Annotated in this window: 44 protein-coding genes, 1 tRNA gene, 2 rRNA genes and 6 pseudogenes; 41 read left to right on the top strand and 12 right to left on the bottom strand. The window is 72.7% G+C overall.

Going from position 1 to position 44,295, the window contains the following annotated elements:
* Together N912_RS0146420 and rrf are read left to right on the top strand one after the other, a co-directional pair.
* Positions 1-105 (top strand): 23S ribosomal RNA (locus N912_RS0146420); the annotation flags it as partial.
* Between the two features lie 86 nt (positions 106-191).
* Positions 192-308, top strand: a 5S ribosomal RNA gene (gene rrf / locus N912_RS0146415).
* 62 nt (positions 309-370) lie between these two features.
* On the opposite strand, the gene N912_RS0146410 is transcribed toward rrf, so the two are convergent.
* A complete protein-coding gene (locus tag N912_RS0146410) occupies positions 371-1,132 on the bottom strand; it encodes a phosphotransferase (protein ID WP_211261641.1) in 762 nt (253 codons plus the stop codon).
* A gap of 133 nt (positions 1,133-1,265) precedes the next feature.
* Here N912_RS0146410 and N912_RS0146405 point away from each other — a divergent pair, with 133 nt between their 5' ends.
* The 8 genes from N912_RS0146405 (at position 1,266) to recN (ending at position 8,684) form a co-directional block, all read left to right on the top strand.
* Positions 1,266-1,532 carry a GlsB/YeaQ/YmgE family stress response membrane protein gene (locus N912_RS0146405; protein WP_425415403.1) on the top strand — a complete coding sequence of 89 codons (267 nt, stop codon included), beginning with the start codon at positions 1,266-1,268 and terminating at the stop codon, positions 1,530-1,532.
* A 102-nt stretch (positions 1,533-1,634) separates the two neighbouring features.
* Positions 1,635-2,291, top strand: a complete 657-nt coding sequence (locus tag N912_RS0146400; protein WP_028927796.1) for a DedA family protein — start codon at positions 1,635-1,637, stop codon at positions 2,289-2,291.
* Between the two features lie 59 nt (positions 2,292-2,350).
* The gene (locus N912_RS63045; RefSeq protein ID WP_084212023.1) at positions 2,351-3,883 is read left to right on the top strand and encodes a hypothetical protein; all 1,533 of its coding nucleotides are present in this window, start codon (positions 2,351-2,353) and stop codon (positions 3,881-3,883) included.
* Complete coding sequence (locus N912_RS59090) at positions 3,880-4,941, top strand: HAD-IIA family hydrolase (RefSeq protein ID WP_051581745.1); 1,062 nt, start codon at positions 3,880-3,882, stop codon at positions 4,939-4,941. Before N912_RS63045 ends, N912_RS59090 begins: the two co-directional genes overlap by 4 nt.
* Positions 4,938-5,102 (top strand): hypothetical protein, encoded by a 165-nt coding sequence (locus tag N912_RS64845; RefSeq protein ID WP_169748079.1) that lies wholly within the window; start codon positions 4,938-4,940, stop codon positions 5,100-5,102. The genes N912_RS59090 and N912_RS64845 overlap by 4 nt, the downstream gene beginning before the upstream one ends.
* 4 nt (positions 5,103-5,106) lie before the next feature.
* A complete protein-coding gene (locus N912_RS0146380; protein ID WP_028927795.1) occupies positions 5,107-5,925 on the top strand; it encodes a TlyA family RNA methyltransferase in 819 nt (272 codons plus the stop codon).
* Positions 5,922-6,839: an NAD kinase gene (locus N912_RS0146375; protein WP_028927794.1), complete on the top strand. Its 918-nt coding sequence runs from the start codon at positions 5,922-5,924 to the stop codon at positions 6,837-6,839. The genes N912_RS0146380 and N912_RS0146375 overlap by 4 nt, the downstream gene beginning before the upstream one ends.
* Before the next feature lie 45 nt (positions 6,840-6,884).
* Positions 6,885-8,684 carry a DNA repair protein RecN gene (gene recN, locus N912_RS0146370; RefSeq protein ID WP_028927793.1) on the top strand — a complete coding sequence of 600 codons (1,800 nt, stop codon included), beginning with the start codon at positions 6,885-6,887 and terminating at the stop codon, positions 8,682-8,684.
* On the opposite strand, the gene N912_RS0146365 is transcribed toward recN, so the two are convergent.
* Positions 8,671-9,645 carry an Lrp/AsnC family transcriptional regulator gene (locus N912_RS0146365; RefSeq protein ID WP_028927792.1) on the bottom strand — a complete coding sequence of 325 codons (975 nt, stop codon included), beginning with the start codon at positions 9,643-9,645 and terminating at the stop codon, positions 8,671-8,673. The two genes, recN and N912_RS0146365, sit on opposite strands and share 14 nt — an antisense overlap.
* An 84-nt stretch (positions 9,646-9,729) precedes the next feature.
* Between N912_RS0146365 and N912_RS0146360 the strand changes: the two genes are divergently transcribed.
* From N912_RS0146360 to N912_RS66300, 4 genes and pseudogenes are all read left to right on the top strand, one after another.
* Positions 9,730-11,166: an FAD-dependent monooxygenase gene (locus N912_RS0146360; protein ID WP_028927791.1), complete on the top strand. Its 1,437-nt coding sequence runs from the start codon at positions 9,730-9,732 to the stop codon at positions 11,164-11,166.
* A 94-nt stretch (positions 11,167-11,260) separates the two neighbouring features.
* Entirely contained in the window at positions 11,261-12,454 is a 1,194-nt protein-coding gene (steA, locus tag N912_RS0146355; RefSeq protein WP_028927790.1) for a putative cytokinetic ring protein SteA, read from the top strand.
* Positions 12,455-13,396 (top strand): copper transporter, encoded by a 942-nt coding sequence (locus N912_RS0146350; RefSeq protein WP_028927789.1) that lies wholly within the window; start codon positions 12,455-12,457, stop codon positions 13,394-13,396. It abuts the gene before it with no gap.
* Between the two features lie 75 nt (positions 13,397-13,471).
* A pseudogene (locus N912_RS66300) lies at positions 13,472-13,588 on the top strand (DUF3040 domain-containing protein); the annotation flags it as partial.
* A gap of 20 nt (positions 13,589-13,608) precedes the next feature.
* On the opposite strand, the pseudogene N912_RS64840 reads toward N912_RS66300, so the two are convergent.
* Positions 13,609-13,767: pseudogene (locus N912_RS64840) on the bottom strand (cbb3-type cytochrome c oxidase subunit I); the annotation flags it as partial.
* A gap of 161 nt (positions 13,768-13,928) precedes the next feature.
* On the opposite strand from N912_RS64840, the gene N912_RS0146340 reads away from it, so the two are divergent.
* From N912_RS0146340 to N912_RS0146295, 10 genes are all read left to right on the top strand, one after another.
* On the top strand, positions 13,929-14,579 hold the full coding sequence (locus tag N912_RS0146340) for a helix-turn-helix transcriptional regulator (protein WP_028927788.1): 651 nt from the start codon (positions 13,929-13,931) through the stop codon (positions 14,577-14,579).
* Between the two features lie 113 nt (positions 14,580-14,692).
* Entirely contained in the window at positions 14,693-16,396 is a 1,704-nt protein-coding gene (locus tag N912_RS0146335) for a CTP synthase (protein WP_425415402.1), read from the top strand.
* Entirely contained in the window at positions 16,393-17,013 is a 621-nt protein-coding gene (locus N912_RS0146330) for an NUDIX domain-containing protein (RefSeq protein WP_028927786.1), read from the top strand. The genes N912_RS0146335 and N912_RS0146330 overlap by 4 nt, the downstream gene beginning before the upstream one ends.
* 40 nt (positions 17,014-17,053) lie before the next feature.
* Positions 17,054-17,440 carry a hypothetical protein gene (locus N912_RS0146325; RefSeq protein ID WP_028927785.1) on the top strand — a complete coding sequence of 129 codons (387 nt, stop codon included), beginning with the start codon at positions 17,054-17,056 and terminating at the stop codon, positions 17,438-17,440.
* A gap of 9 nt (positions 17,441-17,449) precedes the next feature.
* On the top strand, positions 17,450-18,049 hold the full coding sequence (locus N912_RS0146320) for a TetR/AcrR family transcriptional regulator (protein ID WP_028927784.1): 600 nt from the start codon (positions 17,450-17,452) through the stop codon (positions 18,047-18,049).
* A 22-nt stretch (positions 18,050-18,071) separates the two neighbouring features.
* The gene (xerD, locus tag N912_RS0146315; RefSeq protein ID WP_084212021.1) at positions 18,072-19,127 is read left to right on the top strand and encodes a site-specific tyrosine recombinase XerD; all 1,056 of its coding nucleotides are present in this window, start codon (positions 18,072-18,074) and stop codon (positions 19,125-19,127) included.
* 99 nt (positions 19,128-19,226) lie between these two features.
* Positions 19,227-20,129, top strand: a complete 903-nt coding sequence (locus N912_RS59080) for a ParA family protein (RefSeq protein WP_037070192.1) — start codon at positions 19,227-19,229, stop codon at positions 20,127-20,129.
* Between the two features lie 2 nt (positions 20,130-20,131).
* A complete protein-coding gene (locus N912_RS59075; RefSeq protein WP_051581748.1) occupies positions 20,132-20,941 on the top strand; it encodes a segregation and condensation protein A in 810 nt (269 codons plus the stop codon).
* Positions 20,914-21,546 (top strand): SMC-Scp complex subunit ScpB, encoded by a 633-nt coding sequence (gene scpB / locus N912_RS59070; protein WP_051581747.1) that lies wholly within the window; start codon positions 20,914-20,916, stop codon positions 21,544-21,546. Before N912_RS59075 ends, scpB begins: the two co-directional genes overlap by 28 nt.
* Complete coding sequence (locus tag N912_RS0146295) at positions 21,539-22,297, top strand: pseudouridine synthase (RefSeq protein ID WP_051581744.1); 759 nt, start codon at positions 21,539-21,541, stop codon at positions 22,295-22,297. Before scpB ends, N912_RS0146295 begins: the two co-directional genes overlap by 8 nt.
* Positions 22,298-22,342: 45 nt before the next feature.
* Here the strand turns inward: N912_RS0146295 and N912_RS0146290 are convergent, their stop codons facing one another.
* Positions 22,343-22,813: a peroxiredoxin gene (locus N912_RS0146290; protein ID WP_028927781.1), complete on the bottom strand. Its 471-nt coding sequence runs from the start codon at positions 22,811-22,813 to the stop codon at positions 22,343-22,345.
* A gap of 36 nt (positions 22,814-22,849) precedes the next feature.
* Here N912_RS0146290 and aroH point away from each other — a divergent pair, with 36 nt between their 5' ends.
* From aroH to N912_RS0146255, 7 genes are all read left to right on the top strand, one after another.
* A complete protein-coding gene (gene aroH / locus N912_RS0146285) occupies positions 22,850-23,212 on the top strand; it encodes a chorismate mutase (protein WP_028927780.1) in 363 nt (120 codons plus the stop codon).
* 45 nt (positions 23,213-23,257) lie between these two features.
* Positions 23,258-23,974 carry a (d)CMP kinase gene (gene cmk, locus N912_RS0146280; RefSeq protein WP_028927779.1) on the top strand — a complete coding sequence of 239 codons (717 nt, stop codon included), beginning with the start codon at positions 23,258-23,260 and terminating at the stop codon, positions 23,972-23,974.
* A complete protein-coding gene (locus tag N912_RS0146275; RefSeq protein WP_028927778.1) occupies positions 23,971-24,636 on the top strand; it encodes a lysophospholipid acyltransferase family protein in 666 nt (221 codons plus the stop codon). The genes cmk and N912_RS0146275 overlap by 4 nt, the downstream gene beginning before the upstream one ends.
* Positions 24,636-26,042 carry a ribosome biogenesis GTPase Der gene (gene der, locus N912_RS0146270; protein ID WP_028927777.1) on the top strand — a complete coding sequence of 469 codons (1,407 nt, stop codon included), beginning with the start codon at positions 24,636-24,638 and terminating at the stop codon, positions 26,040-26,042. The genes N912_RS0146275 and der overlap by 1 nt, the downstream gene beginning before the upstream one ends.
* Before the next feature lie 41 nt (positions 26,043-26,083).
* Positions 26,084-26,746 carry a response regulator gene (locus N912_RS0146265; protein ID WP_028927776.1) on the top strand — a complete coding sequence of 221 codons (663 nt, stop codon included), beginning with the start codon at positions 26,084-26,086 and terminating at the stop codon, positions 26,744-26,746.
* The gene (locus N912_RS59065; RefSeq protein ID WP_084212017.1) at positions 26,743-27,975 is read left to right on the top strand and encodes a sensor histidine kinase; all 1,233 of its coding nucleotides are present in this window, start codon (positions 26,743-26,745) and stop codon (positions 27,973-27,975) included. The genes N912_RS0146265 and N912_RS59065 overlap by 4 nt, the downstream gene beginning before the upstream one ends.
* 93 nt (positions 27,976-28,068) lie before the next feature.
* A tRNA-Pro gene (locus N912_RS0146255) sits at positions 28,069-28,142 on the top strand.
* 256 nt (positions 28,143-28,398) lie between these two features.
* Here the strand turns inward: N912_RS0146255 and N912_RS0146250 are convergent.
* On the bottom strand, positions 28,399-29,619 hold the full coding sequence (locus N912_RS0146250; RefSeq protein ID WP_245645945.1) for a tyrosine-type recombinase/integrase: 1,221 nt from the start codon (positions 29,617-29,619) through the stop codon (positions 28,399-28,401).
* Between the two features lie 1,628 nt (positions 29,620-31,247).
* Here N912_RS0146250 and N912_RS59060 point away from each other — a divergent pair.
* The 5 genes and pseudogenes from N912_RS59060 (at position 31,248) to N912_RS59050 (ending at position 34,750) form a co-directional block, all read left to right on the top strand.
* Positions 31,248-31,700, top strand: a complete 453-nt coding sequence (locus N912_RS59060) for an Hsp20/alpha crystallin family protein (RefSeq protein WP_037070196.1) — start codon at positions 31,248-31,250, stop codon at positions 31,698-31,700.
* Between the two features lie 216 nt (positions 31,701-31,916).
* Positions 31,917-32,258, top strand: a pseudogene (locus N912_RS66295) (universal stress protein); the annotation flags it as partial.
* A gap of 73 nt (positions 32,259-32,331) precedes the next feature.
* On the top strand, positions 32,332-32,844 hold the full coding sequence (locus tag N912_RS66290; protein WP_245645944.1) for a universal stress protein: 513 nt from the start codon (positions 32,332-32,334) through the stop codon (positions 32,842-32,844).
* Positions 32,845-33,129: 285 nt separating this feature from the next.
* Positions 33,130-33,804 (top strand): hypothetical protein, encoded by a 675-nt coding sequence (locus N912_RS0146230; protein WP_028927774.1) that lies wholly within the window; start codon positions 33,130-33,132, stop codon positions 33,802-33,804.
* 565 nt (positions 33,805-34,369) lie between these two features.
* Positions 34,370-34,750, top strand: coding sequence for an STAS domain-containing protein (locus tag N912_RS59050; protein ID WP_169748077.1), 381 nt, complete (start codon positions 34,370-34,372; stop codon positions 34,748-34,750).
* 109 nt (positions 34,751-34,859) lie between these two features.
* On the opposite strand, the gene N912_RS0146220 is transcribed toward N912_RS59050, so the two are convergent.
* Genes N912_RS0146220 through N912_RS59045 form a run of 3 tightly spaced genes read right to left on the bottom strand, consistent with a single transcriptional unit; the run spans position 34,860 to position 37,982 of the window.
* Positions 34,860-36,077: an ABC transporter permease gene (locus N912_RS0146220; protein ID WP_028927772.1), complete on the bottom strand. Its 1,218-nt coding sequence runs from the start codon at positions 36,075-36,077 to the stop codon at positions 34,860-34,862.
* A 34-nt stretch (positions 36,078-36,111) separates the two neighbouring features.
* Positions 36,112-37,335, bottom strand: coding sequence for an ABC transporter permease (locus tag N912_RS0146215; RefSeq protein WP_028927771.1), 1,224 nt, complete (start codon positions 37,333-37,335; stop codon positions 36,112-36,114).
* A gap of 14 nt (positions 37,336-37,349) precedes the next feature.
* Positions 37,350-37,982: a DUF2267 domain-containing protein gene (locus tag N912_RS59045; protein ID WP_037070187.1), complete on the bottom strand. Its 633-nt coding sequence runs from the start codon at positions 37,980-37,982 to the stop codon at positions 37,350-37,352.
* Between the two features lie 281 nt (positions 37,983-38,263).
* Between N912_RS59045 and N912_RS0146205 the strand changes: the two genes are divergently transcribed.
* The 3 genes from N912_RS0146205 (at position 38,264) to N912_RS64835 (ending at position 39,769) form a co-directional block, all read left to right on the top strand.
* The gene (locus N912_RS0146205) at positions 38,264-38,548 is read left to right on the top strand and encodes a DUF3040 domain-containing protein (protein ID WP_028927770.1); all 285 of its coding nucleotides are present in this window, start codon (positions 38,264-38,266) and stop codon (positions 38,546-38,548) included.
* 190 nt (positions 38,549-38,738) lie between these two features.
* A complete protein-coding gene (locus N912_RS0146200) occupies positions 38,739-39,098 on the top strand; it encodes an SPW repeat protein (RefSeq protein ID WP_037070185.1) in 360 nt (119 codons plus the stop codon).
* 503 nt (positions 39,099-39,601) lie between these two features.
* Entirely contained in the window at positions 39,602-39,769 is a 168-nt protein-coding gene (locus N912_RS64835; protein ID WP_169748076.1) for a hypothetical protein, read from the top strand.
* Between the two features lie 93 nt (positions 39,770-39,862).
* Here the strand turns inward: N912_RS64835 and N912_RS59040 are convergent, their stop codons facing one another.
* Complete coding sequence (locus N912_RS59040; protein WP_037070183.1) at positions 39,863-40,528, bottom strand: TetR/AcrR family transcriptional regulator; 666 nt, start codon at positions 40,526-40,528, stop codon at positions 39,863-39,865.
* A gap of 254 nt (positions 40,529-40,782) precedes the next feature.
* Here N912_RS59040 and N912_RS0146185 point away from each other — a divergent pair, with 254 nt between their 5' ends.
* Complete coding sequence (locus tag N912_RS0146185) at positions 40,783-41,997, top strand: ABC transporter permease (RefSeq protein ID WP_028927768.1); 1,215 nt, start codon at positions 40,783-40,785, stop codon at positions 41,995-41,997.
* A gap of 2 nt (positions 41,998-41,999) precedes the next feature.
* Here the strand turns inward: N912_RS0146185 and N912_RS59035 are convergent.
* Positions 42,000-42,520: pseudogene (locus N912_RS59035) on the bottom strand (AIR synthase-related protein); the annotation flags it as partial.
* 61 nt (positions 42,521-42,581) lie between these two features.
* Between N912_RS59035 and N912_RS0146170 the strand changes: the two are divergent.
* Positions 42,582-43,301, top strand: a pseudogene (locus N912_RS0146170) (DUF4389 domain-containing protein); the annotation flags it as partial.
* Here N912_RS0146170 and N912_RS0146165 read toward each other — a convergent pair.
* Together N912_RS0146165 and N912_RS59030 are read right to left on the bottom strand one after the other, a co-directional pair.
* Positions 43,256-43,699 (bottom strand): sigma 54 modulation/S30EA ribosomal C-terminal domain-containing protein, encoded by a 444-nt coding sequence (locus N912_RS0146165; protein ID WP_245645947.1) that lies wholly within the window; start codon positions 43,697-43,699, stop codon positions 43,256-43,258. The pseudogene N912_RS0146170 and the gene N912_RS0146165 sit on opposite strands and share 46 nt — an antisense overlap.
* A gap of 251 nt (positions 43,700-43,950) precedes the next feature.
* A pseudogene (locus N912_RS59030) lies at positions 43,951-44,295 on the bottom strand (Acg family FMN-binding oxidoreductase); the annotation flags it as partial.

The following is a 44,295-nucleotide window of genomic DNA, read 5'->3' as shown; positions in this document are numbered from 1 at the left end:
TTTGAGGGGTAAGGCCCCCATGAGACTAGTGGGTTGATAGGCCAGAGATGGAAGCCTCGTGAGGGGTGGAGTTGACTGGTACTAATAGGCCGAGGGCTTCACCGCAGCAGTTTGTTCGCATCCACTGTGTGACCCTGAGCAAACAACCACACCTGTGTGGGGTGGTGTTTGTTTGATTGTTGGATAGTTGTGTCGGTGGTTTTAGCGTTGGGGAAACGCCCGGTCCCATTCCGAACCCGGAAGCTAAGCCCTTCAGCGCCGATGGTACTGCACTCGGTAGGGTGTGGGAGAGTAGGACACCGCCGACATTCTTTCTCTTTGGAGGGGGATGACAGGACCTGTTCCTGTCATCCCCCTCTTTTTGTTTGTGTCAGTCGAGAAGAGCGCGCTCCCAGCGTGGGCCGTTGTGGTCGATGTGGTCGGCGTCGGCTTGCCAGATGGCGCCGTGGCCGTCCTCCCAGAGCCGGGACCATGGCTGCGTTCCCGCCGAGGACTGTGCGGCGAGGAAGTCGTACATGGACCGGGTTCGCGGGGCGAGCAGGCCGAGCAGCTCGCGCCGTTGTGGTTCGTCGAGGCCGTAGGCGTCGACCAGGAGGCGGAGCCGGCGAGCCGCCCGTGGCACCGGTACCCGGGGGGACAGCGGGGCGAAGCCGTGCGCGGCGTAGGCCAGGTCCCAGAGGCGCGTGCCGGGAGCGGCGGCGTCCCAGTCGATGAAGGCCCAGCGTCGGTCGCCGACGACGAGGTTCCACGGGGCGAGGTCGTGGTGCGCGATGATCTCGGCGCCGTCGGCGGGGATGAGCGTGCGCCAGCGGGCGTCCGAGGGCGGGACGAAGCCGTCGACCGCGTCGTGGAAGTCGCGGATCAGCCTTCCGACGGTCAGCACGGCGTTGTCCGGCTCCAGCAGGTGGACGTGACCGGGCCAGGGCACGGAGCCGGGCACGAACTCCAGCACCTCCCGTCCCCGCTCGTCGACGCCCAGCGGCCGGGGCGCACCCGGGTAGCCGACCGCTCGCAGGTGGGTGAGCAGGGCCTGCACGGACGGCGTCCAGGGGCCGGCGGGCCGGCGCACGGTGTTCCCGACCCTGACCACGCCGGCGCTCGTGTTCCCGCCGGTCAGCGGTTCTTCCTCCACGCACTCGGAGGTTAGCGTGCCGTCGGTTGGATTCTCGTCACTCTCAGGAACGGAAACTTCCGCGGCCGCGAGCACGTTGGTACGGCTGGACAGGTCGGTCCGGAGTGCATCGAGTGGGGGCTGTGGCGAGATCATGTGGAACCTTCTGGTTTGGCTCGGGTTCGGGCTTCTCGTGGGGTTCATCGCGCGTGCCGTTGTGCCGGGGAAGGACGACATCGGCCTGCTGCGCACGATCGTGCTGGGAGTGGTCGGCTCGGTGGTCGGTGGGCTCGTCTTCGGGTTGCTGACGGTGGGGCTTCGCGGGTTTCAGCCGGCTGATCTCATCGGCTCGGTGATCGGAGCCGTGATCGTCCTGGTGATCTACAACAAGGTCACGGGCAGGAAGCGCAACAGAAGCTGACGCCGGAGTCATCGGCTCGACGCGGGGTTGCACGGTCGCCGGTCGGGTGGGTCCGCGAGATTGGGTTCGTTGGCTTCGCCGAGTCGATGACAGGATGCGTACGTGCACATCAACGAGTGGCTACAGGCGATCCCGCCGGTCGCGATCATCATCGTGGTCGGCGTCGTGATCGGTGTGGAGAGCCTGGGGGTGCCGCTGCCGGGTGAGATCGTGCTGGTCAGTGCGGCGCTGTTGTCCGCTCAGCACGTGGTGGAGCCGCTGTGGGTGGGCGTGGCGGCGAGCGCCGGCGCGATCATCGGGGACACCATCGGGTACTCGATCGGGCGCAAGGGCGGGCGGCCGCTGTTCGAACGGCTCGGGCGGCGGTTCCCGAGGCATTTCGGGCCCGACCATCTGGCGGCCGCCGAGCGGTCGTTCCAGCGGTGGGGCGTGTGGGCGGTGTTCTTCGGCCGGTTCATCGCGCTGCTCCGGATCTTTGCCGGGCCACTCGCGGGAGCGCTGCGGATGCGCTACCCGAAGTTCCTGCTCGCGAACGCCACCGGCGGGATCGTCTGGGCGGGCGGCACCACGGCGGTCATCTACTTCCTGGGCATGGTCGCCGAGCGGTGGCTGCAGCGGTTCTCCTGGGTGGGGCTCATCGTGGCCGTGCTGTGCGGCATGGGGACCGCGCTGATCGTCAAGCGTCGCGCCGCCAGGCAGGCGAAGGTCGGCGGCGCGGTGACCGTCGAGTCCGAAACCGTCGCCGACCGGACGCGCTGAGCCCGGCGCATCACCACGGGGAGGACGGTTCGGGGTTCGCGTCTCGTAGGCTGTGCGGTATGACAAACGGGCGCGCCGACCCTGCTCGCGGCGGTGGTAAGGAGCGTCGAAGCGACGGCTCGGGATGGAAGTCCCAGGGGTCCGGTGGCTCGGCGCCGGATCGTCGACGGACCTCGAAGGGCACCGGCGGAGCGGGCGCGGCTCGCGGCGCACGGTCCACCCGGCGTGAGGGCGCCGGCGCGGCCGGGCGGGACCGGCCCCGGCGCGACGACGGCGGTGACAGGTACCGCTCGGGGCGGTCCGGTGACGGTTCGCGCGGCCAGCGGTCGGGGTCCGGGTCCGGGCAGTGGCGCGGACCGGCACGGGATCGGGACGATGGCGGTCAGGACCGGCGCGGCGGGGGCGGTCGAGGCCCGGCGGCCGACGGGCGGCGCTCCGGTGCGGGGCGGCGCGACGGCGAGCGGCGTGAGTCCGGTGGCTGGCGCGGGCGCGACGGGCGGGGTGAGCCCGACCGGCGAGGCGAGTCCGGCGGCGGGCGGGCGCGTGACGGGCAGCGTGAGCCGTACGGTCGGCGGCCCGGTTACGAGCGCGGGGATCACGGCGACCGGCGGCCCGGGTACGGGCGTCGCGAGGACGACAGGCGGCGGCCGGGTGACGGTGGGCGCGAGCGTGACGGGCGCGGTGCCGGCGAGGACCGGCGGGCTGGTCGGGACCGACGGGAGCGTGACGACCGGCGGCCCGGTGGCGAGCGGCCCGGCGGCGATCGGCGCGGTCAGGGCGATCGGGGGCGGTTCGAGCGCCGGCGGGACGAGGCCGGACGCGGGCCGAGGGACAGGGCGCGGCCGGACGCGGACCGCGGTGGCGAGCGCGCGCCGAGGACGCCGGCCCCGACGCTCCCGGAAGGCCTGGAGGACGTGCAGCTCGACGCCGAGGTCAGGCGCGACCTGAGGGGCCTTCGCCGGGACGTCGCCGACGAGGTCGCCAGGCACCTGGTCGCCGCCGGCAGCCTCCTGTTCGACGAACCGGAGCGGGCGTTGGCGCACGCGCGCTACGCCCGGGGCAAGGCGTCGCGGATCGCGGTGGTGCGTGAGGCGGCCGGGCTGGCCGCCTACCACGCCGGCGAGTGGGCCGAGGCGCTGGCCGAGCTGCGCGCCGCCCGCCGGATGGGCGGCGGGCCGGGCCACCTCGCCGTGATGGCCGACGCCGAGCGCGCCCTGGGCCGCCCGGAGCGCGCGCTCGAGCTCGCGCGCGGACCGGAGGCCGGCGAGCTGGACCGCGCGGAGGCGATCGAGCTGCTCATCGTGGCGTCCGGGGCCCGCCGCGACCTCGGCGAGCGGGACGCCGCCGTGCTGGGCCTGCAGGTGCCCGAGCTGGACCCGGCGCGGCGCGAGCCGTGGACCGCCCGGCTGTTCTACGCCTACGCCGACGCCCTGCTGGCCGCCGGGCGGCGCGAGGAGGCGGTGCGCTGGTTCCTGCACGCCGAGGACGCCGACGAGGACGAGCAGACCGACGCGGCGGACCGGCTCGTCGAGCTGGGCGAAGAACCGAGCGCCGAGGCCGACCCGGCAGTGACCGGCGGGGCGAGCTCGTGAGCGGACTCGCCGACCGGTACGACGCGTTCTTCTTCGACCTCGACGGCACGCTGTTCCGGGGCAGCACCGCGCTGCCGGGCGCGCCGGAGGCGGTGGCCGCCGTGCAATCCGACAAGCGCGTCGTGTTCCTGACCAACAACGGCTCGCGCAACGCCGGCCAGGTGGCCGACCACCTGAGCGAGCTGGGCTTCGGCGCGGCCCCGTCCGACGTCGTGACCAGCGGCCAGGCCGCCGCCGCGATGGCCGCCGACCGGCTGGCGCCGGGTTCGCCGGTGCTCGTGGTCGGCACCGAGGCGCTGGCCGGCCAGGTCACGGAGTCCGGCCTGACCCTCACCCCCCGAGGCGAGGGCGCCCAGGCGGTGGTGCAGGGGCACTCCCCGACCACCGGGTGGGCGCTGCTCGCGGAGGCCTGCCTGGCCATCCGCGCCGGCGCGCTGTGGGTGGCCTGCAACCTGGACGCCACGCTGCCCGACGAGCGGGGCGAGCTGCCCGGCAACGGGGCCATGGTCGCCGCGCTCGCGGTGGCTACCGGGGAACACCCGCTGGTGGCGGGCAAGCCGGAGCCCGGGCTGTTCGAGGAGGCCGTCCGCCGCACCGGCGCGAGGCGTCCGCTGATGGTCGGCGACCGGCTCGGCACCGACATCGCCGGCGCGAACGCGGCCGGGCTGGCCAGCCTGCTGGTGCTCACCGGCGTGTCCGACCCGTCCGCCGCGCTCACCGCCGCCGCACCACACCGCCCGCGCTACATCGGCGCCGACCTCGCCGCCCTGCACGCCGACGACCCGGACCGGCTGGGGGTGGCCGTCCAGGCGCCGTGGCGGGCCCGGCGCGAGGGCGGCGAGCTGGTGCTCGGGGTGGACGCCGGGCCGGGCGGCGCCGATCCCGACCCGATCGCCGCGCTGCGGACGCTGTGCGCCGTGCACTGGGACGCCGGCGGCGGCCAGGTCAGGGTCCGCGCGGACGGCGCGGTGGCAGCCCGGGCGGTGGCGGCGCTTCGGCTCAGCGGCGCGTTGGGCGCAGGGCCGGCGGAGAAGTCGGCTAGCGTGGGAGAGCGATGAACCCGCACGAACCCGCGCCGAGTCCGAGCCCCGACCCGTCACCGGCCATCGCCGACGCGCTGGACGGGCTGGACGCCCGCCCGACCGCCCAGCACGTGGCCGCGTTCGAGCGGGTGCACGCGGCGCTGACCGATGCGTTGTCGGCGATCGACGGGGTGTGAGGCGGTGCCCCGCCGGGCGCGGTTGGACGCCGAGCTGGTGCGGCGCGGACTGGCGCGGTCCCGCCAGCAGGCGTCCGAGCTGATCGAGGGCGGCCGGGTGCTGGTGCGCGGGGTGGCCGCCAGCAAGCCGGCGACCGCCGTGGAGACCGACGCCCCGGTGGTCGTCCGCGAGGGCGACGGCCCGGACTGGGCGTCAAGGGGCGCGCTCAAGCTGCTCGGCGCGCTGGCGGCGTTCGAGCCGGCGGGGCTGTCCGTGGCCGGCCGGCGCTGCCTGGACGCCGGCGCGTCCACCGGCGGGTTCACCGACGTGCTGCTGCACCGGGGCGCCGCCGAGGTGGTGGCCGTCGACGTCGGCTACGGCCAGCTCGCCTGGCGGCTGCGCAGCGACGACCGGGTGCGGGTGCTGGACCGCACCAACGTCCGGGCGCTGTCCCCCGACCAGATCGGCGGCCCGGCCACGCTGACCGTCGCGGACCTGTCGTTCATCTCGCTGCGCACCGTGCTGCCGGCGCTGACCGCGTGCACCGCGCGCGACGGCGACCTGCTGCCGATGGTCAAGCCGCAGTTCGAGGTGGGCCGGGCGCGGGTGGGCGCCGGGGGAGTGGTGCGCGAACCGGCCACCCGGCGCGACGCGCTGGCCGAGGTCGCCGCCGAGGCCGCCGGCCTGGGCTGGTGGGTCCAGGGCGCGGTGGCCAGCCCGGCGCCAGGCCCGGCCGGCAACGTGGAGTACTTCGTCTGGCTACGGGCCGGGGAGGACGCCCGGCGCCCCGAGGAGGACGTGCGCGACATGCTGGAGCGTGCGGTACGGGAGGGGCCACAGTGACGCGCGAGGCGTTGTTGGTGGTGCACTCCGGGCGCAAGGCGAACCAGGAGGTGGCCGCGGGCGTCGTGCGCCGGCTGGCGCACGGCGGGATACGGCTGCGCATCTTCGCCGACGAGCTGCTGGAGCTGCCCGTCGACCTGCCGCCCGGCATGGAGCCGATCCCGGTCGAGCCAGGCCCGGAGGCCGCCGAGGGCGCCGAGGTGGTGCTGGTGCTCGGCGGCGACGGCACGCTGCTGCGTGCGGCCGAGCTGGCCAGGCCGGCCGGCATCCCGCTGCTCGGGGTGAACCTGGGCCGGGTGGGGTTCCTCGCCGAGGCCGACCCGGAGTCGCTGGACGACGCGGTGACCGCCGTGATCGAGGGCAACTACCAGGTCGACGAGCGGATGACGCTGGAAGCGGCGGTGGTGATCAACGGCGGGCCGGTGCGCCGCACCTGGGCGCTCAACGAGGCCTGCGTGGAGAAGACCAGCCGCGAGCGGATCCTCGAGGTCGTGCTGGAGGTGGATGGCCGGCCGCTGACCGGTTTCGGCTGCGACGGGGTGCTGTGCGCGACCCCGACCGGGTCCACCGCGTACACCTTCTCCGCCGGCGGCCCGGTGATCTGGCCGGAGGTGCGGGCGTTGCTGTTGATGCCGCTGGCCGCGCACGCGCTGTTCGCCCGGCCGGTGGTGATCTCGCCCGGCTCGGCGGTGGCCATCGAGGTGGACGCCAGGGGGTATCCGGCCGTGCTGGTGTGCGACGGGCGGCGGACCATCCCGGTCCCGCCGGGCGCGCGGGTGGAGCTGGCCCAGGGCGAGCTGCCGGTGCGGCTGGTGCGCCTGCGCGAGCAGCCGTTCACCGACCGGCTGGTGCGCAAGTTCGCGCTGCCGGTGCGCGGCTGGCGCGGCGCGCCGACACCACCGGAGCCAAGGTGACCGTCCTGCCTCGGTACGTCGGTCCCCGGTCATAGACTGCCGCGCATGCTGGCCGAAATGCGGATCCAGGGGCTTGGCGTCATCGACGACGCCACGCTCGAGCCGCACCCGGGGCTGACCGTCCTCACCGGCGAGACCGGCGCGGGCAAGACCATGGTGGTCACCGGGCTGACCCTGCTCGGCGGCGGCCGCGCGGAGTCGTCGCGGGTGTCCGAGGGCGTCGGCCGCGCGCTGGTGGAGGGGCGGTTCGCGGCCGGTGAGCCGGCGCTGCGCATCGCCGAGGAGGTCGGCGCGGAGGCCGACGAGGACGGCACGCTGATCGCGGTGCGGACGGTGAACGCGGACGGCCGCTCCCGCGCGCACCTGGGCGGCCGCTCGGTGCCGGTGGGCGTGCTGTCCCGGCTGTCCGAGGCGGTGCTGGCCGTGCACGGGCAGAACGACCAGCTGCGGCTGATGCGCGCCGGCGAGCAGCGGGCGGTGCTGGACAGGTTCGCCGGCGACGCGGTGGACCGGCCACTGGCCGACTACCGCGACGTGCGGGAGCGGTGGCGCCAGGCCTGCGCCGAGCTGGTCGAACGACGCGACAGCGCGCGCGAGCTGGCCAGGGAGGCGGACCTGCTGCGGCACGGGCTGTCCGAGATCGGCGCGGTGAACCCCCAGCCCGGCGAGGACGTCGCGCTGGTCGAGGAGGCGCGCCGGCTGGCCGCCGCCGACGACCTGCGCTCCGCGGCCGGTGGCGCCCGGCTGGCGGTGGCCGGCGGGGACGGCGAGGCGAGCGCCGCCGTCGACGAGCCGCCCGGGGCGCTGGGCCTGCTCGGGGAGGCGCGCAGGCTGCTCGGCGGGGCGGGCGACCCGGCGCTGGAACGGCTGGAGCCCCGGCTCGCCGAGGCCGCCGTGCTGCTCGGCGACGTGGCCGACGAGCTGGGCGGCTACCTGGAGTCGCTGGACGCCGACCCGGAGCGGCTGCAGGCGGTGCTGGCGCGGCAGTCCGAGCTGCGCGCGCTGACCCGCAAGTACGCGGCCGACTCCGACGGCGTGCTGCGCTGGGCCGAGCAGGCCGAGCAGCGGCTGGCCGGCATCGACACCAGCGACGAGGCGATCGCCGAACTGGAGGCCCGCCGCGACAAGCTGGCCGGCGAGCTGGCCGGCCACGCCGAGGCGGTGTCGGCGGCGCGCCGCGAGGCCGCCGGGCGGCTCGCCGGGGCGGTCACCGAGGAGCTGTCCGGGCTGGCCATGCCGGACGCCCGGCTGCTGGTCGAGCTGTCCCGCCGGGAGCTGGACGGGCCGGCGGCGCACGGCGGCCGCGACGGCGGCGGGCTGGAGCTGGGCGGGCGCTGGGTGGCGGCCGGGCCGGACGGCGTGGACGAGGTGGAGCTGCGGCTGGTGCCGCACGCGGGCTCGCCGCCGGTGCCGCTGCACAAGGGTGCCTCCGGCGGCGAGCTGTCCCGGGTGATGCTCGCGCTCGAGGTGGTGCTCGCCGACGCGGACCCGGTGCCGACGATGGTGTTCGACGAGGTCGACGCCGGGGTCGGCGGCCGGGCGGCGGTGGAGATCGGGCGCCGGCTGGCCCGCCTCGCCGCCAGCCACCAGGTGATCGTGGTGACCCACCTGCCGCAGGTGGCCGCGTACGCGGACCGGCACGTGGTGGTGGACAAGCGGGGCGCCTCGGGCAACGGTGTGGTGAAGGGCCGGGTGCGCACGCTCGGCGAGCCGGACCGGGTGGTCGAGCTGGCCCGGATGCTGGCCGGCCTGGACGACACCAGCACCGGCCGGGCGCACGCCGAGGAGCTGCTGGCCACCGCGAGCCGGGAGAAGGCGGAGGCCAGGAAGGCTACCGCCCGCTGAGGAGCGGCCCGGCGTGCTTGACGCCCCGCAGCACGGGTGCGGTCTCGATCGCGCGCACGCCGTTCAGGGTGGAGACCCGGTGGGTCAGGTACTCGTACAGCGCGGGCACGCTGGCGCAGGCCACGCTGGCGTGCAGGTTGGTGGCGCCGGTGGTGGCGGCGGCGAACGCGACCTCGGGATGACCGGCCAGGGCCTTGCCGGCGGCGTCCAGCGACCGGGGGTCGACGGTGAGCCAGAGCATCGTCCACACCGCCCGGCCAGGGAACATGCGCGTGTCGAAGTCGACGTCGAAGTACAGCGCCCCGCCGCCGCGCAGCTCCGCGAGCCGCCGCCGCACCGTGGACGGTGACCAGCCGGTGACCCGGCACAGCTCGCCGAACCCGGCACGGGCGTCCCGGCCGAGCGCCTCGACCAGCCGCCGGTCCTCGTCGGACAGCGGGGTGTCCCGCCCGGCCGTCGGCTCCGGTTGCAGGCGGCGGACCTGGTCGGGGGTGAGCGCGCCCTGCTTGGCGATCAGGCTCAGCGGGCCGCCGTAGAAGACGTGTAGCAGGCAGTGCGCGTTGACCTGCTCGATCCGGGGCGTGCGCGGCAGGTGTTCGAGCAGCAGCGCCTCGCCGTCCCGGTCGGCCCCGCCGCGCAGCGCGCACACGATCTCGGTGCCGCCCGAGGTGAGGCGCACCCAGGCGGTGTCCACCCGGCGCGCCAGCGCCCGCGCCACCTCGCCCGCCGCGGCCGGCGCACAGCGGACCCTGACCAGCCACGGCATCCCCCCGCCCAGGTAGGGGTCCGCCAGACCCACCACCCGCACCGCCCCGGAGGACCGCAGCCGGGCGTAGCGGCGCGCGACCGTCTTGTCCGAGACCCCCAGCACCGCCGCGATCCGGCTGAACGCGGCCCGCGCGTCGACCTGGAGCGCGTGTACGAGCTGGCGGTCGAGGTCGTCGTACGAGTCGGATTTCACCACTTGAGCCTATGCAACGCCGAAAAATGTCGCCTTCAGCTCGACTGATGGACCCCTCGCCCCGCCGGCCGCCACATTCGGGACATGGACTTCGACGTGATCGTGGCGGGCGCGGGCCCGACCGGGCTGATGGCCGCGGCCGAGCTGGCGCTGGGCGGCGCCAGGCCGGTGGTCTTCGAGAGGCTCGCCGCGCGCAGCCAGCTGTCCAGGGCCGGCGGCGTCACGCCGCGCACGGCGGAGCTGTTCGACCAGCGCGGCCTGCTGGAGCCGCTGCTCGCCACGGGCGACTACCCCGAGGTGCGGGTCGGCCAGTTCGCCGGGCTGCCCGTCGACTTCGGCCGCTGGCCCAGCCGCCACCCCGGCTACTTCGTCACCCAGGCCACCATCGAGACGTTCCTGGAACACCACCTGGCCGGCCTCGACGTGCCCGTGCTCTGGGGCCACCCGGTGGTCGACGTGCTGGCCGACGCCGACGGTGTGACGGTGGTGGTCGACGGCCCGCGCCGGCACCGCGCCCGCTACCTGGTGGCGGCCGACGGTGCCCGGAGCACGGTCCGCAAGGCGCTGAACATCGACTTCCCCGGCCGCCCCGGGACGTGCACGGCGGTGATCTCCGATGTCGTGCTCACCGGCGCGTCCGCCACCGTCGTCGGGCACGCCGCGAGCGAGCACGGGCACTGGGCGCTGCAGTTCCCGCTGGAGGACGGCCTGCGCCGGTTGGTGCTCGGCGGCCCCGGCTCGCCGCCGGCCTGCGACCGGGACACCCCGGTCACCGAGAAGGAGCTGCGCCGGGGCATCGAGGCTGTCTACGGCGGCGAGGTCGAGCTGGTCGAGTTGCGCCGCGCGGTGCGCATCGACGACGCCGCCCGGCAGCTCGCCCGTTACCGGCACGGCCCGGTGTTCTTCGCCGGCGACGCCGCGCACATCCACCTGCCGCTGGGAGGCCAGGGCATGAACCTGGGCATCGGCGACGCCGTCAACCTGGGCTGGAAGCTGGCAGCCTCGGTGCGCGGCTGGGCGCCGCCCGGCCTGCTGGACAGCTACCAGCACGAACGCCACCCGGTAGGCGCCGGGGTGCTGGCCAACACCCGCGCGCAGAGCCTGCTGATGGACTGGCCGGGCACCGCGAACCCCGACCGAGGCCCGCTGCGCGCGCTGATCGGCGAGCTGCTGACGCTGCCGGACACCGGCCGGGCGCTCGCCGGGATGATGACCGGCCTGGACATCCGCTACCCGCTCGGCGGTGACGACCCGCTGGTCGGCATGCGGATGCCTGACCTGGACCTGGTCGTGGACGGCCGCCCCACCCGGGTGGCCGAGCTCCTGCGCACCGGGCGCGGCCTGCTGCTGCACCCGGAGCCGCGTGCCGACCTGCCCGGCGCGCCCGACCGCGTCAACCGCGTCGACCGCGCCCAGGCACCCACCGAGCTCACCCTGGTCCGCCCGGACGGCCACGTCTGCTGGGCACACGGCCCCGGCACCGTCGAGCGCGCGCTGAAGACCTGGTTCGGCCGCGCCTGACCCGCACCAGGGGTCAAGCGCGGCGCGCCGAAGAAGCCCGACTCGCCGTGTCAAATCCCGGGACTCGCAACCGGCGCTTGACACCATCAGCGCCATGAAAATGTCCGGTTTGCTCTCCGCCGTCACGCTCAGGGACCGTCGTGAGCTGCCGGGGTTGTCCGGCACGGCCCGGGTGGATCGCAACACCGACGCGCTGTTGCGGCGGGTGGGTCCCGGCGACATCGCCGTGCTGGACGAGATCGACGTGGACCGGGTCACGGCGGACGCGCTGGTCGCGGCGGGGGTCGTCGCGGTGGTCAACGCCGCGCCGTCCATCTCGGGGCGGTTCCCGAACCTCGGGCCGCACGCGCTGATCGAGGCGGGCGTCACGCTGGTCGACGGGCTCGGCGAGGAGGTACTGCGCCGGGTCAGGGACGGCGCCAAGGTCAGGGTGCACGACGGCGCGGTATACCTCGGCGAGGAGCTGGTCGCCCAGGGCGTCGCGCAGACCGCCGACTCGGTGGCCACCGCCATGCACGACGCCAAGGAAGGGCTGGTCAACCAGCTCGAGGCGTTCTCGGCGAACACCATCGAGTTCATGCGCCAGGACCGGGCGCTGCTGCTGGACGGGATCGGCGTGCCGGACGTGCGGGTCCCGCTGGCCGGGCACCACGTGCTGGTGGTGGCCACCGGCGCGGACCACTCCGAGGAGCTGGCCGCGCTGCGCCGCTACATCAAGGAGTACCACCCGGTGCTGGTCGGCGTGGGCGCCGGCGCGGACGCGTTATGGCGTGCCGGGCACCGTCCCGACCTGATCGTGGGCGACCCGGCCGAGATCTCCGACCGGGCGCTGACCTGCGGCGCCGACGTGGTCGTCCCGGCGTTCGCGGACGGCCACGCGCCCGGGCTGCACCGGGTGCAGGACCTCGGAGCCGGCGCGGTGACCTTCCCCGCCTCCGGCAACCCGGAGGACCTCGCGCTGCTGCTGGCCCACCACCACGGCGCCAGCCTGATCGTCACCATCGGCTTCCAGGCCACCCTGGCGGAGTTCCTGGACCGCAGCAGGGCCGGCAGCAACGCCTCGACGTTCCTGACCCGGCTGCGGGTGGGCAGCCTGCTGGTGGACGGGCGGGCGGTGGCCGCGCTGTACCGCAGCCCGGTCTCGGCGGGCGCGGTGGCCATGCTGGTCGGCGCGGTGCTGCTGGCCACCGTGGTCACGCTGCTGGTGTCCGACGCCGGGCCGGCGCTGCTCGGCTACCTGGACCGCGGCTGGCTGTGGCTGCTCGGGACCGTCACGGGATGGTTGTAGATGCTGACGTTGCGCTACCACCTGGTCTCGCTGGTCGCGGTGTTCCTGGCGCTCGCGGTGGGGGTGGTGCTCGGCTCCACCGGGGTCAGCCACAACCTGCTGGCCGTGGTGGCCGGCGACCGCGAGCAGCTCACCAAGCAGATCGACGCGCTCAGCGCCCAGCGCAGCGAGCTGGAGGCCCGGCAGCGGGCGGCCAACGGGTTCACCGCCACGGTGGCCCCGAGCGTGGTGAAGGGCCAGCTCGACCAGCGCAAGGTGGTACTGGTGACGGCCGCCGACGCCGACCCGGTGGACCGGGACGCGGTGCGCCAGCTGGTGACCGACGCCGGCGGCGCGGTGACCGGCGAGCTGAGCCTCACCGAGGCCATCACCGACCCGACCCGCGCGGACGCCATCCGCGACCTGAGCACCCGGCTGCTGCCCAGCGGCGCCCAGCTGCCCGCCGCGACCGACGCCGGCGGCCTCGTCGGCGGACTGCTCGGCAGCGTGCTGCTGACCAAGGCGAACGGGCAGGCGAACGGGCGCGCGGCGGACCAGGGCACCGCCGCGATCACCGGGCTCACCGAGGCGGGCTTCCTGCGCGCGGGCGCCAAGCCGGCCCCGGCGCAGCTCGCCGTCGTGCTCACCGGCGGCGGCCTGGCCGGCCCCGACTCCGCCGAGCGCGCCGCCACGCTGGCCCGGCTGGCCGGCGAGCTGGACCGGGTCGGCGGCGGCGCGGTGCTCGCCGGGCGCACCGGGGTGGAGCGGGCCACCGGGGCGGTCGGCGTGGTCCGGGCCGACCCCACCACCTCGTCCACGCTGTCCACGGTGGACGACGTACAGACCGCCGTCGGCAGGGTGGCCACCGTGCTGGCGCTGCGGGAACAGGCCGAGGGACGGGCCGGGCGCTACGGCGAGGCGGCCAACGCGCAGGCGCCGATCCCGGGCGCATCGACCGGCTAGCTCGGCGGTGGCACGTCCCACACACCATTTGACACTATTGGCTCTTGTAAAAATAGTGCCATTTTGGTGAAGTTGATGATGCACCCGAGGAGGTGTGTCATGCTCAGCGACCACGAACGCGAGACACTGGACAGGATTCAGCGGGAGCTCGTGATCGAGGATCCCCGCTTCACCGAGGCTTTCGACCGCGGGGCGCGCCGCCTGGCGGTGTGCCCGCGCCACATGGTGCCGATCCAGTTGAAGAACTTCAGGCCGGTCGGAATGGCGATGAGAAAGCTCGTGAAGGAGAAGAACGCGAGCAGCACCGCGCCGGTGGCGTACATGTGGTGCGCCCACACGGCCGACGACAGGCCGGCGATCGCGATCGTCGCGCAGATCATCGTCTTGTAGCTGCCCGTGCGGGATCTCGCGCACGTCCAGCACCGTGGGCAACGCGACCAGCTCACCAGCCACGAACTATTTTTACAAGGGCTATTCGTGTTAAATTAGCCAACGCCACGGTGACCTGCGCGGACCTGCGTGGCGAGGAAGGATGGGTGCGGTGAGTGAGCGTCGAGAACGGGTCCTCGCCGTCATCCAGGGTGCCGGGCGGCCGGTCGGGGTGGCCGAGGTGGCCGAGCGGGTCGGCGTGCACGCCAACACCGCGCGGTTCCACCTCGAGGCGCTGGTGGACGACGGGGTCATCGACCGGATCACGGACGCCCCCTCCGGGCGGGGCCGGCCTCCGATCAGCTACCGGGCGCGGCCCGGCCTGGCCAGGGGCGGGACGCGTCGCTACCGGCTGCTGGCCGAGATCCTGCTCAGCCATCTCGCCGCCGGTGACGAGCCGGCCGGGTCCGCCACCGGGGCCGGGCGGCTGTGGGGGGCTCACCTGGTCGCCAGGCCCGTGCCGGGTCACACCGTGGACGCCGAGGAGGCCGTCGACCGGCTCGTCACGATGCTCGACGAGCTCGACTTCGCACCCGAGCGGCTGGTCGACCGGTCCGGCGCCGGTCGGATCCGGCTGCGGCACTGCCCGTTCCTGGAGCTGGCCGAGCCGCACCGGGACCTGGTGTGCAAGCTGCACCTGGGGTTGATGCAGGGAGCCCTGGACCAGCTCGGCGCCCCGATCGTCGCGACCGACCTGCGTCCCTTCGCCGAGCCCACCGCCTGCCTGGCCGACCTCGAACCGGCGGCCCGCTGACCCCGCTCCTGAGCAGGTACGGCGTTACCCCACACGGTTATATGCGATCACAGTCGGACCAATCCGCCGCGTCGGGCGCGCGAATGGCCCAAGCAGTGTTACCGTGAGTGTCCGTGCAGACGCGCGCTACCAGGCATGTCTTCGTCACCGGCGGGGTTGCTTCCTCTCTGGGCAAGGGACTCACCGCCTCCAGCCTCGGCCAGTTGCTCACCGCTCGCGGCCTGCGGGTGATCATGCAGAAACTGGACCCCTACCTGAACGTCGATCCCGGCACGATGAACCCCTTCCAGCACGGCGAGGTGTTCGTCACCGAGGACGGCGCCGAGACCGATCTCGACATCGGTCACTACGAACGATTCCTGGACCGGAACCTGTCCGGCCAGGCGAACGTCACCACCGGCCAGGTCTACTCCACGGTGATCGCCAAGGAGCGGCGCGGGGAGTACCTGGGCGACACCGTCCAGGTCATCCCGCACATCACCAACGAGATCAAGGACCGGATCCTGGGCATGGCCGCGCCGGACGCCCTCGGCGGCGTGCCGGACGTGGTGATCACCGAGGTGGGCGGCACCGTCGGTGACATCGAGTCGCTGCCGTTCCTGGAGGCCGCTCGCCAGATCCGCCACGACGTGGGCCGGGACAACTGCTTCTTCCTGCACGTCTCGCTGGTGCCGTTCCTGGCGCCGTCCGGCGAGCTCAAGACCAAGCCGACCCAGCACTCGGTCGCGGCGCTGCGCAACATCGGCATCCAGCCCGACGCGCTGGTCTGCCGGGCCGACCGGGAGATCCCCGACGCGCTCAAGCGCAAGATCAGCCTCATGTGCGACGTGGACTGCGACGGCGTGGTCGCCGCGCCGGACGCCCCGTCGATCTACGACATCCCGAGGGTGCTGCACACCGAGGGGCTGGACGCCTACGTGGTGCGCCGGCTCGGGCTGCCGTTCCGGGACGTGGACTGGACGGTGTGGGGCGACCTGCTGGACCGGGTGCACCACCCGAAGGAGACGGTCAGGATCGCGCTGGTCGGCAAGTACGTGGACCTGCCCGACGCGTACCTCTCGGTGACCGAGGCGCTGCGCGCCGGCGGGTTCGCCCACCGCGCGCACGTCGAGGTGACCTGGGTGACCTCGGACGACTGCGAGGGCGCCGGCGCGGCCCACGCGCTCGCCGGCGTGGACGGCGTGCTCATCCCCGGCGGGTTCGGCATCCGGGGCATCGAGGGCAAGATCGGCGCGATCCGGTACGCCCGCCAGCGCGGCATCCCGGTGCTCGGGCTGTGCCTGGGCCTGCAGTGCATGGTCGTCGAGGTGGCCCGCTCGCTGGCCGGGCTGGACGGCGCCAGCTCGGCGGAGTTCGACCCGGACACCCCGCACGCGGTGATCTCCACCATGGCCGACCAGGAGGACGTGGTGGCCGGCGAGCGGGACATGGGCGGCACCATGCGCCTGGGCGCCTACCCGGCCCTGCTCGCCGAGGGCACCGTCACCGAGGCGGCCTACGGCACCACCCGGGTCTCCGAGCGGCACCGGCACCGCTACGAGGTGGCCAACGAGTACCGGGACAAGCTGATCGAGGCCGGGCTGGTGGTGTCGGGCACCTCGCCGGACGGTCGGCTGGTGGAGTTCGTGGAGCTGGCCGAGGAGAGGCACCCGTTCTTCGTAGGCACCCAGGCGCACCCGGAGCTCAAGAGCCGCCCGACCCGGCCGCACCCGCTGTTCCGCGCGTTCGTGGCGGCCGCCATGCGCTACCGGGCGGCGGACCGGCTGCCCGTGGAGCTGCCCGGCGAGGCGCCGGAGCACGCCGGGATGGCCTGGTGACCCGGCACGCATTCCCGGTCAGGGGCAGCAGGGAGATCTACCGGGGCCGGGTGATGGCGGTGCGCGCCGACGAGGTGGAGATGCCCGGCGGCCGCGTCGCCACCCGGGAGATCCTGGAGCACCCCGGCGCGGTGGCCATCGCGGCGCTGGACGCGGACGGTCGGCTGGCCGTCATCCACCAGTACCGGCACCCGGTGCGCCGCCGGCTGGCCGAGCTGCCGGCCGGGCTGCTCGACGTGGCCGGGGAGGACCCGGCGGCGACCGCGGCGCGCGAGCTGGCGGAGGAGGCCGGGCTGGCGGCGTCCGAGTGGTCGGTGCTGCTGGACCTGGTGCCCTCGCCGGGGTTCAGCGACGAGAGCGTGCGGGCGTACCTGGCCAGGGGGCTCTCGGAGGTGCCCCGCCCGGACCTCGGCGACGACGAGGAGTCCGAGCTGGAGCTGAGCTGGGTGCCCGTCGAGGAGGCGGTGCGGTCGGTGCTGGCCGGCGAGATCGTCAACGCGGTCTCGGCGGCGGCGGTGCTGGCGGTGCACGCCGTGCTCTCGGGGGTGGCGCGGCCCCGGCCGGTGGACTCGCCGTGGCCGGACCGCCCGACCGCGTTCGCGTCCGCCGCGAGCTGACGGCTTGCTTATTGACCGAGCGGCCAATAGTGTTGGCCACGTGGTCAATAAGCGGTTCTCCGGCGACCTGGGCGCCGTCAACGTCGTCGCCTGGGTCTACGTCGCACTCGTGCTCGGGACGCTGGTGGCGCTGGCGGTGCTGTCCGAGGCCGCCTCACGGCTGGCGACCGAGGAGGCATGGGGTCATGCGGTGATCGTCGCGGTGTTCGCCGTGGTGCTGCCGCTGCGGCTGCGGGCCGCCAATCGCGGCAGCGCACGGGCGCTGCGAGCGGTGGGGATCATCGCGGCGGTGCTGCTGGTGGTGAACGTCGTCGAGGCATCCCTGCCCGGTGCCTTCCCGACCTGGATGCGCGGCGAGATGGTCGCGGTTGCCGCCGTGATGCTGCTCCTGCTCGGGTGCGTCGCGCGGGCGCGGCGGCAGGCGTAGGAGCGCGCGGTGTCCAGGCCACGCGAACGGCTCGGGGAGGAGCGGCGGCGCGAGCAGATCATCCGCGCCACCCTCGAGGTCGTGTCCGAGCGCGGCTACGAGTACGCATCCCTGGCCCACATCGCACGGGCCGCCGGTGTGTCCAAGGGCCTGGTCTCGCACTACTTCGGGACCAAGGACGACCTGATGGCGACCGCCGCGCGGGTCACGATGACCGAGCTGCGCGACGCCGTGGCGTCCGAGCTGGATCTCACCGCGCCGGTCCCGGACGTGATCCGGTCGGCGCTGCGCCATGCCGCACAGCTGGGACGTACCCACTCGACCGAGTTCAGGGCGCTCACCCGGATCACCCACAACCTGCGCGGACCGGACGGGCTGCCCCGCCTCACCCTCGCCGACTACGAGGACACCTACCGGGCCCAGGAGATGCTGTTCCGCCGCGGTCAGGAGGAAGGCACCCTGCGCGGGTTCGACACCCGGGTCATGGCGGTGACCTACCAGGGCGCGATCGACATGATGCTCGCCTACCTCGACGAGCACCCCGACATCGACCCGGTTCACTATGCCGACGCCCTCGCGGACATCCTCCTGGCCGGGGCGGTCGGATAGCCGGCCGTAGGATGGCGCCCTCATGACGGTAGTGGGCACGGCGGCCGCTTCGACGGTGCCGACCGGGACGGCGCCGGCCGGTGCCGCGCCCACCCCTGCGTCGACCCCCGCGTCCACCCCCGCGCCGCGTCCCGCGCCCGCCGAGGAACCGGTCGTGCCACCCGGGGTCGCCGAGCTGCTGCGCGGCTACCTCGACCACCTCGTCGTGGAGCGCGGGATCGCCGAGAACACCCTCCGGTCCTACCGTCGTGACCTGCGGCGATACGGCGAGTACCTGGGCACTCGCGGCGTCGCGGAGCTGTCCGAGGTCACCGAGGCGATGGTGTCGGACTTCCTGGCCGGGCTGCGCGAGGGCGACCCCGGGCACCCCCCGCTGGCCACCTCCTCGGCGGCGCGCACGCTGGTCGCGGTGCGCGGGCTGCACCGGTTCGCGGTCCGCGACGGCCTGCTGGCCACCGACGTGGCCCGTGACGTGCATCCGCCCACCCCGCCGCGCCGGCTGCCCAAGGCGCTCCCGCTGGACCGGGTGGAGCGGCTGCTGGAGGCCTGCGGGCTGGACGAGCCGCTGAGCCTGCGCGACCGGGCCCTGCTGGAGCTGCTCTACTCCACCGGCGCCCGCATCTCCGAGGCCGTCGGCCTGGACCTGGACGACGTCGACCTCGACGACCGCAGCGCCCTGCTCGCGGGCAAGGGCGGCAAGCAGCGGCTGGTGCCGATCGGCCGGCCGGCGGTGGCCGCGCTGGAGGCGTACCGGGTGCGGTCCCGTCCGGGCCTGGCGATGCGCGGGCGGGGCAGCCCCGCGCTGTTCCTCAACGCGCGCGGCGGGCGGCTGTCCCGGCAGAGCGCCTGGCAGGCGTTGCGGACCGCCGCCGAGCGCGCCGGCGTGACCGAGCCGGTGTCGCCGCACACCCTGCGCCACTCCTTCGCCACGCACCTCCTGGAAGGCGGCGCGGACGTCCGCGTGGTGCAGGAGCTGCTCGGCCACGCGTCCGTCACCACAACTCAGGTGTACACACTGGTCACGGTGGACTCACTGCGCGAGGTCTACACACTGGCGCACCCCCGTGCCCGGGGATAACAGGGCACTGAAAAAGACGACACGCCATCGGCGGGGCGCTTTGGGCGGTGTCGGGGCCGCCGCCTACCCTGTCGGTGGACATTTGTCAGAGGAGCCCCCATGTCGACACCCCGGCCGACGAACCCAGGGCCGGTGCCAGCCGACGATCCATCACCCCCGGAGGACCACATCGGCGGCCGCCACCGCGCCAGCGCCCCCGAGCCCGCCCCGCTGAGCTTTCACGGGCCGGCCCGGGTCATCGCGGTGGCGAACCAGAAGGGTGGGGTGGGCAAGACCACCTCGGCGATAAACCTCGGGGCGACCCTCGCCGAGTACGGCCGGCGGGTGCTGCTGGTGGACTTCGACCCGCAGGGCGCGCTGTCGGTGGGCCTCGGCGTACAGCCGCAGCAGCTCGAACGCACCGTCCACGACCTGCTCATCAGCAACGACAGCAAGCCCGACGAGGTCGTCATCCCGACCAAGGTGCCCGGGATGGACCTGCTGCCGAGCAACATCGACCTGTCGGCCGCCGAGGTTCAGCTGGTCACCGAGGTGGGCAGGGAGCACGCCCTGAGCCGCGCCATCCAGCCGCTGCTGGCGGACTACGACATGGTGCTGGTGGACTGCCAGCCGTCGCTGGGCCTGCTCACCATCAACGCGCTGGCCTGTGCGGACAGCGTGCTGATCCCGCTGGAATGTGAGTACTTCAGCCTGCGCGGGGTGGCGCTGCTGATCGACACCATCGAGAAGGTACGAGCCCGGTTGAACCCCAAGCTGTCCATCAGCGGCATCGTGGCCACCATGTACGACCCGCGCACCGTGCACACCCGGGAGGTGCGCACCCGGGTCGTCGAGGCGTTCGGCGAGCTGGTCTACGACGCCACCATCAACCGGACCGTCAAGTTCCCGGAGACCACCGTGGCCGGTGAGCCGATCACGCGGTGGGCGCCGACCTCGTCGGGTGCCCAGGCGTACCGGCACCTGGCCCGGGAAGTCATCGCGCGGGAGGCGGCGGCGCAGTGAGCGTGCTCGCGACACCGGAGCGTGCGCCGGAGCAGGTCCAGTCCGGCGAGTTACCCCCACCGAGGTTCACGGTGAGCCTGGAGAACTTCAACGGTCCGTTCGACCTGCTGCTCCAGCTGATCAACCGGCACGAGCTGGACGTCACCGAGGTCGCCCTGCACCAGGTGACCGACGACTTCATCGCCCACACCAGGGCGCTGGCCGACTCCGGCGAGGACGCCGACCTGGACGAGATCACCGAGTTCCTGGTGATCGCGGCGACCCTGCTGGACCTCAAGGCGGCCCGCCTGCTGCCCGGGACCGACGTCGAGGACGTCGAGGACCTGGCCCTGCTGGAGGCGCGCGACCTGCTGTTCGCCCGCCTGCTGCAGTACCGGGCGTACAAGCAGGTCGCCGGCCTTTTCGTCGAGCTGGAGGCCTCGGCGCTGCGCCGCTACCCGCGGTCGGTGGCGCTGGAGGGCCGCTACACCGAGCTGCTGCCCGAGGTCATGCTGGGGATGGACGCCCAGCGGTTCGCCGAGCTGGCCGCCGCCGTGTTCCGCCCCAAGCCGCCGCCGACCGTCTCCCTGGAGCACCTGCACGCCGGTCGCGTCTCGGTGCCCGAGCACATGGCGGTGCTGCGCGAACGGCTGGCCGAGCTGGGCCGGGCCAGCTTCCACCAGCTCACCGCCGACTGCGAGGAACCGCTGCAGGTCGTCGCTCGTTTCCTGGCCGTGCTGGAGCTGTTCCGGGAGGCGAGCGTGGCGCTGGACCAGGAGGAGGCGTTCGGCGAGCTGATCGTGAGCTGGACCGGGCGGGAGGACCGGCCGTGATCGAGACCGAGGAGCCCGAGACCGAAGAGCCCGAGGTCGTCGAGGCGCTGGATCCGGACGAGCTGGCCGACGACGACGTCCTGGAGCGGGCGCTGGAGGCGCTGCTGCTGGTGGTCGACGAGCCGGCGGACGAGGCGGGGCTGGCCGAGGCGCTCGGGCAGCCCACCGAGCGGGTCACCGAGGCGCTGCACCGGCTGACCGCCCGCTACCGCGACGAGGACCGGGGCATCGACCTGCGCCAGGTGGGCGGCGGCTGGCGGTTCTACACCCGGGACCGCTACGCCCCCTACGTCGAGCGGATGATGCGCGACGGCCAGCGCGCCAAGCTGACCCGCGCCGCGCTGGAGACCCTCGCGGTGGTGGCCTACCGCCAGCCGGTGACCAGGGCGCGGGTGTCGGCGGTGCGCGGCGTCAACGTCGACGGCGTGATGCGGACGCTGCTGACCAGGGGCCTGGTCGAGGAGACCGGCGTCGACCCGCAGACCCAGGGCATCCTGTACCGCACCACCGAGCTGTTCCTGGAACGGCTCGGGCTGTCCTCGCTGGCGGAGCTACCCCCGCTGGCCCCGCTGTTGCCCGAGGTGGACGCGATCGACGATGTCTGACCAGCGTTCCGACATCGCAGCGGCGCCGACGGGCATCCGGCTGCAGAAGGTGCTCTCCCAGGCGGGCGTCGCGTCGCGGCGGGCCGCCGAGGAGCTCATCGCCGAGGGCCGGGTGAGCGTGGACGGCGAGGTGGTCCGGCAGATGGGCCGGCGCATCGACCCGTCCGTCGCGGTGGTCCGGGTGGACGGCGCCCGCGTCGAGCTGCGCGACGACGTGGTGCACCTGGCCCTGAACAAGCCGCGCGGCGTGCTGTCCGCGATGTCCGACGACAGGGGCCGCCCGTGCGTCGGCGACCTGGTCGCCGGGCGCGGGGACCGGCTGTTCCACGTCGGCCGGCTGGACGCGGACACCGAGGGCCTGCTGCTGCTCACCAACGACGGCGAGCTCGGGCACCGGCTGATGCACCCCTCGTTCGAGGTCGGCAAGACCTACCTCGCCGAGGTGCCCGGCCCGATCCCGCGCGACCTGGGCCGGCGGATGCGCGACGGCGTCGAGCTGGCCGACGGCCCCGTCCGGGTCGACTCCTTCCGCGTGGTGGACTCGCACGCCGGCAAGGCCATGGTGGAGCTGCGCCTGCACGAAGGCCGCAAGCACGTCGTCCGCCGCCTGCTCGACGAGGTCGGCCACCCCGTCCGCCGGCTGGTCCGCACCGCGATCGCCGACGTCAAGCTCGGCCCCCAACGCCCCGGCACCCTCCGCCCGCTCACCAGGCCCGAGCTCGCCTCCCTCTACAAGGCCGTCGGCCTCTAACCCCCAGGTCAGACCCCGTGAGTGGTTAGCGGTGTCATAGCACCGCTAACCACTCACGGGTCTTGACCCGCGGTCCTTCAGGGCGCGGAGGGCGTCGTCGGCGTGGCGTTCGGCGCCGAGCTCGCTTCTGACCACGGCGAGGACGCGGCTGTCCTGGCCGATCACGAAGGTGGCTCGCTTGGTGTGGATCGGTACGAGCCGGCGCCATACGCCGAACTCCTTGGCCACCGTGCCGTCGGTGTCGGACAGCAACGGGAAGCCGAAGGAGTGCTCGGCGGCGAACCGCTCCTGCTTGCCGACGGCGTCCGGGCTGATCCCGACCGGCTGGGCGCCCACCTCGGCGAATTCGGCGCCGAGGTCGCGGAAGTGGCAGGCCTCCTTGGTGCAGACCGCGCTGGACGCGGCGGGGTAGAAGAACAGCACCACCGGGCCGTTCGCCAGCAGGGTGCTCAGCCGGCGCGGCGCGCCCGCCTGGTCGAGCAGCTCGAAGTCGCCGACCTGGTCGCCGATGTCCACCTGCCCAGGTTATCGCGGCGACGTATGGTTGCCTCTATGCCAGTTCGGGCCGTGCGCGGAGCAACGCAGGTAGACAACGACGACCGAGACGAGATCCTGGACGCGTCCGCCGAGCTGGTGGCCGAGATCCTGTACCGCAACGAGCTGGCGCCGGACGACGTGATCTCGATGCTGTTCACCGCCACCCCCGACCTGACCGCCGAGTTCCCGGCGTACGCGGCCCGCAAGATGGGCCTCACCGACGTCCCGCTGCTGTGCGCCACCGAGATCGCGGTGCCCGGCGCGATGCCGAAGGTGCTGCGGGTGATGGCGCACGTCGAGACGCCCCGGACACGCGCCGACGTCCGGCACGTCTACCTGCGCGGGGCCGCCGCGCTGCGCACCGACCTGCCGCGCTGACCCGCACGTTCGACCCTCGGGCACGACACGGCAGAATGGAGTCCCGTGGGTGCTGAGCGGTTGCGCGGGGTTGTCGCGCTGGACGGTCCGTCCGGCACCGGGAAGTCGACGGTCGCGCGCGGGTTGGCGGCCCGGCTGGGCGCGCGTTACCTGGACACCGGGGCGATGTACCGGGCGGCCACGCTGGCCGTGCTGCGCGCCGGGGAAGATCCGGCCGCGCCCTCGGCGATCCCGGTGGCGGTGGCCGCCGTGGTCGAGGTGGGCAGCGATCCGGACGTACCCACGGTCCGGCTGGACGGCGAGGATGTCGCGGACGAGATCCGGGGCGAGGCGGTGACCTCGGCGGTGAGCGCGGTGTCGGCGCACCCGACGGTCCGCGTCCGGCTGGTCGACCAGCAGCGGCGGACCATCGCCGACGCGCTGGCCGCCGGGCTCGGCATCGTGGTGGAGGGCCGTGACATCGGCACCGTGGTCGCCCCGGACGCGCCGCTGAAGGTCTACCTGACCGCGTCCGACGAGGTGCGGGCCAGCCGCAGGGACAGCGAGGACCGCCGCGCCGGGCGCACCGGCGACCTGGCCAGCACCCTGGTCGCGGTGCGCCGGCGCGACTCGCTGGACTCGGGGCGGGCGGCGTCCCCGCTGCGTCCGGCCGACGACGCGGTCACGCTGGACACCTCCGAGCTGGACGTGGACGGGGTGCTGTCCGCGCTGTTGGAGCTGGTCGCCGAGCGCGGCCTGGTGAGCGGGGGCACCGCACGGTGAACGGGCGTGAGACCGGCCTGCCCGCCGGCGCCTGGCCCGTCCTGCACGACCTGGCCCGGTGGGTCGGATCCTGGCTGTTCCGGCCGATGTACCGGCTCTACCTGTACAACATCGGCAACGTGCCCGCCGACGGCCCGGTGGTCCTGGTCGCCAACCACAGCGCGTTCGTGGACGGCCCGCTGCTGTACGGGCTGGTCGGCCGGCGGGTGGTGTTCCTGGTGAAGCACGAGATGTTCCGCGGCGTCGTGGGCCGGTGCCTGGTGCGGATCGGGCAGCTGGCGATCCGCCGGGGCGAGCCCGACCGCGCGCCGCTGCTCGCAGCCCAGGCGGTGCTGCGCGCGGGCGGCATGGTGGCCGTGTTCCCGGAGGGCACCCGGGGCGTCGGGGACGCCGCCTCGGCGCGCGGCGGCGCGGCCTGGCTGGCCCGCTCCACCGGGGCGGTGGTGCTCCCGGTGGTCTGCCGGGGCACCCGCCGCCCGGACGGGTCGGGCCGGCGGTTCCGGCCCAGGGTGGACGTGCTTGTCGGGGAGCCGTTCCAGGTGACGGCCGAGCGCGGGCGCGCCGGGCTGACCGCCGCCACCGAACAGGTCAGGGTGGCGCTCGCCGACCTGATCACCGAACTAGACGAACTGCGTGACGGCCACGCCGCGCGGGAGGCGTGATGAGTACCGAAGGCAACGACGAGACGGCCGGCCCGATCGGGCTGGCGGACGGGTCCGACCCCGCCGACTCCGGCGACGCCGGTGACCAGGTGCAGCCCGTGCTGGCCGTGGTCGGCCGGCCCAACGTCGGCAAGTCCACACTGGTGAACCGGCTGATCGGCCGCCGCGAGGCCGTCGTGCAGGACGTCCCGGGCGTGACCAGGGACCGGGTCGCCTACGACGCCCAGTGGAACGGCCGGCGCTTCACCCTGGTGGACACCGGCGGCTGGGAGCCCTCCGCCGAGGGCCTGCGCGCGGCCGTGGCGGCCCAGGCCGAGCTGGCGATGGCCACCGCCGACGCGATCCTGCTGGTGGTCGACGCGCAGGTCGGGGCCACCGCCACCGACGAGGCGGTGGCCAGGGTGCTGCGCCGCTCCGACCGCCCGGTGCTGCTGGCCGCCACCAAGGTGGACGACGAGCGGCTGATCCCCGACACCGCCGCGCTCTGGTCGCTGGGCCTCGGCGAGCCGCGCCCGGTCAGCGGCATGCACGGCCGAGGCTCCGGTGACCTGCTCGACGCCATCCTGGACGCCCTGCCGGAGACGCCGAGGGACGTCATCGGGCCCGTCGGCGGGCCGAGGCGGGTCGCGCTGGTGGGCAAGCCGAACGTGGGCAAGTCCAGCCTGCTCAACCGCCTCACCGGCGAGCAGCGCTCGGTGGTGGACCCGGTGGCCGGCACCACCGTGGACCCGGTCGACTCGCTGGTCGAGCTGGACGGGCAGACCTGGCGGTTCGTGGACACCGCCGGGCTGCGCAAGCGGGTCCGCACCGCCAGCGGCATGGAGTACTACGCCAGCCTGCGCACCCGCGCCGCGATCGACGCCGCCGAGGTGGCCGTCGTGCTGATCGACGCGTCCGAGCCCATCGCCGAGCAGGACCAGCGCGTGATCCGCATGGTCGAGGAGTCCGGCCGCGCGCTGGTGCTGGCGTTCAACAAATGGGACCTCGTCGACGAGGACCGCCGGCTGGCCATGGGCCGCGAGCTGGACCGCGACCTGGTCAGGGTGCGGTGGGCCGAGCGGGTCAACGTCTCCGCGCTCACCGGCCGGGCGGTCGCCAAGATCGCGCCCACGCTGCGCACCGCGCTGGAGTCCTGGGACCGCCGCATCCCCACCGGGGTGCTCAACGGCTGGCTGGCCGACGTCATCGCGGCGAACCCGCCGCCGGTGCGCGGCGGCAAGCAGCCGAAGGTCCTGTTCGCCACCCAGGCGCAGGCCCGGCCGCCGACGTTCGTCCTGTTCAGCACGGGCTTCCTGGAGGCGTCCTACCGGCGGTTCCTGGAGCGCCGGCTGCGCGAGGACTTCGACTTCACCGGCAGCCCCGTTCGCATCTCGGTACGGGTCCGGGAGCGCCGGCGCAGACAGTAGGATGAGAGGCTCGCTTCGCCTCGATCCACCAGGAGGTCAGCATGGCCGGCCGGCAGCTCGACTTGCCGGTGCGGGTCGTGTTGGCCGATGACGAGCCGCTGCTGCGCGCCGGTCTGCGGGTGGTGCTGGAGGCCGAGGGCACCGTGGACGTGGTCGCGGAGGCGGCCGACGGCGCCGAGCTGCTCGACGCGGTGCGCCGGCACCGCCCGCAGGTCGTGCTGGTCGACGTCCAGATGCCCGGGGTGGACGGCTTCGCCGCGCTGCGTGCCCTGGCCCGCGAGCAGGACCCGCCGCCGGCCGCCGTGCTCACCACGTTCGACCTGGACGGCTACGTCACCGAGGCGCTGCGCATCGGCGTCCAGGGCTTCCTGCTCAAGGACGCCGAGCCGGCCGCGCTGATCCGCGCCGTGCTGGACCTGGCGGCCGGGGGAGCGGTGCTCGACCCCCGGATCACCGCGCGGCTGCTGCCCAGGCTGGTCGCCGGCCAACCGGAGTGCAGCCCGGTCCGGCTGGACGAGCTGACCCTGCGCGAACGCCAGGTGCTCACCCTCATCGCCGGCGGCCACTCCAACGCCGCCATCGGGGACAACCTCGGGCTGGCCGAGGCGACGGTGAAGAAGTACGTGTCCGGGATCCTGGCCAAGCTGGGCGCGCAGAACCGGGTGCAGGCGGCGCTGCTCGCCCAGGGACTCGGCGTCGGATGAGCGTCACCCGCGCCGGCGGCGTGCCAGGGCCTCGTACCTGGTGGGTCCGGGTGCTCGGCGTGGTGATCCCGGTGGCCGTGGTGCTGCTGTGCGAGCCGGGTCCGTTCCCCTGGTCGCTCGCGGCCGGGCTGGCCGCCTGCGCGGTGCTCCCGCTGCGCTACCGGTGGCCCTGGCTGGCGGTGCTGGCCTGCGTGCCCGCGCTGGTGGGCGGGCTCGGCTGGCCGCCCGCGATGGTCGGCCTGTACGCGGTCGGCCGCTCCAGCGGCCGGCGGCTGACCACGCTGCCCTGGGCGGTCCTCTGCTGCGCCGCCGCCGTGGCCCCGGTGTTCGTGACGCAGACCCTGCGCTGGCCGGACATGATCATGACGGTGATCGCCGCCGGCCTGTACAGCCTGGCGCCCGCCGTCCTGGGCATGCTCATCACCACCCAGGAGCAGCTCGAGGACAGCCTGAGCGACCTGGAGGCGGCCAGGGAGGCCACCGTGGCCGCCCGCGAGGAGGTGGCCAGGGCCGCCGAACGCGACCGCATCGGCCGGGAGATCCACGACGCGGTCGGCCACCACGCCACCATGATCGCCGTCGGCGCCGCCGCCCTCGCCGCCACCAGCCACGACAAGCAGACCCGCGAGACCGCCGAACGCCTGCGCGTCCTCGCCAAGCGCGCCCTGGCCGAGATGCGCGCCGCCCTCGGCCTGCTCGGCACCGACTCCGAGCTCAGCTCCGGCATCGCCGCCCTGCCCAACCTGGTGCTGCGCGCCCGCGAGACGGGCATGCACGTCGAGCTGATCGGCGAACGCACCCTCGGCGACGACCTCCCCCTCGGCGTGGAACGCACCGTCTACCGCCTGGTCCAGGAGTCCCTGACCAACGCCGCCAAGCACGCCCGGGGCGCCGACGTCGAGGTCAAGCTGGAACGCTGGGCCACCGAGCTGCGGGTCACCATCACCAACGGCCGCCCGCCCCGCCCGCGCATGGCGCTCCCGCCCGGCCACGGTGGCGGCGGCCTCGCCGGCCTCGCCGAACGGATCGGCATGATGGGCGGCCGCCTGCGAGCCCGCCCCACCACGAAGGGCGGCTTCGCCGTCCAGGGCCGGCTGCCCACGCCGCCGCTGGACCGCACCGCCGACCAGCCCGCGCCACCCCCCGAACGCCCACTTAGGGATACCAAAGTCGCCACCGACGAGGCGACCAACGACGGTAGTGCCGCCAAGGGCGCCCGAGCACACTGATCGCGCGCTACTAGGTGTTCGAGGGGTCGCCACGACCGGTTGTCCACGCCGATCGCGCACGCGGTAGGCTACCGTTGCCCCACGGGGGGCAATCGGGACGTGGCGCAGCTTGGTAGCGCACTTGACTGGGGGTCAAGGGGTCGCAGGTTCAAATCCTGTCGTCCCGACGGTGGTGAAGAAGGCCGGCTGGCTGGGCAGAAGCCCAGGTCAGCGGGCCTTTTTTCATGTCCGCGTGATCGGCTGTGGTGATCTCGGTGGCCGCCGTCGTGACCACTCACACGGGTGAACGTGGTCGCATGGTGGTCGCATCCCGACCAGCTGTCGTCGGGTGGCGTCCTCGGTGAGGGGTCGATCGTGTGGTGGCCTGGTGTTTTGCCTGCTCACGCTGCGGTGATGTGGTTGTGGGGTGGTCGCGTGGTGGTCTCAGGCGGCCTGGGTGTGGTGTTCGGCGGTGGTGAGGGCGGTGTCGATCGCGTCGACGGCCTGGTAGGCGACGTGGCGGAGTAAATGGCCGTAGATCTCGGTCGTGGTGGACAAGGTCGAGTGCCGCATCGTTTTCGACGCCATGGCGAGGGGGACGTGTGAGGACAGCATGGTGGTGGCGGCGAAATGGCGCAGGTCGTGCACCCGGATACGCGGCAGTTCGGCGGCGTCGGTGAGCTTGTGCAGGTGCCGCACGACGTATTCGGGTCGGAGTGGGCGGCCGGTGGCGCGGGTGAACACCAGGTTTCGCTCAGCCCAGGCTGGTCCGGCGGCGAGACGCTGAAGGCGCTGTCGATCGGCCTGCCTCTCGAGTGCGCGCACGACCCGGTGGGAGAGGCCGATCCAGGCGTAGCTGGTGCGGGTTTTGGGAGTGGTGAACACCGGTGTGGTGTTGTTGACGTTGGACAGGGTGTAGCGGACGAACAGCATGCGCTCGGCCAGGTCGACGTCGGCCCAGTGCAGGGCGAGCGCTTCGCCCTTACGCATGCCGGTGCCCATGATCACCTCATACAGCTCGGTGAGTGGGTCGCGGATGCTGGCGCAGTGGCGCAGGAACACTACGGCTTGGGCGGGTGTCCAGCAGACGCGCTCGCGGCGTGGCGGTCGAGGGACCCGAGTATAGCGGGTCGGATTATGTGCCAGGCGGCGTTGCCGGACCGCGTCGTTGAGCGCGCTGGACAGGGTGGCCACGCAGCGGCGCAGGGTGATCGGGCCACGGCCGGCGGCGAGTTGGTCGCGGATGAACCCGGCGAGGTGGTGGTGGGTGAGCTCCTCGAGCCGGATCGCGCCGAGAGCGGGGGCCAGGTCTTTGGTGATGTAGTCGTGGTAGCGGGCCAGGGTGGTGGGCTTGAGAGCCATGGCCTTGCCCGCCAACCAGTCGGTCAGGTAGTCACCGACGGTTTGCCGGTCATCGAGATGCACGCCGGCGCGCTCGCACGCCAGGACGTGGCGCAGCGCGGCGCGGGCGTCGGCCTGGGTGGGGTAGCCGCAGCGGCGCATGGTGTGCCGCCAACCCGACAGGCTGGGTAGGTCGACGGCGAACGCCCATCGGCCATGGCGCCGGTTGGCCAGCAGCGGGCAGCGCGCACCCAACTGTTTGCCGGCGGTGTCGCGGCAGGCGCAGCGGCGGTAGACACGGCCTCGGTTCGAGTTCCTGATCATGATCGTCTCCTTGGCGGCTCCGGTGGGACGACCCCGCGCGTGGTTGGTGACGCGGGGATCTGATCAGCGTGCGCCCGGGTGCGACCACATAGCGACCACAAGCCACATCACCGCAGGTCCGGGACCTGGCACTTGTCGCTACGTCACCGGCGGGCGAAGGAATAGGCGCGAGGTAGCGTCACGCATCGATGGCGGCGTCGACTCAGGCTGGTGCCTTCGGAACTGCGCTCCGCCTCTGGAGAACGCCGGACGTGGCTGGACGTTGACCGTAGCCCCAGGGACGCTGGCTCTTAACCACTGGGTTCGGGGTTCTAGCCCCTGGCGGCGCACCCAACAGTCTACGGTCGGCGCTCGTCCGACCTGCGTCTCTGTTCTGGAGTCTGCACTTCGTATACAGCCCGTCCATTGTGGACGTAGTGGTGCCCGGGACGCGCCCGAGATGACGCACTCACGCCCGAGCAAGATCGTCTGGTCGGTCTGTGTTCGCCCGGGGCAGCCGCCGCGAGTCATATGCAACGCGGCGAGTGCGCAGACCGATGACGCGCCACTGATGCGAGGCGTAGGTAGCGCTGATCGCGATGCGACGGATGCTGTGGTCGCCGCCGACATTGCCTGTTAGGCGGCCCGCCATGATCCGAGCTGTTCGGTCCCGACGAACGTCGCCGAGCTCGGCAACCTTGAGGCCGCGGGCGACGCAGGCTGGTTCTGAGGTGCCTGAACAGTGTCGGGCTGGTCGGTGACAGCGCCTGCCCGCGTGACGGAACATAGGTGTTCGCTCGCACCGGGGCCGTCTGGGCCGTCACCTCTCGGCGCAGGTTGGTGCCCTCGGCAGGATTCGAACCTGCGCTCCCGCCTTCGGAGGGCAGCGCCAATCGCCGGCTGACCAGGACGTTTAGGCAGCGATGCTGTGTCTGTCCCACACCTGGCCCACAGACGGCGAGCCCCTGTGGTCATCAGTGAGATCGGATAGGACATAGCGGTGGCCCCACGGACATACGCGCTTGCCGGACTCGACACCGACGCCACGATCGCTGGTCCGACTCCGAACGACGGCCACCTGGCCATGGCAGCGAGCGTGGCCGCATTCGTTGGCGCTACAGCTTGATCCCGTCTTGGCGGGCGTCATGGTGCTCTGCCTGCCTCGTGATCTTGAACAGCCCCGGGCTAATCTCGATGGACGCTGCTGTCGAGCGGTCGAACTGCGCAACGTTCGATACCAGGAAGTACCAATACCGTTCACCTCGGACGGCTCCCCAGCGACCGGTGGCGGGTCCAGCCATCGGCACCGCACGATCGGGCGAGCCTGGACGCTGTGTACCGCTTGCCCGATCGCGCTTCCCGACTGCCGAGGGGGTGGCGGTCGAGGTCGGTGCCGGCTCGGTTCTCTGCGTGAGCCGACGCGAACAAGCATGCGCGCGGGGCGCGGCCGCACACAGGGTTGAAGGTCACGTCGTGCGAGCCCGAAAGACCTCGCCCGAGCGGCCCGGCTTGGCCTCCACCAACGATCACCGGGCGTTCATTGACCAGGTTCCCGCCTAGGTGGTGACGAACGGCCCTGACCGGTTTTGGCGTGGGCGAGCAGGCTCGGGGGGTCAGTGATAACAGCCGATGGGAGGTTCAGCGTGGCGATGCTGGCGCGTCGAGCGCGTGCAACGGATTTGAGTTCGTGGTTCGACGAGTGGATGCGGTCGTTGCCGATGCATAGGCCGTTCGGGTTGGCCTGGGATTGGCCCGGTGAGGACCTGATCCGAGTCGATGAGTACCGCGACGGTGAGACGATCGTGGTCCGGGCCGAGCTGCCCGGTATCGATCCGGACAAGGATGTCGTGCTGTCGGTGTCGGAGGGGATGCTGCGGATCGATGCCGAGCGTCGGATCGAGGAGGAGTCGAAGGACAAGGGGTACGTGCGTCACGAGTTGAGCTACGGTCGGCTCACCCGCACGTTGCCGCTGCCCGAGGGTGTCGAGGAGTCGCGGATCACCGCGAGCTACCGCGACGGCATCCTGGAGGTCCGGGTTCCGGTTCCGGCTTCGGTGGCCGGCCGGGAGCCCACCAAGATCGCTATCAACAAGGGGAAGTGACACGAGCCGGGGGATCCGGCATGCGGTCGGCCGCCGGCTCACGGTGGCCGACCGCATCGCGAGCGGTGGGCGTGGGCCGTGTCCGCCCAGGCCGGTGCCACGAGCCCGAGGGCCTCGGGCGGGGTGCCGGCGGCCCCGGGACCGTGGTCGCCTCCGGCCGGGGGTCGGCGTCGATGGTCATGTCCGTCGCCACCGTCGGCGGCCTCGGGGAAGTAGATGCACCGGCCGAAGGTCCTCCGAATCCGGGCCGTGAGCCGCAGTTCGCCTGCAGTCGCTGATGCGACGGTCGGGTGCGAGAGCGGTGAAGGAGGAGGCGCGATGCCGTCGTCGATGGTGGGGCGCGCGGTTGTGGTCGGTGTCGACGGGTCGGAGTTCGCGCTGGCCGCGGTCCGGTGGGCGGCCGAGGAGGCGCGCCGTCGGGGGCTGGCGGTGCGGCTGGTCAACGCGTTCGGTTGGTCGGAGGTGCTGCCCGTGGGCGACGCGCTGGGCACGGGAGGCCACCGGGAGCTGATGCTGCGCCTGATCGGTGACCAGCTCGGCGCGGCCTCGGCGGTGGTCGAGCGGATCGCCCCCGAGTTACGGGTCGAGCGGGACGTGGTGGACGGTCACCCGGTGCCGGTTGGTCGGGTCGGTGGCCGTCTCACTGGCCGCGCACGCGGCGTGTCCGGTCGTCGTCGTTCGGGGCGCCGAGCGGGATCGCTCGTCGGCGGAGCTCCCGGTGCTGGTGGGTGTCGACGGCTCGCCGGACAGCGAGGCGGCCGTCGCGTTCGCCTACGAGGCCGCGTCCGTGCGCGGCGTACCGCTGGTAGCCGTGCACACCTGGTCCGACCTGATGTTCGACTCCCGGGTATCACCGCTGATCGACTGGGAGGCCCTCGAGACCGGCGAGCGGGAGCTGCTGGCCGAGCGGCTGGCCGGGTGGACCGGGAAGTATCCCGACGGCCAGGTCCGGCGGCTGGTCCTGCGTGGCCTCGCCGCGCACGCCCTGGTCGACCGTGCTGACCGCGCGCAGCTGCTGGTGGTGGGCTCGCGTGGGCGTGGGCACCTGGCCGGCCTGATGTTCGGCTCGGTGAGCCACGCCGTGCTGCACCGCGCGCCGTGCCCGGTTGCGGTGGTCAGGGCGGACCTCACCCAGGTGAGGTGAGCGTCTCGGCGTCGGCCGGGTTTCGTGTGTTCGTTCGGTCGTGTTCGATTCCGAGTTTGTCGTGTCAGTGTCTATTTGATGGTGGCGTCGGGTCGTTGTGCGTGTTGGTGGCGGGTTGGGATGGTGCCTGAGCGAGGCGAGTGTGCAGCCGTTCGCGGATCTCGTCGGGGGTGTAGGCGTGGCGGCGTCGGTGCTCACGCGCGATCATGACTCCGGTCGCGGCGACTCCGACGACTCCGGCCAGGCCTACCAGCTTCCACCGGTTCATCTTTCTAGGCTAGGGCGATGCCGGGCGCGGAGCTTGATCTCGATGACGCCGTCGAGGTGACGCGTACCGGTGACGTCTGGTTGTTCCGAGGTCACACCGCGGCCGATCGGGTCATCCGGGCCACGACGAACAGCCCGGTCAACCACGTCGGGATGTCTGTGGTGATCGAGGATTTGCCGGCGTTGATGTGGCATGCCGAGCTGGGCCGCTCCTTGCCGGATCTGTGGTCCGGCGTGCACCAGCGTGGCGCGCAGTTGCACGACCTGCGTGAGGCGGTGGTCGTGTGGGCTACGAAGTACCGGCAGCGGGTGTGGTTACGTCAGCTCGACGGCCCGGTCACCGGCGAGATGGAGGACGCTGTCCTGCGCACGATCGCGCGGCTGGACGGGACCCCGTTCCCGTCGACGGCACGACTGGCGTCCCGGTGGCTGCGTGGCCGGCTGCCGAGTAGGAAGCATCGACACCGCGGCGACCTCACTCTGGAGACCGCGTACTGCGCGGAGATCGTCGCCGTCACCTATGAGGCTATGGGGCTGTTGCCCGGCAACCGCCGGCCGGGCTGGTACGACGCCGGCCGGTTCTGGAGCGGTGATCGTCTTGAGTTGGCCGGGGGAGCGGAGCTGGGCGGGGAGATCGCCGTGCAGGTTCCCTCGCAAGATCCACTGTCGGTTCCGAAGCCACCCGGGTGGTAGCCGCCAGCTCGCCGCCGTATCCCGCGCAGTCGACGAGGCCGGATTCGCCATCATCGCCTCTGGCCTGCAGCAATGCATCGCCAACGGCGAACAAAGCCAGGTCGACCCGGCCAAGCTGGAGAAGCTGTTCCTCTCCCTCGCCTAGATCGCGAGGCCGCCGCCCTGTCTACGATGCCGGGCGCTGCGCGTCGTCCTGCTCCCGCGCGGCGCCGGGTCGTGCCCTCCGGCCGATCTCCTCGACGCTCGAGTTGATCGCGGTCGACAGGTCGGTGGCCGCCGGCCGCGTCGTGGCCTGGACGTCAGGATCGCGAAGGCGCTCGCCGAACTGGGTTCCGCGCGGCGTTCGTCCAGGAGTAGGGGCGAAGGTCCGGCCGACGCACCGCGGGGTTGGGTGCGTCCTCGGCGGCGGTGTACGTCGATCGGGGGGTGGCTCGTTCGGCGGTAACGGTCGTAGCTCTACCGGCCTAACGTCGGGGCTCGCACGTGAGGCTGGGCGCGCGCTCGTGCGAGCGGAGAGCGACTGGAGGGTATGCGCTCGGCCCGATGTGGAAGGAGCGCGGTGTCGATGAACATCGCGGAGCCGGGGATCGATACAACGCCACGAATTCATGCCTATGCCGCGGTCAGTGTTGACGGCCGGCTGGACCGGGCGGGGATCGCCCGGGTGCGGGCCGAGCTTGCCGGTTGGCGCGCGGCCGGCGCGATCGAGGTGCGTTTGGATCTTTCGGGTGTGACCAGCTACGAACCGAGCCTGGCGCGAACGCTGGCATGGGTGCGGAGTCAGCTCTGCGCAAGCGGCGGCGACCTCATGCTGACCGGTGCCGACGAGCGGCTGCGCGCGGAGCTTCGCGATGCGGTCGGCGCCCTGGACGCCTTGCCCGGTTGGCGCGGCGGCCAGCTGCCCCCTCGGCGCGGCTACCGGCCCGAGACCGCCGACCAGCCCTAGCTCGCCCGTCGACCCGGCGTGCCGACGAGGTTGATCACCGCGTCGGCATCGCACGGGCCGGCCCCTGCCGAGCGATGGGGCCGGGGTGGCCGAACCTGGCCGACCGCGTCTATTGGTGGCGTAGCGCGTCGAGGGGGTGTAGTCGGGCGGCGCGATAGGCGGGGTAGCCGCCGGCGAGGATGCCGACCAGGACGCTGACCGCGAACGCGATGAGTGACCAGGTGGGTGATGCGGCTGGGGATGGGAGGTCGGGCAGCGCATGTGGGATGAGCAGGGCCGCCACCTCGGTCACGGCCACGCCGAGGACGACGCCGGTCAGGCCTCCGGTGGCGGTGAGCATGACCGACTCGGTCAGGAACTGCCGTAGGACGGCGCCTCGGGTGGCGCCGACCGCCTTGCGGATCCCGATCTCCTTGATCCGTTCGGCGACGGAGACCAGCATGATGTTGGCGATCCCGATCGCGCCGACGAGCAGCGAGATTGCCCCGATCGTCGCGATGGCCGCCCGGAGGCCGGTGAGGAACTTGATGTCCTGCTCGATCTCGTACTGGAAGTTGAGGACCTCGAAGTCGCGCCGGGACGGGTTGGTGATGTTGTGCTGGTTGTCCAGGACGGCGGTGACCTCGTCGCTGAGCTGACGGACCATGGTGAGGTCGCTGGTCTCCACGACGATCTGGTCGACGGCGTTGTCCTTGCCGAACAGGTGGCTGCGGGCGGTTCGCTTGGGGACGATCACGGTGTCGTCCTCCAGGCCGTTCGCCGTGATCGTGCCGACCACGGTGAACGGGGTGCCGGCCAGTCGGACCCGCTGGCCCAGTGCGGTGTTCGGGTTGCCGCCGAACAGCTCCTCGACCGGGGTGGCGCCCAGAACGATCTCTCGAACGGCGGGACCTGCCTCGGTGGGAGCGAGGAACCGGCCGGCCGCCAGCTTGCGGTTGGCGACGGTCAGGTAGTCGTCGGGAACTCCCATCGCGGTCACCCGTCGTTGGCCGGCGCCCGCGTCCAGCGTTGCGCCCCCTTTGACCAGCGTCGACACCGACACGGCATGGGGGACCTTGGCCTGGTTGCGCAGGGCGCGCGCGTCGTTCTCAGTGATGTCCTGGACCTGGGCGGCGCCGGCGAGCTGGCCGGTCGTCTTGGTCACCATGACCTGCCTGACCAGTGGTCCGACCAGCTGGTAGTAGTAGGCCTCCAGCGTGGTGCCCAGCGCCACGCCCAGGATGACCGCGGCGACCCCGATCACGACGCCCAGCGTGGTCAGGCCCGAGCGCAGCTTGTTGGCCCGCAACGCCCGCAGGGCGGCGCGGAATCCCTCCCACAGGTTCATCGGCGGGTTCCCCACCCCTCGTCACTCGTAGCGGTCACTCGTAGCGCAGGGCGTCCACGATGTGCATGTGCGCGGCGCGGACGGCCGGGTAGAGCCCGGCCACGACGCCGATTGCGACGCTGATCCCGAACGACACCGCGACCGAGCCGGGCGAGACGACCGGGGCCGGGAAGGTGTCCGTGACGCGGGGGATCACGACCGCGCCGACCTGGCACACCAGCACCCCGAACAGCACGCCGGCGACGCCGCCCGCGTTGGCCAGCACGCTGGACTCGATCAGGAACTGCCGGACGACCGCGGTGGCGGAGGCGCCGACGGCCTTGCGCAGGCCGATCTCGCGGGTGCGTTCGGTGACCGAGACCAGCATGATGTTGGCCACGCCGATGCCGCCGACCAGCAGCGAGATCGCCGCGATGATCGCGATGAAGCCCTGCAGCGCGTCGAGGAACTGCTGGCGCTGCTCGATCAGGCGCTGCAGGTTGAGCAGCTCGAAGTCGCGGCGCGAGGGGGCGGCGATGTGGTGTCGGGCGTCCAGGATCGCGGTGACCTGCTCGGTGGCGGCCGGCACGGTGGCCACGTTGGTGGCCTTCACGATGAGCTGGTTGACGGTGGTGTCGTTGCCGAACAGGTAGGTGCGCGCGGACTGCATCGGCATGAGGGCGATGTCGTCCTGCTGGCCGTTCATGGTGAGCACGCCGACGACCCGGAACGTGGTGCGGTCCAGCCGGACCTGTTGGCCGAGCACGGCGGAGGGCTCGTCGTTGAACAGCTCCCTGACCGGGGTCGGGCCGAGCACGATCTCCCGCGAGGCGACCCCGGTCCGCGCTCGCTCCCGGTCGGGGAGCCGGCCCGCCGCGAGCTTGCGGTCGGTCACGGTGAGGTAGTCGTCGGTGGAGCCGAGCACGGTGATCCGGCGTTCCCCGGTGCCGGCCCGCAGCACCACCCCGCCGGACACCACCGGCGTCACCGAGGCGATGTCCGGTGCCTTCGCCGGGTCGCGCAGGGCGGTGACGTCGGCGTCGCTGAGGTCCCTGACCGGGACCGCCCCGGCCATGTGCCCCGCCGACGAGGTCACGGTGATCTGGGTCATCAGCGGCCCGACCAGCTCGTCGAACCAGGCCTTCACCCCGTTGCCCAGCGCGACACCGATGATCACCGCCGCAATGCCGATCACGATGCCGAACGTGGTCAGCGCGGAACGCATCTTGTTCACCCGCAGCGCGCGCAACGCCGCCCGGAACGCGTCCGACAGGTCCATGGTGTCGTCCGAGCTCAGGAGGTGTTCGCGGGCGCGCGGTCGGAGGCCGCCGCTTCCAGCAGGACCGCGTGCGCACGCCGGGCCGCCGTGCTGATGCGTTCCGGCCGGGGTTCGTCGGCCGGGAGCTCCTCGAGGCCTCGCACCAGGGTCCCGAGGGCTTCCAGCGCGGCCTGGGTGGCGTGCTCGACGCTTTCGAGTCGGGTGGAGGTCCGCGCGCTCGGTCGCAACAGCGCACGGATGGGGGCGGGCAGCTGGGCGCACAGATGCTCCAGCTGACCGGGGGCGCAGCGTTCGGTGAGTGCGGCGGCGACGGCGGGGATGGCCTTCCGGGCGTCCACGAGGGAGACGTTCGCCTCCTGGGCCACGGTGCGGACGAACTGCTCGGCGTCGTACTTGACAGGCACCTGGCTCGGTGTCCAGCCGTCGAAGAACAGCCCGCGCAACAGCGTGGGCAGCTGAGCCGCGAAGTGGGCGGCGGCGTCGACGGTGACGCGGTCGCGGACGGTGTGTAGCCAGGCGCGCAGCACGCGGTAGGCGTAATGGCGGTCCTTCGTACCCAGCCACCGGGCGACCGTGTCCAACCACACGTCGGCGGTGTGGCCGGCTCGTACCAGGTTGTCCAGGCCGTGCGGGCTCGGCGCTGTCATGATCTGCCTCCTTCCATTCCGGCACAGGTCCGGCGTACTCGTAGGGTCGGTGGGCTGGCCGGTGGTGACCAGGGTCGTTCGGCCCCACTCGTGACGGGGTCCGTCCTGGGTGTCGGGGTACGCGGTCTTCTTGCCGGCGCAACCTGTGACGGCCCACGGCTGTGGTCGATGGGACCAAGGGATCTCAACCTGTGTCCGTTCGGGGCGGTTGATCAGGCACAACGGCCCTACGCCAGCGTCGGTGTCGGGCACCAGGATCACGGCAGACGAGAGGAGGCATCATGCTCAGCGAGCGCGAACGCCGCACCTTGCGGGAGATCGAGGAACGTCTCGCCGAGGAGGACCAGCGGTTCGCGGAGGTGATGAACCGCCCGTTGACCGGCCGGGCCTCTCGGTGGCTGCGGTACGGGTACGACGCCACCATCGTGCTGGCCGGCCTGCTCGCGGTGACGTGCCTGGCGGTGACACCGGGCCGTACCGCCGGGGCGGGCGTCGTCGCGGCCCTGCTCGCGGTCGGCGTGTTCATCCTGCGGAGACGACGCTTCTCCCAACCCGCCAGCGGCTGATTCGTTCGCGATGAGGGCGGCCAGAGCGGTCCTCGGCGAGCCTGTAGGGCCGACCGGGGCGCGTGATGCGGGGTTCTTTCGTCCCCAGGATTCCGAGCACGTCGGCCCTGCTCGGGCGCGCGCCGGCGGCCGAGCATTCGGCCAGGCGACCGCGTCGGTTGCCGGGGACGAAGGAAACGGGGAGACGAAGATGAGCAATGCGTGGAGCAGGTGGGAAGACTGGACGATGGTGGTGGTCGGGGTCCTGGCGGCCCTGGCGCCGGTCGCGGTGGCCGTCACGTTCCAGGCGTTTGTCGTGTTGGTCGTGCTGGGTGTCTTGTTGGCGCTGGTGAGCCTGTTCTCCCTGGCGCAGCCGGCGCGGGCGACCGCGAGCGAGTGGGTGACGTTGGTGCTCGGGGTGTTGCTGTTCATCGCGCCCTGGGTCATGGGCTACGTGGCCAACACCAACGCGGCGTGGGTTTCGTGGATCGCCGGCGGTGTGGCGATCGTCGTGTCGTTGATCGGTGTGCGGTCGACGATCGGTGGTCACCGGTTGACCGCTCAGCACTGATCCTCAACTACCCGGCCGGCCGTGCCGAACGTCGGCGCGGCCGACCGGGTCCGAGACCACAATGAGGACGTGAACCGGGTGGCGGAGTCCGAGTGGGATCCGGTGGTGCTCGACCGGCCGGGGCTGGACCGGCTGGTCGAGGCGCTGCGTGCGGCGGGTTATCGGGTGGTCGGGCCAACGGTTCGGGATGGCGCGATCGTGCTGGACGAGTTGGCCTCGGCGGCGTCGCTGCCGGCGGGGTGGACCGCGGACGCCGAGCCAGGGCGGTATCGGCTGCGCCGGCGGGGCGACCCGGACGGCTCGTTCGTCCGGGCCAGGCGCGCCGCGTTCGTCGTCGCCGCGCACCGCACCGAGCCGAGCGGCGTGTGCTTCTGCGCCTCGATGGGAACGGGTCCCGCCGCCGGGCCCGGCTACGACCTGGCGCTCACCGAACGCATCGATGAGCAGGGCCATCGGTTCGTGGTGGAGGTAGGCACCCCGGAGGGGAGCGCGGGTACTGGCCGGTGTGCCGCACGTCGACGCCTCGGCCGACGAACTGGCCGGGGCCGCGCGGCCGGGTGGCGGACGCGGCCACCCGGATGGGCCGGCGGATGCCCCCGGTGGACCTGCCCGCGCTGCTGCGCGAGTCCCGCGAGTCCTCGCACTGGGACACGTCGCCGCCCGCTTCCTGACCTGCGCCAACTGCACGATGGTGTGCCCGACGTGCCCTCGACGAAGGTCAGGCGGACGCCTGACGGTAGGCGCGGCCGGCCCCGAGGTGAGGCCTATTCCCGTCGTTCGGGCGGCCGGCGGCGGGCGGACAACCGGTCGATCATGCGGGTCATCTGCTCGGTGTAGTGCCGCACGAACTCGGGGGAGTTCGGCTCGGCGCCGGTGATGCCGTAGGCGATGTGCGGCAGCAGGGTGGGCGCGGCGGTGGCGGCGACGACCGCCAGCAGGACGCACGCGGGGTCGAGGTCGTCAGCGAGTTCGCCGTCGCGTTGGCGCCGGCGCAGGTCGTCGAGGTCGCGCCGCCACTGCTCGGCGCTCGCGGGCAGGTCCGGATGCTCCTTGCCGGTGGGGTACGTCAGTCCCGCCCAGCCGAGCAGCCGGGTGCCGACGGGGTCGGAGTTGGCCGCGTGGGTGTACGCCGCGACCACCTCCGGAAACGACCACTCAGCCCGGTCGTAGTCGCGCTTGCGCTCCCGCCACCGCGTCCCCAACGCGCGCAGCAGCCCGTCCTTGCCGTCGAAGTAGTACGAGATGAGCTGCTTGTTCACCCCGGCGCGGGCGGCGATCGCGCTGACCCGCAGGCCCGCGATGCCCTTCTCGGAGAGCTCCTCGGTCGCTGCGGTGAGGATGCGCGCGCGGGTGCGCTCCGGGTCCCGTTGCCGCTGCTCCGGTGAGGGTGAGCGCCGTGGCCGCCGGGGTTGCCGGCCGGGAGAAGACATGTCGACCAGCCTCTCATGTCGACGACCAATTACCCTTCGGATGACAAAGTCATTCAAAGTAATGTCACGTCTCCCTGGAGCGGCCGTAGACGGGGAGGTGGGCGGATGACCACCGCTGACGTGCGGCGTTCGGTCAGCCGGCGCCGATGCCTCGGGCTGCCGCGACTCCCGGTGCCAGGGCACCACGTTCGGCACAGGTCACCGGTCTGGGGGAGACACCCTCGGTCCGGCGATACGGGAAGGCGGACCGGAACATGAACCTCAAAGAGGCGGTCACCGTCGCCGCGCGTGCCCTGCGCACCAACCGGTTGCGGTCCGCGTTGACCACGCTGGGCATCGTGATCGGGGTGACGGCGGTGATCGTCCTGATCGGCCTGGGCAACGGGATGAAGGCCGCGTTCGCCGAGGGCTTCGGCCAGTTGGCCACCGCGATCATCGTGAACAAGGTGCAGGGCTCGGTTCCGGGCGGCGGGCAGGCCAAGGACCTGAAGATGGCCGACGTCGAGGCGCTGTACGACAAGGCCCGGGCGCCGGACGTGGCCATGGTCATTCCGGTGATCCAGGGCGAGGCGCTGGCCACCAAGGACAACGGCATCCATCGGACCAAGATCGCCGGCTCGACCACCGACTACATGAGGGTGACCAACCGCGCCCCCCTGCTCGGCTCGATCTTCACCGAGGAGCACGAGCGGGCCTCGGCCAGGGTCGTGGTGCTCGGGGTCAATGTGGTGGCCAGCCTCTTCGGTGGCGACGCCGGCAGGGCGGTGGGCTCGAACATCCGGATCGGGAGGGCGACGTTCAAGGTCATCGGGGTGCTCAAGAAGGACAGCTACAACGACGACGTCGCGCTGATGCCGCTGTCCACCGCCAGGGCCAACCTGGTGGGAGGCGACGCGGTCCACATGATCGCCATCAAGGCGACCGACGTGGCATCCGTGCCGGCCGCGGTCGACCAGATCACCCGGATCCTGTCCGAGCGCCACCACATCCGGGACCCCGCCAAGCGGGACTTCGACATCCAGGCGATGCAGAGCCAGGTCGACGAGATCAACCAGTTCATGATGTTCCTGAACCTGTTCATCGTCGCGGTGGGCGGCATCTCGCTGATCGTCGGCGCGATCGGGGTGGCCAACATCATGCTGGTCTCGGTGACCGAGCGGACGCATGAGATCGGCATTCGCAAGGCGATCGGCGCGCCGCGTGGGGCGATCATGAAGCAGTTCCTGATCGAGTCGGTGATGCTGGCCGGGATGGGCGGACTGGTCGGGGTGGTGGTCGGGGTGGGCATCACGCTGATCGCGGCGGTGATCATGCCCAGGATGGTGCCGGACTTCGGCGCGCCCGAGGTGTCCGTGTGGGCCATCCTGATGTCGTTCGGGGTGAGCCTGCTCGTCGGCCTGGTCGCGGGTGGCTACCCCGCGCGGCGGGCCGCCCGGTTGCAGCCCGTCGAGGCGCTGCGGTACCAGTGAGGTCAGCAGATCCGCGGCGGCGGGTCGCCGACCAGGACGTCCACGATGCGGGTGCCGCCGAACGCGGTGCGCAGCAGCACCATCCCGGGCGGGTCGTCGCGCACCGTGCCGATCACGGCCGCGCCGTCGCCGAGCGGGTGCGCGGCGAGCGCGCCAGCGCCGCGTCGGCCCGGTCCGGCGCGACCACGGCCAGCATGCGGCCCTCGCAGGCGACGTAGAGCGGGTCGATGCCGAGCAGCACGGCGGCCCCGGTGACCGCCGGGCGGACCGGAACCGCCCGCTCGTCCAGCACGACCGCGACGTCGGCGGCGATGCCGTGCAGCGGCGCGGTGTCCGAGCGGACGTCTGCGCTGAGTTTGAGCTCGCCTCGGGCCAGCATCACCGTGGTCCCGTGGTCGCCGATCGGCCCGGACACCAGCACCGCGTCCCCTGGTCGGACCCCCGACGCGGACGGCGTGAACGGACGGTCCAGCAGGCCGACCCCGGCGGTGGTGACAAAGCGCGGGGTCACTCGGCCCCGTTCGGTTCGAGCCGGGGACCAATGCCCCTATCCGAGCAGGACCCGAGATTGCACCGTCTATTTTATGGCGACCCCGACTCCGCCGAGCGCGTCCGCGCTTGGCTTTCCGGTCCGGCTGCACGCCCGCCTGGAGGAACCGCTGTCCCGGTGGCTGTGGTTGGTGAAGTGGCTGCTGCTGATCCCGCACTGGGTGGTGCTCATCGCGCTGTGGATCGCGTTCGCGGTGCTCACCGTGGTGGCCTGGGTGGCGGTGCTGGCCACCGGGGCGTATCCCCGGTGGATCTTCGAGTTCAACGTGGGCGTGATGCGATGGTCCTGGCGGGTGAACTACTACGGCTACTCGGCGCTGGGCACCGATCGGTACCCGCCGTTCACCCTGGCCGACGTTCCGGACTACCCGGCCCGCCTGGAGGTCGACTACCCGCAACGGCTGTCCCGGGGCCTTGCGTTGGTGAAGTGGTGGCTGCTGGCGATCCCGCACTATCTGGTGCTGGCCGTGTTCTGGGGCGGTCCGAGCGGGTCGTGGCGCGGCTGGCCCGAGCGCATGGGCACGGGCGTCGACCGTGACGTGGTCGTCTACCGGGTCGGCGGGTGGGGCCTGATCGCCCTGCTGGTGCTGTTCGCCGCGGTGGCGCTGCTGTTCACCGGCCGGTACCCGCGAGGGCTGTTCGACCTGGTGGTGGGGCTGAACCGGTGGGCGTGGCGGGTCGTCGGTTACGTCACGCTGCTCACCGACAGCTACCCGCCGTTCCGGCTGGACCAGGGCGGCGCGGACGCCGCCGAAGCCGGGGAGGTCACCAGCCGGCCGGAGTGATCAGGCCGTAGTGCCCGTCGTAGCGCAGGTAGAGGGCGGCGCCTCGGCCGCGCTCGCCGTCGAGGTAGAACGCTGTCCTGTCCGCTGCCGGCCTCGGTGAACAGGTGGAAGTCGAAGTCCAGCGCCCGCATGTGCTCGGCAGCGTCGTCCGCGCCGCAGCGGGCCAGCGTGACCGACTTGTGCCGGACGATCTGGCGTTGTTCGGGCGGGCGCGGGAAGTGCCGGGGGCGGTCCGCCGGCGGGTCGTCGTGCCGCCATTCTCCCTTCCGGTTCGAGGTGCGCCGGGCGCGCCGCTGCTCCCAGTTGCCCCTGGCCCGCGCGTGGTCGTGTCGCAACCGCTCGCGCAGGCGGTCGTGCAGCAGGTCCACCGCCTCGCGCGCGGTGGCCGCCGCCAGGTGCACACAGACCGGCCTACCGTTGACGTCCAGGTTGGCCTTGGTGAGCCGGAAGTGTGCGCTCAGGACCGGTTCGTGGGAGTGCCGGAACACGCCGCGTATCTTTCGCTCGGCGTACGCCGCGACGTCTTTCGGACGATCCGGGGGACCTGCACGTGGACGGGATCGTGCGGCTCCGAGTGCGGTTCGGCGATGGTGACCTGCTCCTTCCAACCTGACCGGCCTCAGTTGGGGACGGGATGGCCATCGCCCGCTGGTTCGAGCACGTCGGCGACGGGGCGCCTCGGGGTGCGGGGCACCGGTGAGCCGTATCCGATCCGGAGCAGGGTCTGTGGCCACAGGCCGCCGCCGATCAGCGCGCGCAGGTCCTTGCGGGTTTCGGGCACCTCGACGACCTGGGACAGGAAGGACGCGGACAGCCCGAGGTAGGTGGCGGTGAGCAGGACTCGTTGCATGGCCTGGCCGGCCTGCAGGCGGGCCAGCCGGTGGTCGTGGAACGAGCCGACCACGGCGATCAGGGGATCCGGTTCGAAGTCCTTGCCGGCCACGCGGGGGCGCGCCCGGCCGGC

Origin of the sequence: Actinospineispora acaciae DSM 45401, from assembly GCF_000620785.1 — a bacterium.
GTDB lineage: Bacteria > Actinomycetota > Actinomycetes > Mycobacteriales > Pseudonocardiaceae > Pseudonocardia > Pseudonocardia acaciae.
This window is presented reverse-complemented; position numbering and strand designations above follow the sequence as displayed.

Coding starts and splice junctions, on each gene's coding strand:
- N912_RS0146405 (WP_425415403.1), top strand. CDS start 1,266: ATGTGGAACCTTCTGGTTTGGCTCGGGTTCGGGCTTCTCGTGGGGTTC.
- N912_RS63045 (WP_084212023.1), top strand. CDS start 2,351: ATGACAAACGGGCGCGCCGACCCTGCTCGCGGCGGTGGTAAGGAGCGT.
- N912_RS64845 (WP_169748079.1), top strand. CDS start 4,938: ATGAACCCGCACGAACCCGCGCCGAGTCCGAGCCCCGACCCGTCACCG.
- recN (WP_028927793.1), top strand. CDS start 6,885: ATGCTGGCCGAAATGCGGATCCAGGGGCTTGGCGTCATCGACGACGCC.
- N912_RS0146360 (WP_028927791.1), top strand. CDS start 9,730: ATGGACTTCGACGTGATCGTGGCGGGCGCGGGCCCGACCGGGCTGATG.
- steA (WP_028927790.1), top strand. CDS start 11,261: ATGAAAATGTCCGGTTTGCTCTCCGCCGTCACGCTCAGGGACCGTCGT.
- N912_RS0146350 (WP_028927789.1), top strand. CDS start 12,455: ATGCTGACGTTGCGCTACCACCTGGTCTCGCTGGTCGCGGTGTTCCTG.
- N912_RS0146340 (WP_028927788.1), top strand. CDS start 13,929: ATGGGTGCGGTGAGTGAGCGTCGAGAACGGGTCCTCGCCGTCATCCAG.
- xerD (WP_084212021.1), top strand. CDS start 18,072: ATGACGGTAGTGGGCACGGCGGCCGCTTCGACGGTGCCGACCGGGACG.
- N912_RS59080 (WP_037070192.1), top strand. CDS start 19,227: ATGTCGACACCCCGGCCGACGAACCCAGGGCCGGTGCCAGCCGACGAT.
- N912_RS0146295 (WP_051581744.1), top strand. CDS start 21,539: ATGTCTGACCAGCGTTCCGACATCGCAGCGGCGCCGACGGGCATCCGG.
- aroH (WP_028927780.1), top strand. CDS start 22,850: ATGCCAGTTCGGGCCGTGCGCGGAGCAACGCAGGTAGACAACGACGAC.
- der (WP_028927777.1), top strand. CDS start 24,636: ATGAGTACCGAAGGCAACGACGAGACGGCCGGCCCGATCGGGCTGGCG.
- N912_RS0146265 (WP_028927776.1), top strand. CDS start 26,084: ATGGCCGGCCGGCAGCTCGACTTGCCGGTGCGGGTCGTGTTGGCCGAT.
- N912_RS59065 (WP_084212017.1), top strand. CDS start 26,743: ATGAGCGTCACCCGCGCCGGCGGCGTGCCAGGGCCTCGTACCTGGTGG.
- N912_RS0146250 (WP_245645945.1), bottom strand. CDS start 29,619: ATGATCAGGAACTCGAACCGAGGCCGTGTCTACCGCCGCTGCGCCTGC.
- N912_RS59060 (WP_037070196.1), top strand. CDS start 31,248: ATGCTGGCGCGTCGAGCGCGTGCAACGGATTTGAGTTCGTGGTTCGAC.
- N912_RS0146230 (WP_028927774.1), top strand. CDS start 33,130: ATGCCGGGCGCGGAGCTTGATCTCGATGACGCCGTCGAGGTGACGCGT.
- N912_RS59050 (WP_169748077.1), top strand. CDS start 34,370: ATGAACATCGCGGAGCCGGGGATCGATACAACGCCACGAATTCATGCC.
- N912_RS0146220 (WP_028927772.1), bottom strand. CDS start 36,077: ATGAACCTGTGGGAGGGATTCCGCGCCGCCCTGCGGGCGTTGCGGGCC.
- N912_RS0146215 (WP_028927771.1), bottom strand. CDS start 37,335: ATGGACCTGTCGGACGCGTTCCGGGCGGCGTTGCGCGCGCTGCGGGTG.
- N912_RS59045 (WP_037070187.1), bottom strand. CDS start 37,982: ATGACAGCGCCGAGCCCGCACGGCCTGGACAACCTGGTACGAGCCGGC.
- N912_RS0146205 (WP_028927770.1), top strand. CDS start 38,264: ATGCTCAGCGAGCGCGAACGCCGCACCTTGCGGGAGATCGAGGAACGT.
- N912_RS0146200 (WP_037070185.1), top strand. CDS start 38,739: ATGAGCAATGCGTGGAGCAGGTGGGAAGACTGGACGATGGTGGTGGTC.
- N912_RS59040 (WP_037070183.1), bottom strand. CDS start 40,528: ATGTCTTCTCCCGGCCGGCAACCCCGGCGGCCACGGCGCTCACCCTCA.
- N912_RS0146185 (WP_028927768.1), top strand. CDS start 40,783: ATGAACCTCAAAGAGGCGGTCACCGTCGCCGCGCGTGCCCTGCGCACC.